The sequence below is a fragment of the Piscinibacter sp. PDB1-1 genome, assembly GCF_056675995.1.
On the sequence record NZ_JBWVZJ010000004.1, the window covers coordinates 56,974 to 107,579 of the forward strand.

The window sequence follows — 50,606 nt, forward strand, 5'->3', positions numbered from 1 at the left end:
TCGCCCGCGTACTACAAGTGGAACCAGTGGCTGTTCCTCAAGATGCTCGAGGCCGGCATCGCCGAGCGCCGCACCCAGGTCGTCAACTGGGACCCGGTCGACCAGACCGTGCTCGCCAACGAGCAGGTGATCGACGGCAAGGGCTGGCGCTCGGGCGCGGTGGTCGAGAAGCGCGAGATCCCCGGCTACTACCTCAACATCACCAAGTACGCAGGTGAGCTGCTCGACCACGTGAGCACGCAGTTGCCCGGCTGGCCCGAGCGCGTGAAGCTGATGCAGGAGAACTGGATCGGCAAGAGCGAGGGCGTGCGCTTCGCCTTCACGCACCAGATCGCCGGCAGCGACGGCAAGCTGATTCAAGACGGCCGCATGTATGTCTTCACGACGCGCGCCGACACCATCATGGGCGTGACCTTCGCTGCTGTCGCGCCCGAGCACCCGCTGGCCGCGCATGCCGCAAAGAGCAACCCGGCCGTGGCCGCCTTCATCGAAGAGTGCAAGGCCGGCGGTACCACCGAGGCCGAGCTCGCGACGCAAGAGAAGAAGGGCGTGCCCACGGGCCTCAACGTCACGCACCCGATCACCGGCGAGAGCGTGCCGGTGTGGGTCGGCAACTACGTGCTGATGAGCTACGGCGACGGCGCGGTGATGGGCGTGCCGGCGCACGACGAGCGCGACTTCGCCTTCGCCAAGAAGTACGGCATCGACATCCTGGAGGTGGTGCACGTCGACGGCGAGCACTACAGCTACGACCACTGGCAGGAGTGGTACGGCGACAAGCAGCGCGGCGTCACCATCAACTCCGACAACTTCAGCGGCCTGAATTACACGGCGGCGGTGGATGCGGTGGCCGCGGCGCTCGCGCACAAGGGCCTGGGCGAGAAGAAGACCACCTGGCGCCTGCGCGACTGGGGCATCAGCCGCCAACGCTACTGGGGCACGCCGATCCCCATCATCCACTGTGAAGAGCACGGCCCGGTGCCGGTGCCCGAGCGCGACCTGCCCGTCGTGCTGCCCGAAGACGTGGTGCCCGACGGCAGCGGCAACCCGCTCAACAAGAACGAAGCCTTCCTCTCGTGCAAGTGCCCGACCTGCGGCAAGCCCGCACGCCGCGAGACCGACACGATGGACACCTTCGTCGACAGCTCGTGGTACTTCATGCGCTATTGCGATGCGCAGAACCCCGATGCGATGGTCGCCGGCGGCACCGACTACTGGATGCCGATGGACCAGTACATCGGCGGCATCGAGCACGCGATCCTGCACCTGCTGTACGCGCGCTTCTGGACCAAGGTGATGCGTGACCTGAAGCTCGTGAAGATCGACGAGCCCTTCACCAGGCTGCTGACGCAGGGCATGGTGCTCAACGAAGCCTTCTCGCGCACCGATACCGGCAAGGACTACTACTGGGCACACCAGCTCGACATCGTGCGCGACGACCACGCGCATGTGCTGTCCGCCACGCTCAAGGCCGACGGCCAGCCCGTCACCTACGAGGGCTGGACGACCATGTCCAAGTCCAAGAACAACGGCGTCGACCCGCAGGACCTGATCGAGCGCTACGGTGCCGACACCGCGCGCCTGTTCGTGATGTTCGCCTCGCCACCCGAGCAGACGCTGGAGTGGAACGACGCCGGCGTCGAGGGCGCGCACCGCTTCCTGCGCCGCGTGTGGAACTTCGGCACCAAGAACGCCGAGGCGATCCGTGCCACCGGCGACAACACGGGTGCTGATGGCGCGGAGGCCAAGGCACTGCGTCGCGAGGTGCACAACGTGCTCAAGCAGGTCAGCTACGACTACGAGCGCATGCAGTACAACACCGTTGTCTCCGGCGCGATGAAACTGCTCAACGCGCTCGAAGGCTTCAAGGTCGGTGCGCCCGGCGTGGTGCGCGAGGCATTCGGCATTCTGCTGCGTGCGCTGTATCCGGCCTGCCCGCACATCACCTGGCAGCTCTGGAACGTGCTCGGCTACGCCGCCGTGCACGGCGACCTGCTCGACGCGCCCTGGCCGCAGGTCGACGAAGCCGCGCTCGTGCAAGACGAGATCGATCTGATGCTGCAAGTCAACGGCAAGCTGCGCGGCGCAATCAAGGTGCCGGCCGGTGCCGACAAGGCGGCGATCGAAGCCGCCGCGCTGGCGAACGGCGACTTCATCAAGTTCGCCGAAGGCAAGGCACCCAAGAAGATCATCATCGTCCCAGGGCGTCTCGTGAACGTCGTCGTCGGCTAGATGCGAGCCCCCCGCACGCTTCGACGGGCTTTTCTTGCATCGGTCGCCGTGGCCGTGGCCGGCTGCGGCTTCAAGCTGCGCGGCCCACCCGAGCTGCCCTTCAAGACGATCCAGCTTGCGGGCTTCAAGGCGCATTCGCCCATGGCCGACGAGTTGCGCCGAAGCATCTCGGCCAGCACGACCACCAAGGTCGTCGAATCCGCCGCGCAGGCCGAGGTGGTGCTCGAAGCGCTGAACGACGGGCGCAGCAAGGGCGTGGTGGCATCGACCACCTCCGGCCAGGTGCGCGAGTTCCAGTTGCGCGCCGTGCTCACCTTCCGCTTGCGCACACCCGGCGGCAAGGAGCTCATCAAGCCGACCGAGATTGCGCTCACGCGCGACATGACCTACAACGAGCGCGACGCGCTGGCCAAGGATCTGGAAGAAGACTCTCTCTATCGCGCCATGCGTAGTGACATCGCAGCGCAGGTGCTGCGCCGCCTGGCCGCCGTTCAAACGCTCTGAGGTTCGATGCCCATGCAAGTGCGTGCCGACCAGCTCACCGCCCAGCTCGCAAAGGGTTTGCGCCCCCTGTACGCCGTCTATGGCGACGAGCCGCTGCTCGCGCAGGAGGCCACCGACGCCATCCGAGCGGCCGCACGTGCGGCGGGCCACACCGAGCGGCAGGTGCATACCGTCGCCGGCGCGCACTTCGACTGGAGCGGCCTGCTCGGCGCCTCGCAGGCCATGAGCCTGTTCGCCGACAAGCAGCTCATCGAGATCCGCATCCCTTCGGGCAAGCCGGGCAAGGATGGCTCCGACGCATTGCAGCGTTACTGCGAGGCGCTGTCGGACGACGTCGTCACCATCGTCACACTCCCCAAGCTTGACCGCACGCAGCAAAGCAGCGCCTGGTTCACCGCGCTCGACGGCGCTGGCGTGTCGGTGCGCGTGGATGCCATCGAACGCAAGGCGCTGCCGGCCTGGATCGCCCAGCGGCTGGCCGCGCAGGGCCAGCGGGTGCAAGGTGGCGAGGCGGGGCAGCACACGCTGGCCTTCTTCTCTGATCGTGTGGAGGGCAACCTGCTCGCCGCGCACCAGGAGATCCAGAAGCTCGGCCTGCTCTACCCCAAGGGCGAACTGAGTTTCGAGCAGATCGAGGCGGCGGTGCTCAACGTGGCTCGCTACGACGTCTTCAAGCTCGGCGAGGCGGTGCTCGCCGGCCAGGCCTCCCGCGCGCTGCGCATGCTCGACGGCCTGCAGGCCGAGGGCGAAGCGGCGGTGCTGGTGCACTGGACGCTGGCCAACGACATCCTCTCGCTCAAGCGCGTCAAGGATGCGATCAACACTGGCAAGCCGCTGCCGATGGCCCTGCGCGAAGCGCGCGTCTGGGGCGCGAAGGAGCGGCTCTTCGAACGCGCCGTGCCACTGATCACCGACAACGCGCTGGCCGAACTGGTCGAGGCCGCACAGGTCTGCGACGGCCTCGCCAAGGGCCTCAAGCACCCGGATTGGCCGGTGGACGCCTGGGCTGGCCTCAAGCGCCTGGTGCTGATGCTGGTGCAAAGCACCGCGAGCCACTCGGCGCGCAAGAGCGTGAGGTTGGCGCTGACGGCGTGATCCGCGGCCGAGGCCGTGTCAGTAGCCGCGCGCCCGGTTCACGAGGTGAGTGACCGAGCGGCCTGCCAGCCACGCCTGGATGTTGGCCACAGCCACACGCGTGGCGCTGCGCAGGTCGGTCTGCGCCGCCGCATGCGGCAGCACGGTGACCTGCGGGTGCTTCCAGAACGCATGGCGTGACGGCAGCGGCTCGGTGTGGAAGACATCGAGCACGGCATGCTGCAGGTGGCCGCGTTCGAGTGCGGCGAGCAAATCGGCGTCGACCACATGCTGGCCGCGCGCCAGGTTCACGAAGCCGCTGCCGGCTTTCATCTGCGCGAAGGTCTTCTCGTTGAAGAGGCTGTGCGTGCGCGCCGTGAGTGGCAGCACGTTGATGACGATGTCGGAGCGGCCGAGCAGCCCGGGCAGGGCGGTGTCGCGCGCATGCGAGGTGACGCCGGGCAACTCGGCTCCACGGCGGCTCCAGCCGTCGACCTCATAGCCATTGGCGGCCAGGCGCAGCGCAACGGCGCGGCCCATTTCGCCCAGGCCGAGCACCGCGATACGCAACTCGTCGGCCCGGCGCTGCGGCAGGCTGCGCCACTCGCCGGCGCGCTGCTGGGCCGCGTAGCGGAAGTGGTCGCGTTGCAGGCTGAGCACGGCCCACAAGGCGGTCTCGGCCATGGCTGTGCTCATGGCGGGGTCGACCATGCGGGCCAGCAGCGCCTCGCTCGGGATGGTGTCGTCTCGCAGCAGCTTGTCGGCCCCGGCCCACATCGACTGGATGAATCGGAGCTGGGTCAGGCCCTGCAAGCTGCCCGGCGCGGGATTGGAGACCAGCGCCATGGTGATGCCCTCATCGGTTTGCGGGCTGCGCTCGGTGATGATCTCGACGCCGGGCAGGGCCTCGCGCAACTCGCCTGCCCACGCCTGAAGGGCATCGGCTGGGTAGTCCGTGGCCAGCAGCAGGCTCATGGCGCCGGGCGCTCCGCGCTGAGGGCAGTACCCGCCTCGATCGCCATCGCCAGCGCCCGATCGACCGTCTGCTCGCGTACCTGGGCGCGATCGCCCTGCAACTGGAGCAAGTGCGCCTGAGCCGGTTCGCCGCGCCGCGCGAGCGCCAGCCAGACGGTGCCCACCGGTTTCTCGGGGCTGCCTCCGCCCGGGCCGGCAATGCCGGTGACGGCGATGGCCAGATCGGCGAGGCCGTGCGCAAGCGCGCCTTCGGCCATTGCACGCGCCACCTCGGCGCTCACGGCGCCATGGCGTTCGATCAGTTCGGCGGGCACGCCCAGCAACTCGGTCTTGGCCTGGTTGGAATAGCTCACGATGCCGCGCTCATACCAATCGCTGGAACCGGCAATGGACGTGCAGGCCGCGGCAATCAGACCGCCAGTGCACGACTCGGCGGTGACCAGATGCAGCCTGCGTGTGCCGAGCGCCTGCGCCAGCTGCGCCACCAGGGTGTCCCAGCGCTGCAAGGCGTGCATCAGAAGGTTCTCCACAAGGCAATCAGCAGCAGCGCGCACAAGGCGGCGACCGCATCGTCGAACAGGATGCCAAAGCCCTGCGCCCATCCGATGGGCTGGCCGCGCCGGCCCTTGAACAGGCGGTCGGCCCAGGCCACCGGGCCGGGCTTGGCTGCGTCGAAGAGGCGGAACAGGGCAAACGCCCACACTTGCCCCCACAGACCGGCCGGCATCACCAGCCACAGCACGAGCCAGAAGGCGAGCACCTCGTCCCACACGATGGCGCCGGGGTCCGGCGTGCGCAGGTTGCGTGCGGTGACGGTGCAGGCCCACCATCCGACGACCGTGCCCACGCCCAGCAGCGCGGCCCACTGCAGATCACTGAGCACCGGGTCCAGCACCACGAAGCTCAACCACGCCCACAGCGTGCCCACCGTGCCTGGTGCGATCGGTGAGAGACCGCAGCCGAAGCCGAGCGCGATCACGTGGGCGGGGTGGCGCAGCATGAAGCGCACGCCGGGTTTGACCGGGGCCGCGTCGGGCGGCGGGTTGATCTCCGAGGTGAGAGGGGCGTCGGGCGTCATGACTTGAAGTGATCGAACGAGTCGAAGGTGTTCGGCAGCGCCCGGCCTTGCGCGTCCAGCAGCACGAGCGAGCGCCCTGGCTCGATGCGGCCGATGCGCGTGACGGCGATTCCCGCACGCTCGGCCGCCGCCTGCACGGCGCCTGCCTGCGCGGGCGCCGCGGTGAAGGCAAGTTCGTAGTCGTCGCCGCCAGACAGCGTGCACACCCGCTGCAGCGCCAGGCTCTGGGACGCCAGCACGCGGCTGCGCGGCAGGGCATCGGCCTCGATGCGCGCACCGACCGATGAGCGGCGCAGGATGTGCGCCAGATCGCCGAGCAGGCCGTCCGACACATCGATCGCGCTGCTGGCCACGCCGCGCAGCGCCACGCCGAGCGCCACGCGCGGCTCGGGCAGCTCCATCGCGTCGCGCACACGGTCGAAGTCCTCGCCTGCCAACGACACGCTGCCGCGAAAGACTTCGAGTGCCAGACGGGCGTCACCGAGTTGCCCGCTCACATAGATGTCGTCACCCACCTGAGCGCCCGAGCGCAGCAGTGCCTGGCCGGAAGGCAGCTCGCCGAACACGGTGATGCAGATATTGAGGGGCCCTTGCGTGGTGTCGCCGCCGACCAGCTCGCAGCCGTGCAGGTCGGCCAGTGCAAGCAGCCCTTCGGAGAAGCCTTGCAGAAAGCGTGCTTCAGCGCGCGGCATGGCCAGCGCCAGACTGAAGGCCAGGGGCTGCGCGCCGCTCGCCGCGAGGTCGCTCAGGTTGACGGCCAGCGCCTTGTGCCCGAGGCGTGCCGGCGCCACGGTGGACAGGAAGTGTCGCCCTTCGACCAGCATGTCGCTGCTGATGGCCAGTTGCATGCCCGGTGCGGGCTGCAGCAACGCGCAGTCGTCGCCGATGCCGAGCGCGGCGCGTTTCACCGGGCGGCTGAAGTAGCGCTCGATCAGGTCGAACTCGCCGAGGGTGCCGTCGGTGTGGGTCATCGAATTGCCAAACTGGCGTACGCCGGCAAGGCGACGGGGGCCGAGGGGGCATGAGCAATCATGAAGGGCGCGCAGAGAAGGGGTGGGTTGGGGCCGGTGACTGGGGGCAGGCAGCAGTGAGCTGGAATCCGGAAGCGCCGCCGATTATCGGCACCGCGCCCGATCACAAGCCGCGCAGCAGGTTCGCCAGCTCCACCGCAGACTTCACATCCATCTTCTCGAACACCCGCGCGCGATGCACTTCGACCGTGCGCACGCTGATGTTGAGCTGGTCAGCGATGAGCTTGTTGGCCAGGCCGTCGATCACGCAGGTCATCACATCGCGCTCGCGGTCGGTCAGTTCAGCCAGGCGGCGGCGCACGCCGACCTCGTCGCGCTGGCGCAGCAGGGCCTGCGCGCTTTGCTCCAGGGCCTGCTCTACGCGGTCGACCAGCGCGTTGTCGGAGAAAGGCTTTTCGACGAAGTCGAAGGCGCCGCGCTTGACCGCCGCCACGGCGGTGGGCACGTCGCCATGGCCGGTGAGGAAGATGACAGGCATGCTGGGCAGCAGCCCGCGCTCGATCAAGCGCTCAAACAGCGCCAGGCCACTGGTGCCGGGCATGCGCACGTCGAGCAGCAGGCAACTCGGCGCGACGGGCCAATTGCCGCCGGGCGCGTGACCCGACGGGCCCAGTCGTGAGTCGAGCATGGCCTCGAAGGCCTCGGCACTCGCAAAGCCCTCGGAGAGCAGGCGGCGCGAGCGCAGCAGCCAGCTCAGCGCATCGCGCACGACGTCTTCATCGTCGACGAGATAGACCATGGGCAAGCCGAGCTGCGGGTTGGAGTGCGGGTTCATGGCGTGGGCAGGGAAGGTTCGTGCGATGCACCCGCTGTTGTAGCCGAGGCCTGCGCAGTGGGCAACGTGAAGCGGAACTCGGCGCCTACCGGGTGTGCAATTCCCTGCACGGTGAGGTTCTGGAAATCGAGCACGCCGCCATGCTGTTCGATCACCGTGCGGCACAGGCTCAGGCCGAGCCCCATGCCTTCACTGCGCGTGGTGAAGAAGGGCGTGAAGAGTCGCTGGGCAACCTCGGCAGAGACGCCACGCCCGCGGTCGATCACACTGAAACTGACCCAGCGCGGGTGCGTCTGCTGCACGCGGATGCGCAGTTCGCGCTTGGCCAGCGGGGTATTCAACTCCATCGCCTGGATGCCATTGCGGGTGAGGTTGAGCAGCACCTGTTCGATCATGGTGCGGTCGCACACCACGCGGGGTACCTGGGCGGGCAGATCGATCTCGATGCGCGTGCCACTCTTGCGCGCTTGGAGCCGCGCGAGCGGCAGCATTGAGTCGATCAGTTCGTTGGCGCGGATCGCCTCGCGCGCCTGCTCGCGCCGCCGCACGAAGTCGTGAACGCTCTTGATCACGCGCCCGGCGCGCTCGGCCTGTTGGGCGATGCGCTGCATGGCCTGGCGCAGCATGCCGCGCGTCTCGGCGCTGTCGGCCTCGTGCGGGTCGTTCATCAGATTGAGCGAGCCGGTCGCGTAGCTCGCGATGGCGGCGAGCGGCTGATTGAGCTCGTGGCTGAGCAGCGAGGCCATCTCGCCCACCGTGGCGAGGCGCGCGGTGGCCTGCAGCCGCTCCTGCTGGTGGCGCGAGAGTTCCTCGACTCGGCGCTGCGCGCTGATGTCGAGCGCCGTGCTCATCCAGCCGGTGTGGCGGCCTTGCACGTCGACAAGCGGTGCTTCGTAGATCATCACCGCGAAGCGCTCGCCATTGGCGCGCATGAAGATGCTCTCGTAGCCCTCGCGTGGCGGCGGCATGGTGCCTGTCAGACGCACCTGCTGGCGCAGGGTGTACTCCTGCACGTGCTCGGGGGGCCAGTACGGCGGGATCGCCTGCCCCAGCAACTGCGCAGGCGCAAAGCCCACCATGTTGCAGAAGGCCGGGTTGACGTAGGTGATACGCCCTTGCAGGTCGCGTGCGCGCAGGCCGGTCACGAGCGAGTCTTCCATCGCCTTGCGCAGCGACAGGGCTTGTGCCAGCGCACCTTCCGCCTGCGCTCGGCGGCGCACGTCGCGCGCAAGCAGCAGCACCACCGCACCGAGCGCGAGCGACAGGCTGAGCACCAGGGCGGTCGTGAAGTTGGGGATGAGCTGCGGGCGGTTGCGGCCGCTGTCCACGCGAAGTTGCAGAGTCAGGCCGGGCAGGTCGAGCACGCGGTTGGCGCGGTAGATACCCAGGCCGCGCGGCAGGCCGGCGCGAGCCAGGCGCGTGCCATCGCCTTCGACGAACGAGAGTTCGAAGCCGCGCAGGATCTCCGGTGTGACGAACTCGTTGAGCAGGTGCGGCAGCGAAAACGTGGCCACGACAAAAGCGACCGTCTCGCCGGCCACCTGCGTGGGCAGGCAGACGTCGACCACTTCCATGCCCAGCCCGCCGGACATGGGCACGAAGTAGCTGCGTGCGAACGAGGCGCTGCCCTGGCGCTGCGCGTTGGCGCAGGCGATCTGGGCTTCGAACTCGAGGTTTTCGCGCGGGATCTGCATGAAGATCGGCGCAAGAAAGGGCGAGTGCACCACGCTTTCCACGTGCATGCGCGGGTCGCGCCGCTCCAGGCGCACGAGTTCTCGTCGCGAATGAACCAGTTCGTTGGCGCTGGCGCGCCACTGTGCGATCGGCAGGGCCGACCAGGTCATCGCCTGCAGGTTCTGCAGGTCGCGGTTCACGGCCTGGCGGATGTCGCCCAGCGACACGGCCGCGGCCCCATCGGCCTGCTCCTGCGCGCGGTTGTGTTCGTAGTCGAGTGTCAGCCACACCAGCAGCGTCTGCGCGATCAGCAGCAGGGCGACCAGCGCGCCCCACAGCAGGGCGCGCCGCCAGCGGCGAACGCGCGTGGCAGGGGGCGTCGCCAGCGCGGGCGAGGGGTGAAGGTCAGGCGTGTCCACGGCCCGCAAGTATTGCGGAGGCGCCTGCCCCGGCGATACGCACTTACTCGCATGATCGCCTCGGGTGGGCTCCTACAATGGCCGCCCACCGCGGCGCATGCGCGCTGCCACGCAAGAGAATCTGTCATGAGCCTCCCAGAAGACAAGCGCGCAGAACTGCGTCGTGCCGCTCTCGAGTACCACGAGTTTCCGACCCCCGGCAAAGTGGCCATCGCGGCGACCAAGCAATTGGTCAACCAGCGCGACCTGGCGCTGGCGTACTCGCCCGGCGTGGCCGCAGCCTGCGAAGAGATCGTGGCCGACCCGGCGAATGCGTTCCGCTACACCTCACGTGGCAATCTGGTGGCTGTCATCACCAACGGCACCGCGGTGCTCGGGCTGGGCGACATCGGCCCGCTGGCGGCCAAGCCGGTGATGGAAGGCAAGGGCGTTCTCTTCAAGAAGTTCGCCGGCATCGATGTGTTCGACATCGAGGTCAACGAGAAGAACCTCGACAAGCTGATCGACCTGATTGCCGCACTCGAGCCCACGTTCGGTGGCATCAACCTCGAAGACATCAAGGCGCCTGATTGCTTCTATGTGGAGCGCGCACTGCGCAGCCGCATGAACATCCCCGTGTTCCACGACGACCAGCACGGCACGGCCATCGTGGTCGGTGCAGCGGTGCTGAATGCGCTTCGGGTCACAGGCAAGAAGATCACCGAAGTGAAGCTCGTGTCGTCGGGCGCGGGCGCTGCGGCGCTCGCCTGCCTGAGCCTGCTGGTCAAGCTGGGCGTGCCGCGCGAGAACATCTGGGTCACCGACCTGGCGGGCGTGGTCTATGAGGGCCGCACCGAGTTGATGGACGAGGACAAGGTCGTCTTTGCGCAGAAAACGTCGCTGCGCACGCTCAGCGAGGTGATGGACGGTGCCGACATCTTTCTCGGCCTGTCGGCAGGTGGCGTGCTCAAGAAGGACATGGTCGCCAAGATGCGACCGCAGCCCGTGATCCTGGCGCTGGCCAACCCTACGCCGGAGATCCTGCCGGAAGAGGTGAAGGAGGTGCGCAGCGACGCCATCATCGCCACCGGCCGCACCGACTACCCGAACCAGGTCAACAACGTCCTGTGCTTCCCGTACATCTTCCGCGGCGCGCTCGATTCGGGTGCCACGACGATCACGGTCGAGATGGAGATTGCGGCGGTGCATGCGATCGCCGAGCTGGCCCAGGCCGAGCAGAGCGACGTGGTCGCCGCGGCCTATGCGGGCGCCACGCTCAGCTTCGGTGCCGACTACCTGATCCCCAAGCCGTTCGACCCCCGCCTGATGATGAAGATCGCCCCGGCCGTGGCCGAGGCGGCGGCGCAGTCGGGCGTGGCGACGCGCCCCATCCAGAACCTCGACGCCTATCGCGAGAAGCTGCAGACCTTCGTCTATGCCTCGGGCACGACGATGAAGCCCATCTTCACGCTGGCCAAGGGTGCCAAGCACAAGCGCGTGGCCTATGCCGAAGGTGAAGAAGAGCGCGTGCTGCGCGCGGTGCAAGTCGTGGTCGACGAGGGCCTGGCCCGCCCGACGCTGATCGGCCGGCCGGCGGTCATTGCCCAGCGCTGCGAGAAGTTCGGCCTGCGGCTGCAGGCCGGGCGCGACTACGACCTCGTCAACGTGGAGCAGGACGACCGCTACCGCGACTACTGGCAGACCTACCACCGCATGAACGCCCGCAAGGGCGTCACGCAGCAGTACGCCAAGATCGAGATGCGCCGCCGCCTCACGCTGATCGGCTCGATGCTGCTGCACAAGGGCGAGGTGGATGGCCTGCTATGCGGCACCTGGGCGACGACCTCGCTGCACCTGCACTACATCAACCAGGTGATCGGCCTGCGCAAGGGCGCCAAGACCTACGCCTGCATGAACGGCCTGATCCTGCCGGGGCGGCAGGTGATGCTGGTCGACACGCACGTCAACTATGACCCGACTGCCGAACAGCTGGCCGAGATCACGATCATGGCGGCCGAGGAGATGAAGCGCTTCGGCCTGATGCCCAAGGCTGCGCTGCTCTCGCACAGCAACTTCGGCTCAAGCAACCAGCCTTCGGCGCTCAAGATGCGCGAGACCCTGGCATTGCTGCAGCAGCAAGCGCCCTGGCTGGAGGTCGATGGCGAGATGCACGGCGACGCCGCGCTCGACGGCGCCTACCGCAACCAGCTGATGCCCGGCACCACCCTCAGCGGCGAGGCCAACCTGCTGGTCATGCCCAACATCGACGCCGCGAACATCAGCTACAACCTGCTGAAGACGGCGGCTGGCGGCGGTATCGCGATCGGGCCCGTACTCCTCGGCGCGGCCAAGCCGGTGCACATCCTCACCCCGTCGGCCACGGTGCGGCGGATTGTCAACATGACAGCATTGACAGTCGCGGACGCGAACGCATTCCGGTGAAATCTCATACCCGTACAGGGCGCCTTGGCCGAGTTTTGTGCACGGTCATGTGACAAAGTTGTGGCTACCCCCTGCATCGGGCGGAATCGATTTCTGGCGTCGAACCATCGAGTAAACACCAAGCGAAAATAAACAGTTAGTGCAAACTATCATGCCCTAGCCGCTGCCCCAAATTGAGGCAGCGGCTTGAGGTTTTGCGTCCGATTCGGTACCATCGCGGTTTCGAATTTCAGGGACTATCGTGTTTCGCTTCGGTCGCCAGCCAGCATGGCCACCCATTCAAAAGTTGGGGCTCGCTACTGTTCTGGTCAGTGCCGTTTTGGCGGGTGCTGCGGCCTTCGCGCCGGACGCCTCTGCCAAGCCACAGCAGCCGGCGCTGGAGTCGGTGGCGCTGGAAAGCCTCCCGAGCGAAGCACAGACCACCGAGCGCCTGATCCGCGCCGGCGGCCCATTCCCCTACTCGAAAGACGGCAGTACCTTCGGCAATCGCGAGGGCCTGCTCCCATCGCAACGCCGCGGCTACTACCGCGAATACACCGTCAAGACCCCAGGCTCGCGCGACCGTGGCGCGCGCCGCATCGTGTGTGGGGGCAAAGCGCCCACCAGCCCCGATGCCTGCTATTACACGGGTGACCACTACGCGAGCTTTCGCCGCATCGCGCAGTGAGCACCCCGACAGGATTTTTTTGACCTAAGGAGGAACGCGACCATGCTCTTGCAGACAGTCCGTCCAAACATTGTCCAATCGATACGCGCTTATCGCGTCGATGAATTGCACGAGGCCGCGCAAGCCGCTGGCCAGCATTTCCTCTACGCCAACCTGACGGCGGCCCAGACCAAACAGGACGTGATGGAAGCGATTGCCGAATCGTTCCTGTTCCCGTCGCATTTCGGCAAGAACCTCGACGCCCTGTACGACTGCATGACTGACCTGGTGCACAAGTCGGGCGCTCAGCCGGGCTTCGTGGTGGTGCTGGAGCAGTTGCCCGACAACCCGCGATTCGACCGCGAGGCACGCGAGCAGTTGCTCGATGTCTTCCGCGACGCGGCCGATTTCTGGGCCGAACGCAAAGTTCAGTTCAGGTGCTTCTATTCTTTTCAGTAGCCCGCTCCCAAGAACAAGGGTCATGGGAGCGGGCTACGGAAACGGCCCCCAGCGTTGCAGAGAAGCCGGCCAAGGCGGCCGCCAAGAATGCAGCCAATGCGAGCTTTGGCATGAACATGCCGATGATGAGCAGCGCCTTCGACACGTCGATGTGGCTCACCGCTGCTTGATGTAGATCGTTCGCCTGCGCTCGACGCGCGACAGGAAAAGGGCAGCCTTCGGGCTGCCCTTTGTCGTTAGGCTGGCGTGGAAACCGCTCGCGCCAATGCCAGATACTCCGCGACTGGCACCTCCTCGGCGCGACGCTGCGTGTCGAACTCGCCTGCGAAGCCTTGCTCATCCAGCCAGCGCCCCAGCGTGTGGCGCAGCAGCTTGCGGCGCTGCGAGAACGCCACGGTCACCAACGCTCCCAGGCGCTTGGCGTCGATGCCTTCGGCGGCAGGCAGCGGGAGCATGCGGACCACGGCTGAATCGACGCGTGGCGGCGGGTCGAAGGCTTCGGGCGGCACATCGAGCACCGACTCGATCTCGTAACGCCACTGCAGCATCACCGACAAGCGCCCGTAGTCCTTGTTGCCCGGCACTGCAGCCATGCGGTCGACGACCTCCTTCTGCAACATGAAATGCTGGTCGACCACCTTGTCCACCGCGTCGAGCAGGTGGAAGAGGATAGGCGTGGAGATGTTGTAGGGCAGGTTGCCCACGACACGCAGCTTCTGGCCAGCCGCCTCGGCGACGGCGCGGAAGTCGACCTTCAGCACGTCGGATTCGATCACCTGCAACTCGGAGCGCTTGCGCAGGCGGGCTGCGAGGTCCCGGTCGAGTTCGACCACGGTCAGCCGCTCGCTGCGTGCCACGAGCGGCAGGGTCATCGCGCCGAGGCCGGGGCCGATCTCGACCAGGGCCTGGCCGGGCTGCGGGTCGATGGCATCGATGATGGCGCCGATGATGGATTCATCGGCCAGGAAGTGCTGCCCGAAGCGCTTGCGCGCGACGTGGTGATGCCCGCCTGAGGGCTTCTCGCCCGGATGCGGGCGTCCGGGCGCGCGGGCCCGGGGAGGCGTGCTGCGGGGCATCTTGGCGGCTTACGGAGGCGGCTCGCGCATCTCCACGTACGCGCGGTCGCGCAGGTCGCGCACCCAGTCGTTGTAGGCGGTCTCGAACTTCTGCTCGCGCAGCGCTGCACGTGCCTGGTCGCGCTGCTGCTTGGTGTCGAGTGCGGTCTTGCGGCGCTCGAGCACCTGGATCAGGTGAACACCGAAGCGCGACACGACCGGGTCAGACAGGCCGCCCAGGGGCAGCGCGTTCATTGCCTGTTCGAACTCGGGCACGAAGGCTCCGGTCGAGACCCAGCCCAGATCGCCGCCTTGGGGGGCGCTTGCGTCCTCTGAGTTTTCACGCGCGACTTGCTCGAAGCCGCGTGCACCGGACGCGATCTGTCGTTTGAACTCCACGAGGCGGGCCGATGCGGCCTGCTGCGCCAGCTGCGGCGAGACGCGCAGCAGGATGTGCCGGGCGTGTGTCTGCGTGATCGACAGCGCGCCCGCTTCGTTGCGCTCCAGCAGCTTGAGCACATGGAAGCCGGCGGCGGTACGCAGTACGGTTGGCGAAACCTCGCCGGCCTTCAGCGGGCGCACCGCATCGAGGAACACATCGGGCAGGCGGTTGGCCGGTCGCAGGCCGATCTCGCCGCCACGGGCGCGGTTGGTGTCTTCAGAGATCTCGCGCGCCACGGCGTCGAAAGCCTCGCCATTTCGGATGCGGGCCAGCGCCGATTCGGCCCGCGCGCGGCGCTCGGCCACGGCCTCGGGCGACGCGCCTTCGGGTACGACCACCAACACCTGCGCAATGTTGTACTCGCTGGCCGCACCGGACGCGGCGCGCTGCTTCTCGAGCCAGTCTTCGATCTCGGTGTCGGTGATGCGGATGCGCCCCTGCACTTCGCGCTCGCGCGTGCGCTCCATCAGGATCTGGTCGCGCAGGGTCTTGCGGAACTGGTTGTAGTCGAGGCCGTCCTGCGCGAGCCGCGCCCGAAGCTGGGCCGGTGTGAGCTGGTTCTGGGCGGCCACGTTGGCCACGGCGCGCTCCAGCTCGGTGTCGTCGACGCGGGTACCACTTTCGCGTGCGTTCGTGAGCATGGCGCGCTCGTTGATCAGGGCATCGATCACACCGCGCTGCAGCTCGTCGTCGGGCGGCAGGCGCGCGCCGGAGCGCCGTGCGTTCTCACGCACCTGGTTCATGCGCAGCTGCACTTCGCCAGCGGTGACCAGTTCCTGATTGACGACGGCGACGATGTAGTCGGCCATGCGGGGGGCGGGTCGCTGTGACGGGGTCTGCTGGGCCAGGGCGAGGGTCGCCTGGCTGGCGAGAACGAGCGACAACAGAGCCAGCCGGAGCCGGGGGTGAAGCAATTTCATGGGGGGTGATTCAGGGAGCGGTCGGCTGGGTGACGTTTTCTGTGGATTCTTCGCGCAGCAGACGGTAGCCGGGGATATTGTCCTTCAAGAACTTCAGTGGGTTGGTGCCCAGGCGGGACAGGCCCACGAACTCGATCTCGAAGCCGATCTGGGTCGTGGCTTCGGCCTGGCTGGTGGACAGGCGCTTGGCCACGGCCCGGCCGATCCAGCAGCCCGCGTCGTACTCCAGGCCGAGGACTGCGTCCGTCACGCGGCTGTCGGGCAGGCTGTAGTTGACGCGACCCACGCTGTACCAGGTGCCCGAGCAGCTGCTGCCGCTCGTGGGCGCCGGGCGTGCGCCGGGTGTGCGCACCGCTCCATAGATCGGCCATTGCCAGCCGAGTTCCGCCTGTTCCGTCTGGTCGCGGGTAAAACGGTAGGCCATGCTGAGGGTCTTGTAAGGACCCGGCGAGTAGCGCAGCCCCAGCAGCGAGCGCATGGTGCGCTGGATGTCCGGGCTGTACTGCACGCTGGCATCGAGTTGCAGCTTGGGGATCAAGCTGGTCGACCCCAGCAGCAACAGGTCGGACACGCGCTGCGTGAGTGGCTGTCCGTCGGGGGTGACCCGCTGGTCGGAGAACAGGAAGCGCTGGGCCACGCCCAGGCGCAGCGCCTCGGCGCCTGTCTGGGCGTCCAGCACCCGCGAGGTCACGCCGGCGGTGACCTGGTAGGCGTCCGACACGCGGTCGATGCCCGAAAACGCGTTGTTGGTGTAGATCGAGTCGAAGTTGAAGTCTTTCAGCGCCGAGTCGAAGTTCGGCAGTCCGGCCTGCTCGCTGAACGGCGTCTTGACGAACAGCAGGCGCGGCTCCAGCGTCTGCCGGGTCGCGCGACCGAACCACTCGGTCTCGCGTTCGAGCGTCCAGGCGCTGTCGAGGCTGAAGGTGGGGATCACGCGGCTTAAACTCGTCTGGCCGGCGTAGCGGCCCTCGGTCAGCGGGCGGTCGACGTTGTACGAGGCGGCGTTCACCGTCACCTTGGGCACGAGCGTCCAGCCCGGCGTCACGTAGGGCCAGCTGAGCGACCCCAATGCGTGGACGCGCTGGCCCGTCAGGGGGGCGGGGGCCAGCGTGCCGTCGGCTTGCCGGGGCTGGATCGTGCCGTCGGGGTTGGCGAAGCTGTTGAACTCGGTCTCGAGCGAGAACTCGAGGCCGCCCCAGAGGCTCTGCGTGCCACGCGCGCCGATCTGCGGCAGGCGGTCGTATGGCACCGGGTAGATCCTCTCGGTCAGGTCGGTGGCCATCGCCCCTTGCAGCACCTGCCAGCGCAGCACGCGGGCGTAGGTGTTCCAGTTGCCGAAGAGCTTGTTGGCCTGCAGGTCGGCGGCCAGCAGGCGGGGCGTGAGGCCCGGCCAGTCCTGGGGGAAGTCTTTCCAGTAGTCGTCGTCGGAGACGCGTGCGATGTTGGCCTTGTAGTAGCCGTCGCGCCACCAGGTGCCTTCGTGCTCGATGCCCAGCGAGCCGCGGGAGTCGCCGGTCAGCCGGTCGTTGGACAGCACGTTGAGATTGATCGTGCCCGCGTAGCTCGGCTCCAGGTAGCGGAACTCGGTGCCCAGCCCGACGCCCCGCTTGCTGTACACCACCGGCGTGAGAGTGGCGTCGCGGTTGGGGGCGATGTTCCAGTAGTAAGGCACCGCCAGCAGCAGGCCACTCTTGCTGTCCAGGCCGATGGTCGGGGGCAGCCAGCCCGACTTGCGCGCGTCGCTGAGCGGGAAGCTCAGGTGCGGCGCCGCAAGAATCGGCACGCCGTAGAAGCGCAGCACCGCGCCGTCGGCCTCGCCCTGGCTGGTGGCGAAGTCCATCTTCACGCGGTCGGCTGACAGCACCCAGGCCGGATCGTCCGGGCCTTCGCGCGGGCAACTGGTGTACGTGGCGCCCAGGGTCACCGCCACGTCCTGGCCGAGAAAGTCGATGCGCTCGGCGGTGCCGCCCGCCTGCACGCGCGAGAAGAAGTAGGTCGGCTGATCGAAATAACCCTCGAAGCGATTCAGCTGGAGCTGGAACTCCGACCCGGTGTAGACGTTGCCGTCGCGCGAGATGCGGACCTTGCCGCTGCCGCGCGCCACATCGGTGAGCTGGTCGTAGCTCATGCGATCGGCGCGCACTTCGGTCGGGCCTTGGCGCAACACCACGTCGCCCTCGGCCTGCACCTCGGCATCGGGCCGGAAGCTGGCCTCGGCGGCATCGACCGACACGGGTGGGCGCGCATCCGCGGGTGGGGTCGGCCCGCCCTGCGACCAGGCGGGCGACACGCCGCCGGCGGTCATCCACCCGACCGCGAGGCAGGCAGCAACGGCGCGGCGATGTGAAGAATCGGAGTGCAAGAGACGGGAGATGGGTTCGTGGTGGCGCCCAGGCCAGGCGGCGCGGCAAGGGCCGTGCCCAACGCGATTTGTAGAATCGATTATCAACGAGGGCCCCTCTCACGCTGCCCTCACATCCCCTCGATACGCCAGGGCGCCCCCCGATGTCCACACAGCCTGCCCAAACCCCCGTCGACACGACTGCCATTGCCTGGGCCGACGCTGCGCGCCGCGACCTGTTCACGCAGTGGCTGGGCCGCGTCGCACCGCGCCACGGCCTGCAGCCCGCGAGCCTGCGCGCGGCCAGCGCCGATGCGAGCTTTCGGCGCTACTTCCGCATCGAAGGCGAAGGCGGCGCCACGTTCATCGTGATGGACGCGCCCCCGTCTGACGAAGACACCCGCCCCTTCATCGCCCTGGCCGGCATGTTCGAAGGCGCCGGCCTGAACGCGCCACGGGTGCTCGAACAGGATGTTCAGCACGGCTTCCTGCTGCTCAACGACCTGGGCTCGCAGCTCTATCTGCACGCCTTGCACGCGGCCAAGGCCCAAGGCGACCAGGCACGCATCGCCAGCCTGATGCACGACGCCACCACCGCGCTCGTGCAGTGGCAGGTGCGCGCCGATGCCAGCACGCTGCCGCCGTACGACGACGCGCTGCTGCGCCGCGAACTGGCGCTTTTTCCCGACTGGTGCGTGGCGCGCGAGTACGGCGTCACGTGGACGGCCGAGCAGCAGGCCAAATGGCAGACGGTGTGCGACCTGCTCGTGGCGAGCGCACTCGATCAACCCACGGTCGCGGTGCATCGCGACTACATGCCGCGCAACCTGATGGTCTGCGCGGCTGAACAAGGCAACCCCGGCATCCTCGACTTCCAGGACGCCGTGCGTGGCCCCATCAGCTACGACGTGGCCTCGATGCTGCGCGACGCCTTCATCTCATGGGACGAACCCCAGGAGATCGACTGGGCCGTGCGCTACTGGCAACTCGCGCGCGAGGCGGGCCTGCCGATGCCTGACGACTTCGGCGCGTTCTGGAAGCAGCTCGAGTGGATGGGTCTGCAACGGCACCTCAAGGTGCTGGGCATCTTCTGCCGCCTCAAGCACCGCGATGGCAAACCCAAGTACAGCGAAGACCTGCCGCGCTTCTTTGCCTACGCCCACAAGGTGGCGACACGTTACAACGGCCTCGGGCCGCTCGCGCACCTGCTGGAGCCGCTGATGGGCACGTCGCGACGCGACGCCTTTTACTGACTCGCGGCAGGACGCCTTCTACCGAAGCCTATGGTGCTCACTGGCGCCTGCCGCTAGAGCAGCGAGGTCTGCCGCGCGGCCACGGGGCACTGTGTCTCGCAGCCCGCTGCCCGCAGCCAGGGGTCGCGTGGCTCGCCGCCGAAGGTCGCCACCATGAAGTCGACGAAGGCGCGCGTTCGGGCCGGCACATATTTGCGGGTGGGCATGGCGGCGTAGATGCTCATCGTGAGCACGCGCCACTCGGGCAGCACACGCTCCAGCGAGCGGCTGCGCAGCGCCGACTCGACCACGTACGAAGGCAGGCCCGAGATGCCCATGCCCGCCAGCGCCGCAGCGTAGATGGTGTCGCCATGCACCGAACTCAGCGCGGGCCGCCCCGGCGTGATGGTCAGGGTTTCGTTGTCGATCTCGGCGTCGGGCGCGGCCGTGGGGCTCCCGCCGCGCTCGAAGGTGATCTCTCGCGCATGGCTGGGCAGCATGGTTTCGTGCCGGGCCAGGTCACGCGGGTGCAGGGGGCGGCCCATGCGCTCCAGGTAGGCGGGCGAGGCGCAGGTGATGATTTCCGACTGCGCGAGCAGGCGCGCGACGAACTCGCCATCGAGCGGCTTGCGCCCGGCCTGCACGATGCTCACGTCGTAGTTCTCGTCGACCGATTCGACCGGCCCGGTGGAGCTGAGCTCCACCGTCACGCGCGGGTTGGCTTGCCGAAAGCGCGGCAGGTGCGTGGCGATCTGGTGCGCGGCAAAGGCCGGCGGAGCGAGCACGCGCAGGTGCCCGCGCGGTTCCGATGTCGCGGCGCTGGCCAGGGCTTCGGCCTCTTCCACCTCGGTGAGGATCTGTCGCACACGCTCCAGGTACAGCTCGCCGGTGTCGGTGAGTGCGAGGCGCCGCGTGGTGCGGTTGATGAGGCGGGCGCCAAGATGCTCTTCGAGGTCGGCCACGAGGCGCGTGACCACGGCCGCCGACAAGTTCAGCGCGCGCGCCGCCTTGGCAAAACTGCCTTCTTCGATGACGCGCGAGAACACGCGCATGGAATGCAGACGATCCATCGCTTCTGCTCCGATTGTTTCGTTTTGAGCAATGAGTCATTGAAGCATAGGTGATTTATTGATCGATTGGCAATGCATAAAGTCCATTCCATCGATGAGCTGACTCCAACAAGCGACTCACCGAGGCTGGACAAGACGGCCGTGCGTGCGCCCCGAGCGCGGCCCGCCATGCCCGGATGTACCTACCCGTTATCGAATCGAAGGAACTCACCATGAACACCAAGCAACTCGTCGCCGGCACCGCCCTCGCTCTCATCGGCGTGGCCGCCTCTGCGGAAACCCCGGATTGGCAGTTCGGCTTCCCCGCCGCCAACCAGCCTTCCGCGCTGACCCGTGAGGCGGCGCAAGCCGACCTCTCCAATGCGCGCGTCAACCAGGTGTTCGATCCGGTGACGCAGGCCTATGTGGCGGCACCGGCACCGGCGCCTGCGGCCACCAGCCGTGCGCAGGTTCAGGCCGAGCTGCAGCAGGCTCGCGCTGAAGACACCGCCCGCATGAGCAACGGCTTCGGCTTCATCGAGACCAACTACACCTCGACCCGCACCCGCGAAGAAGTCCGCAACGAGGCCATCGCGGCCGCGCGTGGCAACGCGGCTGGCCGCTCGGGCAGCTGAGCGCACGCACGCCAAGCGCGTCAAGCGCCATGGAGCCGCCTGCGGGCGGCTTTTTCATGCTCCGGTCAAAGCACCGAAAATGCGGCCCATGCTGCGAATCACCGAACTGCGCCTGCCGTTGAACCATGCCGAGGGCGAGTTGCGCCCGGCCATCCTGCAGCGGCTGGGCGTGGCGGACGCGGCGCTCCAGTCGTTCACCGTCTTCAAGCGCGCCTACGACGCGCGCAAGAAGAGCGCGGTTCAGCTCATCTACACGATCGATTGCGTACTGGACGACGAGGCGGCGTTGTTCAAGCGCCTCGCGGGCGACACGCACATCAAGCCCTCGCCCGACACGAACTACAAGTTCGTCGGCCACGCGCCGGCCGACTTTTTCGCCGACGAGACGCCGCGCCCCCTCGTCATCGGATTCGGCCCCTGCGGCATCTTCGCGGCGCTGATCCTTGCGCAGATGGGCTTGCGCCCCATCGTGCTGGAGCGCGGCAAGGAGGTGCGCCAACGCACGAAAGACACCTGGGGCCTGTGGCGCCAGCGCGTGCTCAACCCCGAGTCGAACGTGCAGTTCGGCGAAGGCGGTGCCGGCACCTTCTCCGACGGCAAGCTGTGGAGCCAGATCAGCGACCCGCGCCACCTCACGCGCAAGGTGCTGACCGAGTTCGTCAAGGCCGGCGCGCCGGAAGAGATCCTCTACGTGAGCAAGCCGCACATCGGCACCTTCCGGCTCGTGAGCATGGTGGAGAAGATTCGCGCCGACATCGTGGCGCTGGGCGGCGAGATCCGTTTCGAGCAGCGGGTGACCGATGTGCGCATCGAAGGCGGGCCGCTTGGTCGTCATATTCGCGGCGTGACCCTCGCCTCCGGTGAGGAGCTGCGAGCCGACCACGTGGTGCTGGCGCTTGGCCACAGCGCACGCGATACCTTCACGATGCTGCACGAGCGCGGCGTCTACATGGAGGCCAAGCCGTTCTCGGTGGGCTTTCGCGTCGAGCACCCTCAAAGCGTGATCGACGCGGCGCGCTTCGGCCCCAACGCCGGCAACCCCATCCTGGGCGCGGCCGACTACAAGCTGGTGCACCACGCGAAGAACGGGCGCTCCGTCTACAGCTTTTGCATGTGCCCCGGCGGCACGGTGGTGGCGGCCACGTCGGAGCAGAACCGTGTCGTCACCAACGGCATGAGCCAGTACTCGCGCAACGAGCGCAATGCGAACGCCGGCATCGTCGTCGGCATTTCGCCGCAGGACTACCGGCGTGACCCGAACGGCACAGGCCCGGTGAACCCGCTCGACGGCATGGCGTTCCAGCGCATCTGGGAGTCGCGCGCGTTCGAATTGGGCGGTGGCACCTACGAAGCGCCGGGCCAGTTGGTGGGCGACTTCATCAAGGGCCAGCCCTCCAAGGTGCTCGGCAAGGTCGAGCCCTCGTACAAGCCGGGCGTGCTGCTCGGTGACCTGAAGACGAGCCTGCCCGACTACGCCATCGCCGCGGTGCGTGAGGCGCTGCCCGCCTTCGAGCGGCAGATCAAGGGTTTTTCGATGCCCGACGCGGTGCTCACGGGTGTTGAGACGCGCACCTCGTCACCGCTGCGCATCACGCGCGGCAAGGACTATCAAAGCCTCAACGTGAAGGGCCTGTACCCGGCCGGTGAAGGCGCGGGCTACGCCGGCGGGATCATGTCGGCCGGCGTCGACGGCATCGAGGTGGCCGAGGCCCTGGGCGCGCAGATGTTTCAGCGCTGAGCGATCAGAAGGTGGGTTCGTTCGCACCTACTCAGGGGCATGCCGCCATCACCTGAGCCACCGCGGCGGTGAGCCGCTTGCCGTAGGGCACGTGCAGGAACTCGTTCGGCCCGTGCGCGTTGCTCTTGGGGCCGAGCACGCCGCAGACCATCATCTGCGCGGCCGGGAAGCTCTTTTGCAGCATGCCCATCAACGGGATCGTGCCGCCCTGGCCGATGTAGCCGCAGGGTGCGCCGAAGTGCGCTTGCGACGCGGCGTCGAGTGAGTCTTCCAGCCAGGGCGTGATGGTCGGCGCGTTCCAGCCGCTGGCGCCTTGCGCATCGGCGCGGCCATCGGCGGCGAAGGTGACTTTCGCGTTGTAGGGCGCGTTGTCTTCGAGCAGCGCTTTCAGCTTTTGCGCGGCCACGCCAGCATCCACCAGGGGCGGCAGGCGCAGGCTCAGCTTGAAGGCGGTGTAGGGGCGCAGCACGTTGCCGGCGTCTTTCATCGCGGGGAAGCCGTCGACACCGGTCACGCTCAGCGTGGGCTTCCAGGTGCGGTTGATCAGCGACTGCAGCGGGTCGGTGGTGGTGGGCAGCGTGGGGCCGCCGTCGGCGCCGCAGGCCCACGGGAAGCGTTTCCAGGCTTCGTCGCCCAGAATCTGCGCGGTGGCCTGGGCCTGGGCGCGCCGATCGGCCGGGATCTCGCAGTGGAAGGCCTGGGGCAGCAGCTCGCCCGTCTTGCTGTCTTCGAGCCGGTCGAGCACCTGCCGCATGATGCGAAAGCTCGACGGCACCAGCCCGCTCGAATCGCCCGAGTGCACACCTTCCGTAAGGATCTCCACCTTGAGCGTGCCCGTCACGTTGCCGCGCAGGCTGGTGGTGAGCCACAGCTGGTCGTAGTTGCCGGCGCCGCTGTCCAGGCAGACGACGAGGCTCACGTTGCCGAGCCGGTCCTTCAGTGCATCCACATACGCCGGCAGGTCGAAGGAGCCGCTTTCCTCGCAGCTTTCGATCAGGCCCACGCAGCGCGGGCGCGGGATGCCCTGCTTGTCGAGCGCGAGGATTGCAGTGAGCGAGGCGTAGACCGCGTAGCCATCGTCGGCGCCGCCACGGCCGTAGAGCAGGCCGTCTTCGTACTTGGGCGTCCAGGGGCCCAGGTCGTTGCGCCAGCCGTTGAACTCGGGCTGCTTGTCGAGGTGGCCGTAGAGGCAGATGGTGTCCGCCTGTTTGTCACCATTGCCGGCTTTCGTGGCCGGCACCTCGAAGAAGATCACCGGCGTGCGCCCCGGCAGGCGGATCACTTCGAGCTTGAGGCCCGCGACCTTCTTGTCTTCCACCCACGTCGCGGCTTCGCGCACCACCTGGTCGATGTGGCCGTTCTTCTGCCAGTCGGCATCAAACATCGGGCTCTTGGCCGGAATGGCGATGTAGCGCGTGAGGGCGGGGACGATCTCGTCATCCCAGGTCTGGTTCGCGAAGGCCGCGATGGCGGCGGTGTCGTCGGGCTGGATGGGCAGCAGCGGGTCGCGTGCGTTCATGACGGGCTCCTTATGGGAGCAGGCAGTGTAGACAAGCAAAAAGGGCTTGCCGCGCGGCAAGCCCTTTGCATCAGTGCACTTTGGCGCGTTCAGCTGCGGCGGAATTGGAGGGACTTCACCTCGGTGAAGTCTTCCAGGCCCCACTTGCCGAACTCGCGGCCATTGCCCGACTGCTTGTAGCCGCCGAAGGGCCCTTGCATGTTGAAGCCGCCACCGTTGATGTCGACCATGCCGGTGCGGATCTTCTTGGCCACGGCGATGGCGTGTTCGTCATTGCCCGACCACACACCACCCGAGAGGCCATAGATGCTGTTGTTGGCGATCGCGATCGCCTCGGCCTCGTCCTTGTAGGTGATGATGGACAGCACCGGGCCGAACACTTCTTCTTGCGCCAGACGCGAATCGGGCTTCACACGGCCGAACACCGTGGGCTTCACGTAGAAGCCCTTCTTGTCCAGGCCTTCGGGCGCGCCCAGGCCGCCCGCGAGCAGTTCCGCACCTTCGTCGAGACCGATCTGGATGTACTCCTGCACCGTGTCCTGCTGCGACTTGCTGGCCACCGGGCCCATGGTGGAGGTCTCGTCGAACGGGTCACCGACCTTGTAGGCGGCGGTCACGGCGACGGCGATCTTCGCCACCTCGGCGTACTTGCTCTCGGGCACGACCATGCGGGTGTGCGCGGTGCAGGTCTGGCCGGCATTCAGGAAGCAGGCCTGCACCGAGCCCTTCACGGCGGCGGTGAGGTCGGCGTCTTCCAGGATGACGCTGGCCGACTTGCCACCGAGTTCCAGCGCCACGCGTTTGATGGTTTCAGACGCCTGGGCCGAGATGCGGCGGCCGGCGCCGGTGGAACCGGTGAACGACACCATGTCCACATCGGGGTGCTTGACCATCGCTTCGCCGACGACGGTGCCGCGGCCGGTGACGAGGTTGAACACGCCGGCCGGCAGGCCGACCTCATGGCACACATCGGCCAGGATGAAGGCGTTGAGCGGGGTCACGTCGGCTGGCTTCAGCACCACGGTGCAGCCGGCGGCCAGCGCGGCGGCGACCTTGGCGCCGATCTGGTGGAGCGGGTAGTTCCAGGGGGTGATGGCCGCGACCACGCCCACCGCTTCGCGCACGACGGTGGAGTTACCGGCGGTCTCTTCCCAGTGGAAGCTCTCGACCAGCTTGGCGTAGTACTTGAAGACCGCGATCGGGGAGCCAGCCTGGATCGGCAGCGACTGCTTGATCGGCATGCCCATCTCGGAGCTGATGGTCTGGGCGATGTCGGCGGCGCGCGCCTTCAGGCCTTCGTGGATCTTGATCAGGTAGGCACCGCGCTCGCTCGGTGTCAGGGCGGCCCAGGGCTCGAAGGCAGCGCGGGCCGCGGCGACGGCGCGGTCCACGTCATCGGCATTGCCACGCACCACGCTGGCGATGGCGTCGCCGGTGGCCGGCGAGATCACTGCGCCAGGTGCTTCCTTGCCCAGGCTGGCCACCCATTGGCCGCCGATGTACAGCTTGTCTTTCTGGATCATGGTGTGCTCGCTCGCAGGATTGAAAAATGAACGGAAGTGCGATTTTAGGCAGCCACCCGGGGCAGCGCCTGCAACCAAGATGACAGTTCTTCGAACACGTCCGCTTGCTCGGGTTCATTGAATATTTCGTGGAAGAGCGGTCTGAACTCCTTGCTCGTGACCACTGACTTCGGCGCAGACGCCGCGAAATCACGGCTGCCGCGTGGCGCGACACAGAGGTCGCTGCCGGCGTAGAGCAGCAGGGTGGGCAGCTTCCACTGCGTGGCCCGGGCGCGCACCTGCTCGCCGCCGTCCAGGATGAAGCGCCCCAACCGGGGGGTGATGCGGTCATGCACAAGCGGGTCGGCCTGGTAGGCGGCCACCACGCGGGCGTCGCGCGAGATCCAGGCCGGCTTCAGGCCGTTGTTCACGGACAGGTTGGGGGCCAGCTTGCCCAGGGTCAGCAGCAACAGCTTTTGCGCTGCGCTCGTGTCGGCGGCCAGTGCAGGCGACGACAGCACGAGCGCGTCGACCGGCCGGTACCACGCGGCCGGTTGCGCGGCCAGCCCTTCGGCCACGTAACGCGCCGCGACCAGCCCACCCATGCTGTGGCCGAGCAGCACCAGCGGCCCGGCGTGTTGCGCCCGCGCGTGATCGATCACCTGGCCCAGATCGGCCAGCAGGTCGTCATCGGCGTTCAGGCAGCCCTTGGCGCCCTGGCTGCGCCCGTGGCCTCGGTGGTCGTAGCCGATGACGCGCCAGCGCCAGCTGCGCAACTGCGTGGCCACATGGGCGTAGCGGGCGATGTGTTCGCCCAGGCCGTGCACGATCAGGACGGTGCCGCGAGCGTTCTCGAGCAGCCATTGATGCACATGAAGCGTCAGGCCATCGGCCGTGGTGATTGAACTGGTCGTCATGGCGGGGCAGTGTAGGCAGCGGGCGCCGGCGCGGCCATAGGGTCCTGGCGATGTCGGTGCCGACCTCAGCGCTCCAGGGCCATCGATTCATGCCGCCGCGGCCTCGTCCTCGAACCTGTGCGGCAGCGAGGGATCGATGTAGGTCGCAATCCATCCGGCCACGGTGTCGGCGTGAGTGATAGGGCCCAGGTGCCCGGCGCCTTCGAGCGGGCGCTGCTGGGCATGCGGCAGCGCGGTGGCGAGCAGTTCGATGATGCGACGGGTGGGCGCACGCGTCTCGGTGCCGTGCATCAGCAGGATGGGCATGCGCAAGCGGGCGCGCAACTCGGCGGCCCACGCGGCGCTGAAGCAGGCGTCGAAGTGGCGCGGCACGTTGGGCATGCGCCGCGCGATGGTGTTGCGCTGCGCGGGGCTCATCGACTGCCATGGCAGCGGGCTGCCGCTCCAGTAGGTGATGAAGCGCGCGGCCGCTTCGTCTAGTTCGCCGCGGCGAACCAGGCTGCGCACGCCGTAGGCGACCTCGGTGATCTCGCCCAACGCCGGATCGCGCGGCGCCATCTCGCGCAACGCACCGAAGGCCACGGGTTCGTACAACGACAGCGATCGCACGCGTGCAGGGTGTCGCAACGCGATCTGCATTGCCACCGCGCCGCCATACGAGTGCCCCACGAGGTGCACGCCGCGCTGGTCGACATGCGGGCTGGCGGCTTCCATGAGTGCTGCCACGGCCTGCGCGTCCACATCGAGCGTGTTCATCGCCTTCACCGGCCAGGCGGGGCTGCTGCCATGGCCATGCAGGTCGGGCGCCAGTACCTGCCAGCGTGCCGAGAGCGAGTGCGACAGCAAGTCCCATTGCGCGTGGGTGCCGGCGCTCGAATGAAGGCAGACGACAAGATCGCCGGCACCCTGGGTGCGGGCGGCCAGGCGGGTGGGGGAATGGGGTTCGAGGGTCATGCGGGGGTCCATCCAGAGCGGCGTGGCGGAGGGCCTCGGGGGGCACTCCGGTACGAGCCTCGAAGGATGGGCCGCCCGCGTTTCAGGGCGACTTCAGGGCAGGCGGCACTTGCTTCATTCGTTGTGCGCGTGTTTCATGCCCGGGCCCAGGCACGTCTTCAGCATCAGGATGGATCTTTCGATCGCGTGCGCGCCACGCCGGTGATGATGCCCAGGCCCACCAGGATCACACAGGCGATCGCCACGTAGGTCGGCGGCAGGCCGGCCAGCACGAGCGCCCACGCGATGCCGCCCGTGAACACTACGAAACCCAGCAAATACAGTGCGAATGACATGGGAACTCCTCGGCTGTTTGGTCGTGGCTCACTGTATGAACCTGGCGGCGCGGTGCCGATCGGTTCAAGCCGGTATTCGTCGTAGGGCATTCCTTACCCGAGACCGCGTGCGTACCATCACCCCATGCGCAGCCTGTTCCACCTCGCCTACCACGTGCGCGACCTTGACGCCGCGCGCCGCTTCTATGGAGGCGTGCTGGGCTGCCGCGAGGGGCGCAGCACCGATACCTGGGTCGACTTCGACTTCTTCGGCCACCAGATCTCGCTGCACCTGGGCGAGCCCTTCGCGACCACCGACACCGGCCGCGTGGGCGACCACCTGGTGCCCATGCCGCACTTGGGTGTGGTGCTGGAACTACCCGACTGGCAGGCCCTGGCCGCGCGGATGACGCAGGCGCAGGTGGCGTTCGTGATGCCGCCGCAGGTGCGCTTCGAAGGCCAACCGGGCGAGCAGTGGACGATGTTCTTCCGCGACCCGTCCGGCAACCCGATCGAGGTCAAGGGCTTCCGCTCGCTGGCGACGCTCTACGACCGCTGAGGCAATCCGCTCCGCGCGACAGCGGGGGCCGCCGCCTACACTGGCCGGCTGCATTCGTACCCACGGGTCTGCCGACCCGCACCTCCATGCTCAGCTGGTTCTCCAAGAAACGTGATGACGCGAAGGCGCCTGCTGCCCCGGCCGTGTCGCCAGGCGGCTCTGCGGCTGCGTCGAAGAAGGAAGACGCCCAAGCCATCTGGGCGCCGCGCCTGCAGGCGGCACTCGGCAACGACGCCGCCTTGCTGGAGGTCGCACGGGCCGCGCCCGTCCTGCAGATTCGCATCGACGCCGTAGAGGCCCTGGCAGGCCTCGATGCACTCAAGCAGGCCGAGCGCGACCTGCGCGAGCACGACAGCCGCGTGTACCGCGCGGCCAAACGCCGCCACACGGCCGCCGTGGCCCAGCGCGATGCTCGCGCGGGCGCGCTGGCGGTGATCGGAGCCGCAGAAGCGCTGTCCGTTGAGACGCCCCTGCCTGCGAACCGGCTGGTCGGCATCGACCGCGACTGGCAGGCGCTGCCCGCCGAACTGCTCGACCCGGCCCAGGTTGAACGCTTCGCCGAATTGCGCGAGCAGCTCAATACCCGGGTGCGCCAGCAGCACGAGCAAGAGGCGCAAGCCGCGCAAGCGCTGCGCGAACGCGAGGAGCAACAACGACGCGAGGCTGAAGCGCGCGAGACCGAAGCACGCGAGGCACAGGCTTCTGCGCAAGCCGAAGCCGAAGCCGAAGCCGAAGCCGAAGCTGAGGCGGCGCGCATCGCCGCAACGGTTGCAGCCCTGCCCGAGGCCTCGGCACCGGTGGCGCCTGCCGAAGCAGCGCCGCGCAACCCGGGCCTGAGCACCGAGCAGAAGCAGCAGCTCGATGCGCTGCTCGCGCAAGCCGAGGCCACCCTTGCGGAGGGCCAGCTCGGCGTGCTGCAGGAGCAGCTGCAGGCCATCGATGACTGGCTCGATGCGGTCGCGGGTGCCACCTTGGGCGAAAAGCGCCGAGCCCGTCTCTCGGCCCTGCAGGCTGAGCGCTCTCGGCTCAAGGCCTGGCAGCGCTGGGGCGGCGCGCGGGCGCTCGATGCGCTGGTCGACGAAGCCGAGGCGCTGGCCCGCCAGACGCAGGCCGCCGCCGCGGCGGCCGACGATCCGAACGCACCTAAGTTGAAGCTCAAGGCGCACGCCGACGCGATCCAGTCGCTGCGCGCGCGTTGGAAGGAGATCGATCGTGTGGGGGCCACGCGGCCGCAGGCCTTGTGGCAGCGATTCGACGCCGCGCTGCAGATCGCCCACGAGCCGGTGGCCACGCATCAGGCCGAACTCAAGTCGCAGCGTGAGATCAACCTGATGGCACGTAACGCACTGCTCGGCGCGCTCGAGGCCTCGCTGATCGACCTGCCCGCCGACGGTGGCGATGACGCACGGGCCGCGCACTGGAAGGAGCAACTGCGTGCGCTCAACCACTTTCAGCAGGCGTGGCGCCAACTCGGCCCGGTCGAGCACACCGTGCCGGCCGTATCGCGCGAGAAGCTGCAGGTCCACATGCGCGAACTCGTGGCGCGTGTGGAAGGCCCGCTCAACGACGCGCGGCGCGTGGCCGAGGCCGAGCGTGAGCACTTGATCGTGCGCGCCGAATCGCTGGTCCAGGGGCAGGGCGGGGCGGGGCGTGATGCGATGTCGCGCGTGCGCGAGTTGCAGGCCGAGTGGCAGCAGCATGCGCGCACGCTGCCGCTGTCGAGAGGGGCCGAGGCCTCGCTGTGGGCGCGTTTCAAGGCCGCCACCGACGCGGTCTACGCGCAGCGCGATGCGGCCTTCAACGCGCGCGACGCCGAGCTGGCGGCCAACCTGGCGGCGCGCGAATCGCTGATTGCCGGCATGGAGTCGCTCGATCTCGTGGCCACGCCGGTCGCTCAACTGCGCCGTGCGCTCGGTGACGCCGAACGCGCGTGGCGCGTGCCCGTCGAGGTGCCGCGCGCTGTTGTCGCAGGGCTGGACACCCGCTACCGCACGGCCCGCGATGCGCTCGCGCACGCGATCGCCGACAGCGCGCGCCAGGCCTGGGTGGCCCAGTGCGATGCCTTGCAGGCCAAGCTCACGCTGTGCGAAGAACGCGAGCGCGGTGCGAGCGAAGGTGACCTCGATGCGCCTTGGCAAGCGATCGCCAGCCTGCCGCCAGCGTGGGATCACCCGCTCGCGCAGCGCTGGTCGCAGGCCGCGGGGGTGGCACCCAGCGCGCCCGTCGACGAGTTGCTGCTGCAGCTCGAAGCCGCGCTCGACCTGCCGCCCACGCCGCAGCAACAGGCGGCCCGCCGCGATCTCAAGCTGCGTGCGCTGAAAGAAGCGCTCGAAGGCCGCAGTGCCCCCGCGGCCGACCCGATGCTGCAACGCCTGCGCTGGTTCACCGAGCTGCTCTCGCGGCGCGATGCCGATGCCGCGCAACGTGAGCGGCTGCATGCATTGATTGCCGCCCTGCGTGCCGGGGAGCCGGGCGCCCTGGGCGGCTGAACGCGAGGGTTGCAGCCACCGCGCGCATGGCGTGATGGGTGGTGGGGTCCACCTAGATTGGGTGATGGTCACCGGCCAGACTTGGCCGCATGATGACGGGCTAAGTCGTCGTCCATCGAATGAGTCTCTTGCGCACCCCCTCGATCCTTCCCGTGGTTGCCTGCGGCCTGTGGCTTGCACTGGCCGCGGCCAGCGGTGCGGCGCGGGCCTCACAGGTCGAACAGACCATCGGCGGCATCGACGCCATGATCGCGGCCTGCGGGCCGATCGACGCCAAGTACTCGAAGGCGGGCGCCGAGATGCTGGAGCGCCTGCGCACGCAGCACAAGCTCGACCTGCCCGCCGTGCGCAGAAGCGACGACTACAAGGCCATTTACAACCCCGAGTTGAACCGCCTGCTGGCGCTCACGCCCAAGGCGCGCCAGCAGGCCTGCCAGAGCGTGTTCTGATCAGTTGGTGGCCGAAGAAGGCGCCGAGGCACTGGCCGACGCCGTGGCCGGCGGCTCGGTCCAGCCACCGCCCAGCACCTTGTACAGCGCGATCTGGTTCTGCACCGTCGCGGCCTGCGTGAGCACGGCCGCCTGGCGCACGGTGAACAGCGCGCGCTGCGCCTCCAGCACCTCGAAGTAGCTCGACGCGCCGTTGCGGTAGCGCAGGTCGGAGAGCTGGAAACGCTTTTCTTCAGCCGCAGCCTGCGCCGATTGCGCGCGGCTTTGCTCGGTCAGCGTGGCGCGCCCCGCCAGGGCATCGGAGACCTCGCGGAAGGCCGTCTGAATCGACTTCTCGTACTGCGCGACGGCGATCTCGCGGCTAACCTGTGCGGAATCCAGCGTGGCGATGTTGCGGCCGCTGTCGAAGATCGGCAGCGTGACCTGCGGCGCAAAGCTCCAGCCGAAGGTGCCGCTCTTGAAGAGGCCCGACAGTTCGCTGCTCATCGATCCGGCCATGCCGGTGAGGCTGATGCGCGGGAAGAAGTTGGCGCGCGCCGCGCCGATGTTGGCGTTGGCTGCGATCAACTGCTGCTCGGCGTTGCGCACGTCGGGTCGGCGCGCCAGCACTTCCGAGGGCACGCCCGGCGGCAGGTCGGTCTGCAAGGCCTGCTCGTACAACGACAGGCCTGCGGGCAGGTCGTCCGGCACGCTCTGGCCGAGCAGCACCACCAGCGCGTTCTCGTCTTGCGCGCGCAGGCGGGTCTGCTGCGCGAGCGATGCCTTGGCGCCTTCGAGCAGGGATTCGGCCTGGTGCAGATCGAGCGACGACGCCACGCCGTTGTCGAACTGGAGCTTGGTGAGGCGAAAGGAGTCCTGCCGGGTGGTCAGCGTCTCGCGCGTCACCTTGAGTTGCTCCTCGTCGGCCAGCAGGGTGACGTAGGTCGAAGCCACGGCCGCCACCAGACTGATCTGCGTGGCCTTGCGGACTTCTTCGCTGCCGTAGTACTGGGCCAGCGCCGCCTCGCTCAGGCTGCGCACCCGGCCCCACAGGTCGAGCTCCCAGGAGCTGACGGCCAGGCCCACCGCGTACTGGCTCACGATGGTGTCGGCGGCCGTGGTCTGGCGCTGGCCGGTGGCGGCCACGTTCACCGTGGGCAGGATGTCGGCTCGGCGGATCTGGTACTGCGCGCGCAACTGCTCGATGTTGAGCGCAGCGATGCGCATGTCGCGGTTGTTGGCGAGGGCGATCTCGATCAGTCGCTTGAGCCGAGGGTCGACGAAGAAGCGCTGCCACTCGATCGTGTCGGCGGTGGGGCCGCTCAGTGACGAGGCGGGGGCCACGCCGCTGGCGGCCGGTTCCGCAAAGGCCGGCGCCACGGGCGCCGCAGGGCGCTCGTAGGTCGGGATGAATGAGCAACCGGCGAGCACGAGCGCGGTGGCGAGTGCGCCGAGGCTGGTGCGAAGGGTGCGGTCAGGGCGCAACATCAATGGACTCCCTTGTCAGGCGACGTGGCGGATGGGTCAGCAGCGGGTGGGGGCAGCTCGTCGGATTCGTGTGCGTATTTTTTGCGCTGGCGTTCGCTGCCCTTGAAGATCGAGCGCACCACCACGAAGAACACGGGCACGAAGAACACGGCCAAGCCCACCGAGGTGAGCATGCCACCGATCACGCCGGTGCCCAGCACGCGCTGGCTCGACGAGCCGGCGCCCGAGGCCAGCATCAGCGGCAGCGTGCCCAGGATGAACGCGAGCGACGTCATCAGGATGGGGCGGAAGCGGATGTGGGCCGCCTCCAGCGCCGCCTGCACGGCGGTCCGGCCCTGCGCCTGCAGGTCCTTCGCGAACTCGATGATCAGGATCGCGTTCTTCGCCGACAGGCCGATGATCGTGATCAGGCCCACCTGGAAGTACACGTCGTTGGTGAAGCCACGCAGCGTCACGCCCAGGATCACGCCGAGCACGCCCAGCGGCACCACGAGCATCACCGAGAGCGGGATGGACCAGCTCTCGTACAGCGCCGCGAGGCACAGGAACACCGCCAGGATCGCGAAGCCGTAGAGGATCAGTGCCTGCGAGCCGGCGAGCTTTTCTTCGCGCGACTGGCCGGTCCACTCGAAGCCGAACCCCGGTGGCAGTTTCGCGGCCAGGGCTTCCATCTCGGCCATGGCGGCACCGGTGCTGTAGCCCGGGGCGGCCGCGCCGTTGATGCGCATCGCGGGGTAGCCGTTGTAGCGCACGGTCTGCATGGCGCCCGTCACCCACTTGGTGGTGGCGAAGGCCGACAGCGGCACCGGCTTGCCCTGCGCATTGAATGCGTTGAGCTTGAGCAGGTCTTCGGGCTGCATGCGGGCCGGCGCATCGGCCTGCACCACCACGCGCTGCAGTCGGCCGGCGTTCGGGAAGTCGTTCACGTAGGCCGAGCCGAGCGAGGTGGAGATCGCCGAGTTGATCGCATCGAAGCCCACGCCGAGCGCGTTGGCGCGATCGCGGTCGACCACGAGTTCGACCTGCGGCGCGTCTTCCAGGCCGTCGGGGCGCACCTGGGTGATGACCTTGCTCTGCGAGGCCATGCCCAGCAGCATGTTGCGTGCATTCACCAGGGCGTCATGGCCCTGACCGGCGCGGTCCTGCAGCCGGAAGGTGAAGCCCGACGACTGGCCCAGCTCGGGGATCGGCGGCGGGCTCAGCGGGTAGATGAACGCGTCGCGGATGCCCATCAGCGCGCCGAAAGCGCGGCCGGCAATCGCGTCGGCCTGGTGCTGCGCGCCTTCGCGTTCCTTCCAGTCTTTCAGCGTCACGAAGGCGAGCGCGGCGTTCTGGCCCTGGCCCGAGAAGCTGAAGCCCAGCACGCTGACCATGCTCTGCACTTCGGGCTGCTTGAGGATGTAGCCTTCGACCTGCTTCATCACCTCCAGCGTGCGGCCCTGCGTGGCGCCTGGCGGGAGTTGCACGTTGACGATCATGTTGCCCTGGTCTTCCTGGGGCAGGAAGGAGGTCGGCAGGCGCATGTAGAGCACCGCCACCGCGGCACCGATCGCCACGTAGATGATCATGAAGCGGCCCGCGCGCTTGAGGATGCGCGCCACCCAGCCTTCATAGCCCTTGGCCGTGCGCGTGAAGCCGCGGTTGAACCAGCCGAAGAAGCCGGTCTTCTCGTGGTGGTGTCCAGCCTCGACCGGCTTGAGCAGCGTGGCGCACAGCGCCGGCGTGAGCGACAGCGCCATGAAGGCCGAGAACGCGATCGACGCGACCATGACCGCCGAGAACTGGCGGTAGATGTTGCCCACCGAGCCTGAGAAGAAGGCGAGCGGCACGAACACCGAGATCAACGCCACCGTCACGCCGACGATCGCGCCCGAGATCTGGCCCATGGCCTTGCGCGTGGCCTGCAACGGCGGCAGGCCTTCTTCGCTCATGATGCGCTCGACGTTCTCGACCACCACGATCGCGTCGTCGACCACGATGCCGATCACCAGCACCATGCCGAACATGGTCAGCACGTTGATCGAGAACCCGAGCGACAGCATCACGGCGAAGGTGCCCAGCAGCGCGATCGGCACCACGATGGTCGGGATCAGCGTGTAGCGCCAGTTCTGCAGGAACAGGAACATCACCAGGAACACCAGCACCACGGCTTCGAGCAGGGTCTCGGCCACCTGGCTGATCGAGATCTTGATGAAGCGCGAGCTGTCGTAAGGGATCGAGTACTTGACGCCCTGCGGGAAGAGCTTTTGCAGCTCGTCCATGCGCTTGTGGATGGCCTCGGCCGTGGCGAGTGCGTTGCCGCTGGGCGCGAGCTGCACGCCGATGCCGGTGGACGGGTTGCCGTTCAGGCGGGCCGAGGTGGAGTAGGCCTGCGCGCCGAGTTCGAGCCGCGCCACGTCGCGCAGCCGCACGGTCGAGCCGTCGGTGAGGGCGCGCAGCACGATGTTGCCGAACTCGTCGGTGTTGTTGAGCTGGCCCTTGACCACCACCGTGGCCGAGATGCCCTGGCCGGCGATGTTGGGCAGGTCACCGATCGTGCCCGAGGACACCTGGGCGTTCTGCTGGCGGATCGCGTTGATCACGTCGGCCGACGACAGGTTGAAGCCCTGCAGCTTGGCCGGGTCGATCCACACCCGCATCGAGCGCTCGGTGCCGAAGAGCTGTGCCTGACCCACGCCAGGTACGCGCTGCAGTTCGGGAAGCACGTTGCGCGAGGCGTAGTCGCCCAGCGCGATCGGGTCGTAGGCCGGGTTGTCGGACGACAGGATCGTGAAGAGCAGGAAGTTCGAACGTGACTTGTCCACCCGCACGCCCTGCTGCGTCACCGCTGCGGGCAATCGCGGCGTGGCGCGGCTGAGGCGGTTCTGCACGTCCACCTGCGCGAGGTCGGCATTCGTGCCCGGCTCGAAGCTGATGGTGATGGTGCCGCTGCCGTTGGCCTGTGCCACCGACTCCATGTACATGAGGCCCGGTGAGCCATTCATCTCGCGTTCGATGACCGAGAGCACCGAGTCTTCGAGCGTCTGCGCCGAAGCGCCAGGGTAGATGGCGGTGACGACGATGGAAGGCGGCGCCACCGGTGGGTACTGGGCAATCGGCAACTGCGTGATCGCCACGCCGCCACCCACCAGGATGAAGAGCGCGATCACCCACGCGAAGATGGGCCGGTCAATGAAAAAGCGTGCCATGTGCCTGCGCCCCTCAGCGGCTTGCGGCCGAGGCCGGTGCCGATGCGGCCGGGGCTGCGCCCGGGGCGGCACCAGACGCGGCGCCAGAAGCGGCACCCGCGGGCGACCACGGCACCGGGTTCACCGGTGCGCCAGGCACCATCATTTTCTGGAAGCCGTCGACGATCACCTTCTCGCCCGTCTTCAGGCCATCGGTGACCAGCCAGTTGCCGCCCTGCGCCGAGCTGACCTTGATGTCGCGCTTGACCGGCTTGTTGTCGGCGCCGACCACCAGCACTGAGTCGCCCGCCTCGCTGCGCGTGACCGCCTGCTGCGGCAGCAGGATGCCCTGCGGCAGCTCTGCCTGGGCCAGGCGCACGCGCACATACATGCCCGGCAGCAGCAGGCCGGTCGGGTTGGGCACCTCGGCGCGCAGCGTGATCTGCCCCGAAGCCGGGTCCACGGTGAGGTCGCTGAAGAGCAACTTGCCGGTCTGGGCGTAGACCGTGCCGTCTTCGAGCACCACCTGCACCTTGGCGGCTTCGGCGCCGGCCTTCTGCAGCTTGCCGGCGGCGAGCTGCTGGCGAAGCTTCAGCACCTCGGTCGTCGATTGCGTGAAATTCACGTACATCGGATTGATCTGCTGCACCACGGCGAGCGGAGTGGCCTCGCCCTGGCCCACCAGCGCGCCTTCGGTTACCAGCGCGCGGCCGATGCGCCCGGAGATCGGCGAAGTCACGCTCGCGTAGCCCAGGTTGATCTGTGCCGTCTGAACTGCCGCGCGGCTGGCGGCCAACTCGGCCTCGGCCGCCTTCTGGGCCGCCACGGCGTTGATGAAGTCCTGCTTGCTGATGGCATTGGCCTCGACCAGCGGTTTGTAGCGCTCGGCCTGTGCCGTGGTCTGCGTGACATTGGCCTGCGCGCGCGCCAGAGAGGCCTGCGCGCTCGCCGCCGAGGCCTGGTAGGGGCCGGCGTCGATGCGGAACAGCAGCTGCCCCGCCTTCACGTCGCTGCCTTCCTTGAACACGCGCTCCAGCAGGATGCCAGCGGCGCGTGCACGCACCTGCGCCACGCGCGAGGCCTCCAGCCGGCCGGGCAGTTCGGTGGTGAGGCTGACCGTCGTCGGCTCGATGGTCACCACGCCCACCTGCGCGGGCGGCATGCCACCGCCGCCGGGTGTGCCGCCCTGCTTGCCGCAGGCGGACAAGAGCAGGGCCGCGGCGGATGCGGCGGCCCAGATCGAAATGGCGGGCAAAGAGGTTCTCTGCGCAGGCATGCGTGTTCCTTCGGGGCGCCGTTTCAGGCGCAGTTCAGTGTGGGTTGGGGAGCGCCGCGTGCGGGTATCCCGGGGTGACACAGGGCGATGAGTTAGTATACATACGTTCGTGAATGTATGTTGACGGACGGCTCCGCCAACTATCTCTCAAACCCCATCAATGGTTCGTCGCACCAAAGAAGAAGCGCAGGCTACACGCAAGCTGATCCTTGATACAGCCGAAGTGGTCTTTCACGAGCGCGGCGTGTCGCGCAGCTCGCTGAATGACATCGCCCAGGCGGCCGGGCTCACGCGCGGCGCCATCTACTGGCACTTCAAGGACAAGGCTGACGTCTTCAACGCGATGATGGAGCGGGTGACGCTGCCCATCGAGGAGACGGCCTACCGCGACCCCGAGGCGGCCGATGCCGACCCGCTGCGCCACATGCGCGACAACTTCGTGCACGCGCTGCGCCTGACGGTCGAGTCGCCCCAGATCCGGCGGGTGTTCGAGATCGCCACCCACCGCGTCGAGTACGTCGAAGAGACCCGCGCCGTGCGCGAGCGCCACCTTCTGGGCCGCGACAAGTGCCTGGCCCACGCCGAGCGCGGCATTGCGCTGGCGATCCGGCGCGGCCAGTTGCCCCGGCGCATCCCGCCCAAGGTGGCGGCGATCGGCCTGCATGCGTTGATCGACGGGCTGATCCAGAACTGGACGCTTGACGCCGAAGCCTTCGACCTGGTCAAGGTGGGCCAGCAGACGCTCGACGCGTACCTGGCCGGGCTGGCGGTTCCCAGAACCAAGGAATAGAAAGCAGACGCGTCGCCCTTGCGTCATCATGGCTCCCCGTCACACCCCACGGGAGAGCGCATGACCTCGGCTTTGCACACCCTGAGCGCCCTGGAGCTGCTGTCGGCCTACGCGAGCAAGGCGGTCTCGCCGCTCGAGGTGACCCGCGCGGTGCTGGCTCAGATCGAGCGCCGCGAGCCGCAGCTTCACGCCGCCTACGCGCTGGACACCGAGGGGGCGCTTGCATTGGCGCGTGCCAGCGAGGCACGCTGGCTGAAGGGGGAGCCGCACGGCACGCTCGACGGCGTGCCCGTCACGGTCAAGGAGAACATCGCCACCCGGGGCGTGCCGGTGCCGTTGGGCACGGCCGCCACCGTGCTCACGCCGGCCGCGCACGACGCACCCCCCGCCGCGCGCCTGCGCGAAGCGGGCGCCGTGTTGCTGGCCAAGACCACCATGCCCGACTACGGCATGTTGTCGTCGGGGCTGTCGAGCTTCCATGCGCTGGCGCGCAACCCGTGGGACCTGAGCAAGAACCCCGGTGGCAGCAGTGCCGGCGCGGCCGCCGCGGCGGCCGGCGGCTACGGGCCTCTGCACCTGGGTACCGACATCGGCGGGTCGGTGCGCCTGCCCGCCGCCTGGTGCGGCATCTTCGCGCTGAAGCCGAGCTTGGGGCGCATCCCCATTCATCCGCCGTACTACGGCCGCGTGGCCGGCCCGATGACGCGCACGGTGCAAGACGCCGCGCTGATGATGCGCGTGCTCTCCCTGCCCGATACGCGCGACACCATGAGCCTGCCCTACCAGCCGATCGCCTGGAGCGAACTCGCGCGGCCGATCAAGGGGCTGAGGCTGGGCCTGATGCTCGATGCGGGTTGGGGCCTGCCGGTCGACCCCGAGGTGCGTGCGGCCATCGAAGGCGCGGCGCGCATCTTTGAAGCCGCCGGTGCGATCGTCGAGCCAATGGCGCCCTTCATGACGCGTTCCATGATCGACGGCATGGATGCCTTCTGGCGCTGCCGCTCGTGGATGGACATCTCGGCCCTGCCTGCTGCGCAACAGGCCCGGGTGCTGCCCTTCATCGTGGCGTGGGCGCGCGGTGGCGAGGGCTTGTCGGGCGAGCAGGTCTTCAAGGGCTTCAGCCAGATGGGCGTGATGCGCGAGGCCGCAGTGGCGGCCTGTCAGCCGTTCGACTTCGTGCTCTCGCCCACCGCACCGATCGCCGCCTTCGCGGCCGAGTTGCCGTGCCCCACCAACGACCCCGCGCAGCCCTTCGAGCACATCGCGTTCACGCTGCCGTACAACATGAGCGAGCAACCCGCGGCGAGCATCAACTGCGGCTACACGGCAGGTGGCCTGCCCATCGGGCTGCAGATCGTGGGTGCGCGGCACGATGACCTCGGTGTGCTGCAGCTCGCACGTGCCTGGGAGCAGCTGCGGCCCGAGCCGCAACCCTGGCCCCTCGATTGAGGCCCTCAATGCGCCAGCGGGTTCCCACACCTTAGGGATGCAGCCGCCGGGGTCGCCGCCTAGGCTGCACCATGACTGCCACCTCCCCCGCCGACACGCCCTCCGAGCGCGTGGCCGTGATCGTCGTGCATGGCATCGCCGACCAGGTGCGTGGCGAGAGCGCGGCCGATGTGTCGGTGCAGCTCGCGGCCGGCCAGCCCACGCCGATCACGCACACCGACGTGACGATCGAGGTGCACCCGCTCGTGCCCGCGGTGCCCTTCGACCATTGGCGGCCCTCGGGCTGGCTGGAGCGCATCGGCAAGTCGCTGCTGCAATCGCTGCGCAGTGACTTCCTCGACGAGCACGCCGGCTCGCGGCCCGTCGTGTCGAGCACCGCCGACAAGCCGCCGCCGGTGCGCAACAGCGCGGCGCGCGGAGCCGACTGCGAAGCCGACCACGGCGTACGCTTCACCGACTACCTGTTTGCCAAGGCGGCCGATGCCCGCGGCAAGCCGACCGTGCGCCACCACTACCAGATGCCCGTCAAGCGCATGCAGGTGGGTGGCCGCGACACCGACGTGTTCGAGATGTACTGGGCCGACTTGTCGCGCCTCGGCGGTGGTGTGGCGCGCATCCTCGCGGAGCTGTTCACGCTGTTGTTCCATCTGGCCAAGCTCGGCACCGACACCGTCTCGCTGGCCGACGTGGCCATGCCACCCTCGCGCGTGATGGCATGGCTTGCGCGCATGCACCGCGGGGCCAACTGGGTGTTCTCGCGCGTGCTGGCCTTGCTGTTCCTGCAGTTGCTCGTGTGTGCGCTGCTGCTGGTGCCGGCGGCGCTCACCGCCGGCCATGAGCGCAGCGGCAGCCTCTGGGGTGCGGCGGTGGCCGCGCTCGCGGTGGCGGTGAGCAGCGTCTACCTGCTGCGGCGCAATTGGGCCTGGGGCTTCTGGGCCGGCGCGGCGACCGCTGCCGTGCTGGGCTGGGCGGCACATCGGCTTCCGGAGCTGGGCGCATGGGCGGTGCTGCTGGCGCTCGTGGCCGTGCTGCTCGTCGTGTACCGCGCTTTCGTGGGCTACTGCGAAGAGCGCTTCCGGGCCGTGTACGGCATGGGCCTGTTGCTGATGGCGATCACGCTGGCGGGCATTGCGTGGGGTGCGGTCGCGCACGACGGGTCGGGCGCGGGGGCCTCGTTCGTGGCCGGCGTGTTGCGCGCGGTCGAGGTGCTGCTGTTGCTGCAGCTCAGCGGCTGGGTCCTGATGGCCGTGCTGGTCGCCGCCGCCGTCGGCCTGGGTGAATGGGCCTGCCGCATCGGCCACGGCACCCCCGAGCGGCGGCAGAGCATCGTCACCGCGCGGCTCGGCTTGTTCGTGTCGGTGGGCATCTTTCTCGCGTTCGTGATGACGGTATGGGCGCTGCTGGCGCAGCCGCTCGAATCGCTGGTCGCGCACCTTCGCTACCAGCCGTGGTGGTTCACCGATCCGCAAGGGCAGCGCGAGATGTCGGCGGCGTGCTTTCTCGCCGTGCGATTCACCGCCAGCACGGAAACCTTCTCGGTGGTGGCCGCCATGTTGCTCGCGCTGCTTGGCTTCGTGATCCTCGTGTTCCTGCCCAGCGTGCTGGTTGAACTGCGCCTGACCTGCCAGCCCGGAGCCGCGCAACTCGGCCACTGGCTCACCGCCGGCTACCGCGCGCTCGACCGCTTGGTGCGCTGGTGGAGTTGGCTCATCACGGCGGCATTGGTATGGGCCGCGCTCGCCCTCATCGGCAGCCAGCTCGCACGGCGCGGCATCGACCTGCCCTGGCCGCGGCTCGATTCGCTCGCGATCAGTGATCTCTCGAGCGAACTGCTGTCGGGCCTGGTGGTCGTGGTGGCCGGCAGCGCAGTAGGCCTGGTGGCCATGGGGCGGTTGGCGTTCAAGCGCCTCGCTGCGCTGCGCGCCCCGCTCGATGCGGCCCTCGACGTCGACAACCACTTCCGCGAGTTCCCGCGGCGCGCCATCCCGCGCGTGATGATCTTCGAGCGCTATGTGGCGGTACTCGAGCACGTGCTCGCGCAGGGCTACGACCGCATCGTCATCGTCGCGCACAGCCAGGGCACGGTGATCACCGCCGACCTGCTGCGCTACCTGCAGCGGCGCCACCTGCTGCGCCCCGAGGCGGGCGCCGACGACGAACTGGTGAAGCTCGGTCGCCGGCTGGCCGACAAGAACATCCGACTGCTCACCGCAGGTTCGCCGCTGCGGCAGCTCTATGCCTTGCGCTTCCCGTGCCAGTACGGCTGGGTGCTCGACGAGCGCAGCCCGCATGGGCAGGTCGACGCCGCGCGTGCCATCGGACCCGACCCGCGCCACGATCTGGGTGTGGCGAACTGGGTCAACGTGTGGGGTGCCGGCGACTACGTCGGCCGCTGGTTGTGGTCGCCTGCGCGCGATGCCGCCATGCCGGCGCTGGCCGTCGACCCACAGGCCTACGAGGGCACCCCGGTGCAGCACACGCCGCACTACCGCGACCTGTGCCTGGGCGCCGATGCCCACACGCACTATTTCGACCTCGACAACAACGTGATGCTGGCTGAATTGCGCGCTCTGGTCTGACGCGCAGGCGCTTCCCGAACCCCTGCTTCGCAGATGCCCTGGGCGGCGTTAGGATGCCCCGCACCAAGGAGGGCACGCACATGCAACTGATCCTGTCGGCCGGCTTGATCGCGCTCATCGTCGCCTGGGGTTTGGTGTCGCCGGACAGCATGGCCTCGGTGTTCAATGCCTTGCTCGCGGAGATCACGCGAAGTTTCGGCTCGTTCTACCTCTGGGTCGTGCTCGCGCTCGTGCTGGTGTGCTTCTTCCTGGCCTTCAGCCGCTATGGCGATTTGCGTCTCGGCGCCGACGACGAGGAGCCCGAGTTCTCTACCTTCTCGTGGTTCTCGATGCTGTTTGCCGCGGGCATGGGCATCGGCCTCGTGTTCTGGGGCGTCGCCGAGCCGTTGTCGCACTACGGCACGCCGCCCCCCGGCATCGCGCCGAACACGCCCGAAGCGGCCAACGCGGCCATGCGCTACGCGTTCTTCCACTGGGGTCTGCACCCCTGGGCCATCTACGCGGTGGTGGCACTGGCGATCGGCTACTTCCAGTTCCGCCGTGGCGGTGCGGGGCTGGTCAGCGTGGCCACCGATTCGCTCCCGTGGCACGGCATTCGCAAGCTGGCGGTGCTGTTCAACGTGCTCGCGACCATTGCCACCGCCTTCGGTGTGGCGGCCTCGCTGGGCATCGGCGCGCTGCAGATCAACAGCGGCCTGAATCGGGTGTTCGGCCTGCCGGTGGGCGTGCCGTCACAGCTTGGCATCATCGCCGTGACCACCGCGCTCTTTCTTCTGTCGGCCGTGACGGGTGTCGACAAGGGCATCAAATGGCTGTCCACCGGCAACCTCGTCGTGGCGGCGCTCCTGGCCGTGGCCGTGTTCGTGCTGGGGCCCACGGTGGCGATCATCGATACCTTCACGAGCACGCTTGGGGGCTACATCAGCGAGTTCGTGCGCATGAGCCTGCGCACCACGCCCTTCCGCGACAGCGCCTGGGTGGGCAATTGGACAGTCTTCTACTGGGCCTGGTGGATCTCGTGGTCGCCGTTTGTCGGCCTGTTCATCGCCCGCGTGTCGCGCGGGCGCACGATCTGCGAGTTCATCGTCGGTGCGGTGGTGGCCCCTACGCTCGTCGCCTTCGCGTGGTTCTCGGTGTTCGGTGGCACCGGGCTCACCTACGAGATCTGGCAGCACGTGCCGCTCGATCTGGCGGTCAAGTCGGATGTCTCCACGGCGCTGTTCGTGATGTTCGATGCCATGCCCTGGAGCGTGATGCTGTCGATCGTTGCCACCCTGCTGGTCTTCGTGTTCTTCGTGACCTCGGGTGACTCGGCCACGCTGGTGCTGGGCATGATGAGCACCGGCGGCGACCCCAACCCCAGCGCACGCGTCAAGGTGATGTGGGGCCTGCTCGTGGCGGGCATCGCGTCGAGCCTGCTGATGGCTGGCGGCGTGAAGGCGGTGCAGACGGCCACGATCGTCTTCGCCTTGCCCTTCAGTGTGGTCATCCTGCTCATGGCCTGGGCGCTGCTGCGAGCCGTGCGGCAGGACTGGAAGGCGCACGATCACGAAGAGCGGCTCCTTCACAAGCGACTGCGCCAGATCGCGTCACGATCCGACCCCTGAGGGGCTTGCGCAGGGTCACCCCGTGAGTGAGGGGTGCGCTCGGAACTGGTTGGCAAAGTTCGGTCGTGGCTGCACCACAGGTCGCGCCCGGCAGCGCTGCGACTTGTATCCTCCCTTTCATAAAGAGGGGGGAAGGGAATGCAAGGCAGTGCACACGTGCGCCTGGTGTTCAACGGCGAGATCTTGCCGGGGCATCAGGCCGATGAAGTCATGCGCCGTTTTGGCGACAAGTTCAAGATCGAAGGCGCGCGCCTCGCCGCGATGTTCTCGGGCGAGCAGACGGTTCTCAAGCGATCGCTCTCATACGACGACGCGGTGAGCTACATGGCCCAGTTGCAGAAGTACGGCCTGCGCGTGCGCATGGAGCCGCTCGATGTGCTGGCCCCCACCTCAGCCCCAGCGCCCGCGGCGCCGGTGGCACAACCCCTCGCGCTGAAGCCGCAGGAACGTGCGAGCGGTGCCGCCCACATTGATTCAGCCGCGGCACACGGCATAGCCGCCGCGCCAGCTTTGGCCATTGCCGAAGAACAGATCACCTGCCCCACCTGCGGCGAGACGCAGTCGATGCGCGTGCTGTGCCGCTCGTGCGCGACCGATATGCCGCGCGGCATTGCTGCCAAGAAGGAAGACGCCGATCGCCTGCGCGCCGAGCGGCTCGAAGCCGCGCGCGCTCGCCGCGGGTTGCCGCCCGTCGGCATGCAGGCCGCACAGCATGATGAAGACGCGCCCGAGCTGATGGGCTTCGGCTTCGAGGGCCGTCTTTCGCGGCTCAGCTACATCAGCGCCGCGCTCATCACCTGGACTGCACTGGTGTGGCTGGGCACGATGATGCTCACCCGCCCGGGCATCTTCACCGGTGTGTTGTTCGTGGTCGGCCTGCTCGCCACCTTGCTCTGGTCGCTGCGCGTGTCGATCCTGCGTCTGCACGACTTCAATGCATCGGGCTGGTGGGCGGTGATGGCGGTCGTGCCCTACATCGGCGAGGCCGTGAGCCTGGCACTGATCTTTATCCCCGGGTCGCGTGACGACAACGACTACGGCGGTCTGCCGCGAAAAGGCAGCAAGCTGATGGCCGGTATCCTGGTCGTGGCCTTCGCGCTGAGCGTGGCCGCTGCGTGGAAACCGGTGGTTCGCGCCATGACGGACATCATGCAGGACGAAGAGGAGCAAACCGAGACCTTCGACGGTGTGAGCGCCTCGGGGCCGGCGCCATCGGACCGCGAGATCGGGCAGTTCCTGGTGCATGCGGGCGCCATCGATGGTTTCCGTGACGAGTACTGGACCCAAGGCAACCACAAGGCTTACGCCGCGTCGGAGGACGGTGCGTGGGGCTACGGCGCGGGTGAAAGTTCGCCGCGCCAGGCGGTGTCGGTGGCGCTTGCACGTTGCGATGTGCAACGCAAGGCCTACACGCGCCCGTGCCGCCTGCTCAACGTCAACGGCATGTGGATCAAGGAGCACTGAAGAGTCAGTTTCGCCGAGGCCGCGATTGCCATGGCCGTTTACCCTGATGCCCTTCGGGTCCGGTCACCCTAATCTCGACATCCCTGTGCGCCTGCGGCCGATCCGGCTCCTGCGCCATCAGGGGAGGCGAGGACGGGGGTGCCCCATGCGACGCAGAACGCTGGCTGCCTTTTTCATGCTGGGCTTGTGCGCCCCGCTGGGGGCGAGGGCGCACGCCCCGCCCGCGCCGGCCAGCCGCCCCGGTATCGCACGTGAGTACGGCGCCCTGTTGCGTGCCGCCGGTCGCTTGCCGCTGCTCGCACGTGTCGAGTTCGTCAACAACGTTGTCAACCAGCGCATCGGCTACGCGGCCGACTCATCCACTTCCGGTCTCGCCGATTGCTGGCAGACGCCCACCGAAACGCTCGCCAGCGACTCGGGCGACTGCGAAGACTTCGCCATCTTCAAGTACTTCGCGCTGCGCGATTGCGGCCAGCCCTGCGCGTGTTCGCGCCTGCTCTATGCCTGGCGCAGCCCGCCTGAGCAACCCGAGCTGCGGCTGCCGCACGTGGTGCTGCTCAGTGGCGAGTCGACCACCGGTGCACTGGTGCTCGACAACGTGAGCCCGCACGCGCTGCCGCTGGTGCAGCGCGCCGACCTGTACCCGGTGCTGAGCTTCGACGTGGATCACCTCTGGCGGGGCGTGTCGGCCCAGCGCGTGGGCGACGCCGCCGCGCTGCTCAGGCCATGGCGCGAGGTGCTGGCGCGCTGGTCGCAGCAGCGCTGAGTTGACTTCTGGCGACGGGGCCTCAGTTGGCCGCGGCGCCGCGGCGCTGCGACTCGGCCTCCACGCGGCGGAACATGTCGGGCAGTGTCTTGCCCGGTTCATCGCGGAAGGTCTCGTCGAGCACATCGAGCTGCTGGATGCGGTCGATGCGGAAGCTGCGGAAGTCCTCGCGCGATTCGCACCAGGCCGCCAGCGTCCAGACCGCACCCCAATAGAAGCAGCCGAGCGGGCGCACGGTGCGCCGGCTGTCGCTGTCCTTGAGGTCGAGGTAGTGCAGGTCGACCTTGCGCCGGCCCTCGGCCGCCAGGCGCAGCGGCTCCAGCCGCGAGCGCGTGCCCGGGTCGAAATCCACCGGCGGCGCGTACACCGCCAGGCTTTCCGCGGCCGCGCGCGCAGCGACGGGCAACACCGCCAGGATCTTCGAGAGCGCGTTCTCGGCCTGGGCGGCGAGTGCGGCATCGAGACGCGGCTGGGCGATGCGCACCGAGGCCACCAGGGCCTGCGCTTCTTCATGCGTGAACATGAGCGGCGGCAGATCGAACCCCGAACGCATGCGATAGCCCACGCCCGCCTCGCCCTCGATGGGCACGCCCTGCGTCATCAGCTCGGCGATGTCGCGGTACACCGTGCGCTCCGACACCTCCAGTCGCTGCGCCAGGAACTGGGCCGTGCTCAGGCGCCGGCCGCGGATGAGTTGCACGATCTGGAAGAGTCGGTCGGCTCGTCGCATGCGATGGGGCTCGTGGGGGGTGTTCGGCTCGGGGTCGATCGCGGGTGGGTGTGGCGCATTCTGCAACCTCGGCCGCACGAGCGGGCGCGGCGTGTGCCGGGCAAGAAACGGCGGCGGGTTGCGCAACGGCGGCTCGAAGGGTTCCAACGGCATGGTGGGGGTGGGGGGCGGGTCTCACGGGCTTCCATGCTGGGCCCGACTTCCTGACAGCGTTGTGTCAGGAGACTCGGGATTCGAGGGGCTCGGAGAGTGCCTCGTGGCCGTCGAGCCCCCGGGCGCGCGCGCGGCCGGGCACGAGGCTTCACAATCGGCGCCTCACCTTTTACCCCGACAGGACTGACCATGCCTGGCCAACCGCCCGCCCCGATCTTCAGAAGCGAGGAAGAGCTCGCCGCACTGAGCGCATCGGAGCGCATCCGTTACCGGGTTGTCGGCGCGAAGAAGCGTTACCACGCCAATGACAACATCGCCGCGTTCATCCGCGAAGGCGAACTCGACGAGTTGCGCGACGAGGTGGCGGCACGCATGCAAGAGGTGCTCAAGGCCCTGGTGATCGACACCGAAAGCGACCACAACACGCAAGAGACCGCCAAGCGCGTGGCCAAGATGTACGTGAACGAGGTGTTTCGCGGCCGCTTCCAGCCCATCCCGGCGGTGACCGAGTTCCCCAACGCCGAGCGGTTGAACGAGCTGATGATCGTGGGGCCGATCACCGTGCGCAGCGCCTGTTCGCACCACCTGTGCCCGATCATGGGCCGGGTCTGGATCGGCCTGCTGCCCAACGAGCACTCCAACCTCATCGGCCTGAGCAAGTACGTGCGCATCTGCGACTGGATCATGAGCCGCCCGCAGATCCAGGAGGAAGCCGTGGTGATGCTCGCCGACGAGCTGCAATCACGCGTCAAGCCCGACGGTCTGGCCATCGTGATGGAGGCCGACCACTTCTGCATGCACTGGCGCGGCGTGCGCGACAGCGAGGCGATGATGAGCAACTCGGTGATGCGCGGTTCGTTCCTGAAGGATGCGAGCCTGCGTGCCGAGTTCTTGTCGCTGCTGCGCAAGAAGGGCTGAGCGCCGCTCGGCGCGGCCCGTCAGACGTCAGACCGCCGGCTCGATGTAGTGCCGCGCCAGTTCGGGCGGCTGCGGCGAGTCGAGCAGCGTGCACGCCAGGCGCAGCGCGTCGGCGGCATCGGGCTGCAACGCGCCGGGGCCCTTGAGCTGCATCGCCGCATCGACCCACTCGCGCACGATCACGGGCCTGAGCATCCATGGCAGCGACTGCACCTCCTGCAGGGCATGCACCAGCGTGTCGGCGTCGGGCGGCGCGAAGGGCGCGGTGGCCTCCGCGGCTTGCCAGGACTGCATCACCTGGCGATACCAGGGCTCGCCTTCGGGCAGCAGGCGCGAAAGAAACGCGGTGAGCCGGGCCACCTGCTGCATCAGGTGCGGGGGCAGGCTGCGCATGTCGTTGTGCGCGTTGGCCGCGGGTGGGGCGCTGGCCTGCGCCTCTCCGAGTTGCTTGCGCAGCAGCAGCAGGTGCAGCCGGTCGATTGGGCGCACCTGACCATCGGCGCCCATCACGCGGCGAGCCGATTCCATCAGCGTTTGGCGGTCGAGCAGCGGGGCGCGTGCCGCGCGAGCCAGCAGCACTTCGAGCCACGGCAGGCGCATGGCGGGGCCGAGTTTCTTCACCTCTTGCCGCACCGCCTCGGCGGTGCTCAGGCCGCCGGTTTCGTCGCGCCAGGCCCGGCGCTCCCGTTGGCTGCCGGGCGTGAGCAGCAAGGCAAGGATGGCGGCGCGCAGCTCGCCTGGGCCGTTCAGGCGCGAGAGCCTGTCGCAGGCCTCGCGTTCGTCGTCATCGGCCACGGCACGCGGCTCGGGGAAGCGGGCGGTCGGCTCGAGCATGGGGGCAGCATAGGCCAGGGGAGGCAGGTTCGGTGATGCCGAGGCGGATGTGGCGGCGGCAGGCCGGTAGTTTTCATCGGCGGCAGCGTCGGCAGCGTTGTTGGCGAGCACGGGCGCGGCCAGCGGCTCCATGTGGCGGCCATAGATGCGGCGCAGCCGTTCGGGCAGCGGCGGGTGGCTGGCCAGCCAGGTGGGCGGCGCCTGCAGCAGCATGGCCGCCAGCAGGCGCGCCGGAGCGTGCAGGAGCCGACCTTCGTTCGTGCGCGTCTGGTGCCACACCTTGCGCAGCACGCCGCCCAGCCCGTCGCGGCTGCGAGTGAACTGCACCGCGCTCGCATCGGCCAGCAACTCGCGCTGGCGCGATACCGCCGCCTGCAGCACCTGCCCGGCGAGCCAACCCAGGCTGCCCGCGGCAGCGAACGCACTGCCGATCAGCAGCCCGATGCCCGAGCGGTTGCCGTCCTCGTTGGGCGCCATCAGCGACAGGCCATAGCCGTGCACCAGTGACAGCCCCCACACGAGTGCGAGCAGCTGCATGTTGAGCCGCAGGTCGCCGCCGTGGATGTGTCCGAACTCATGCGCCACCAGACCCTGCAACTCGTCGCGCGTGAGGCGCTGCAACGCGCCGCGCGTGACGGCCACCACCGATTCTTCGGGTGACCAGCCTGCGGTGAAGGCGTTGATCGCGTCCTCGCGCTCCAGCACGTAGGCGGCCGGGCGCGGCAGGCCGCTCGCCAGGGCCATCTCATCGACGACATTGAGAAAGCGGCGCTCGGCGAGATCGCGCGGGTCGGTCAGCAAGCGCCCACCGGCCCACTCGGCCACATGGGCACCGCCACCCGCACGCAGCCGGCTGAGTTCGACCAGCGCACCACCGATCACGAACATCAGCACCAGCGCCGTGTTGGTCTCGAAGAACAGCGTGGGCAAGGTGATGAAGTCGAGCCACGACGCGATCAGCCACCACAAGCCGAACAGCATGGCGTTGACGGCCACCACCAGCGCCACCAGCAGCAGCGCGAACAGGCCCAGCAGGCGCTGCGTGGCACCGCGGGCTTCGTCCTGTTGCTTGCGAAAGCGCATCGAAAAGGGAGCGAACGAGAGCGATGCGCTCAGGCCGAAGGGTCGAGCGTTGGCTGAGCCCGACGGACCCGCGCGTGCGCGCTCAGAGCTGCACGCGCACCGGGGCGCGCTCGGCTTCGCTCGTGGTGGATTGCAGCATCGCCGCCGCCCGGAACCCGAACAGGTTGGCCAGCAGGCTGGTGGGGAACTGCTGCGAGGCGTCGTTGTATTCGAGCGATGCGTCGTTGAAGAGCTGGCGCGAGAACGCGACCTTGTTCTCGGTGCTGGTCAGCTCCTCGGACAACTCACGCAGCGACTGGTCGGCCTTCAGCTCCGGGTAGGCCTCGACCACCGCCATCAGGCGGCCCAGCGCCGAGCCCAGCACCTGCTCGGCCATGCCCAGGCTGGTGACGGCACCCGCTGCGGCGGGGCGTGTGCGTGCCACGTCGGCAGCGGCCTTGGCCTGGTTGCGCGCGGCCGTCACGGCTTCGAGCGTGTCGCGCTCGTGGGCGGCGTACTTGCGGGCCACCTCGACGAGGTTGGGGATGAGGTCGTAGCGGCGCTTGAGCTGCACGTCGATCTGAGCGAACGCGTTGCCGATGGCATTGCGCAGGCGGATCAGGCGGTTGTAGGCGCCGACAGCCCAGAACACCAGGACGGCGACGATGACCCAGGCGACGATTTGAGTGGTGCTCATGGGGCGCTCTCCCTCGGAGTTGAAATCGAGGGGACTCTAGCTGAGGTGGTGGGGGCGGGGGTGTGTGATTTGGCACGCGCGGCGTGGCGCAGTGGATTGGTTTCGGTGAGCATCGCATGCTGAAGCGGATCACTGCGTGAGGCTGTTGCCGGGATGTGCGCCCGGCGGCGCAGTCACTTTCTCTTGCTTGCCCAAGAGAAAGTAACCAAAGAGAAGGGCACCCCGTTCGCCGGTCCGCCTAGGG

The 50,606-nt window shown here is 68.2% G+C and carries 40 protein-coding genes (1 of these 40 running past the window's edge); 19 read left to right on the plus strand and 21 right to left on the minus strand.

From position 1 onward, the window contains the following. The 3 genes in view from leuS to holA are tightly spaced (at most 12 nt apart) and all read left to right on the plus strand, a layout consistent with a single transcriptional unit that may run on beyond the window. A protein-coding gene (gene leuS / locus AC1KAR_RS19685) for a leucine--tRNA ligase (protein WP_480320881.1) crosses the window boundary here: on the plus strand, window positions 1–2,232 show its 3' portion. The gene continues 384 nt to the left of window position 1, outside the view; only the last 2,232 of its 2,616 coding nucleotides appear in the window; its start codon lies off the left edge, out of view; the stop codon is at window positions 2,230–2,232. Further along, window positions 2,233–2,736: an LPS-assembly lipoprotein LptE gene (locus AC1KAR_RS19690; RefSeq protein WP_480320883.1), complete on the plus strand. Its 504-nt coding sequence runs from the start codon at window positions 2,233–2,235 to the stop codon at window positions 2,734–2,736. A 12-nt stretch (window positions 2,737–2,748) separates the two neighbouring features. Further along, window positions 2,749–3,831 carry a DNA polymerase III subunit delta gene (gene holA / locus AC1KAR_RS19695; RefSeq protein WP_480320964.1) on the plus strand — a complete coding sequence of 361 codons (1,083 nt, stop codon included), beginning with the start codon at window positions 2,749–2,751 and terminating at the stop codon, window positions 3,829–3,831. A gap of 18 nt (window positions 3,832–3,849) precedes the next feature. On the opposite strand, the gene AC1KAR_RS19700 is transcribed toward holA, so the two are convergent. From AC1KAR_RS19700 to AC1KAR_RS19725, 6 genes are all read right to left on the minus strand, one after another. Then, window positions 3,850–4,785 (minus strand): 2-hydroxyacid dehydrogenase, encoded by a 936-nt coding sequence (locus AC1KAR_RS19700; RefSeq protein ID WP_480320885.1) that lies wholly within the window; start codon window positions 4,783–4,785, stop codon window positions 3,850–3,852. Further along, window positions 4,782–5,300 carry a CinA family protein gene (locus tag AC1KAR_RS19705; RefSeq protein ID WP_480320887.1) on the minus strand — a complete coding sequence of 173 codons (519 nt, stop codon included), beginning with the start codon at window positions 5,298–5,300 and terminating at the stop codon, window positions 4,782–4,784. Before AC1KAR_RS19705 ends, AC1KAR_RS19700 begins: the two co-directional genes overlap by 4 nt. Next, entirely contained in the window at window positions 5,300–5,863 is a 564-nt protein-coding gene (locus AC1KAR_RS19710; protein WP_480320889.1) for a phosphatidylglycerophosphatase A family protein, read from the minus strand. Before AC1KAR_RS19710 ends, AC1KAR_RS19705 begins: the two co-directional genes overlap by 1 nt. Further along, a complete protein-coding gene (thiL, locus tag AC1KAR_RS19715) occupies window positions 5,860–6,834 on the minus strand; it encodes a thiamine-phosphate kinase (RefSeq protein ID WP_480320891.1) in 975 nt (324 codons plus the stop codon). Before thiL ends, AC1KAR_RS19710 begins: the two co-directional genes overlap by 4 nt. 163 nt (window positions 6,835–6,997) lie before the next feature. After that, complete coding sequence (locus AC1KAR_RS19720) at window positions 6,998–7,669, minus strand: response regulator transcription factor (RefSeq protein WP_480320893.1); 672 nt, start codon at window positions 7,667–7,669, stop codon at window positions 6,998–7,000. Then, complete coding sequence (locus AC1KAR_RS19725) at window positions 7,666–9,762, minus strand: sensor histidine kinase (protein WP_480320895.1); 2,097 nt, start codon at window positions 9,760–9,762, stop codon at window positions 7,666–7,668. Before AC1KAR_RS19725 ends, AC1KAR_RS19720 begins: the two co-directional genes overlap by 4 nt. A 126-nt stretch (window positions 9,763–9,888) precedes the next feature. Here AC1KAR_RS19725 and AC1KAR_RS19730 point away from each other — a divergent pair, with 126 nt between their 5' ends. The 3 genes from AC1KAR_RS19730 to AC1KAR_RS19740 all read left to right on the plus strand — a co-directional run bounded on the left by AC1KAR_RS19730 (window position 9,889) and on the right by AC1KAR_RS19740 (window position 13,288). After that, window positions 9,889–12,183, plus strand: a complete 2,295-nt coding sequence (locus AC1KAR_RS19730) for an NADP-dependent malic enzyme (RefSeq protein WP_480320897.1) — start codon at window positions 9,889–9,891, stop codon at window positions 12,181–12,183. Window positions 12,184–12,469: 286 nt separating this feature from the next. Next, window positions 12,470–12,850, plus strand: coding sequence for a guanyl-specific ribonuclease (locus AC1KAR_RS19735; protein ID WP_480320899.1), 381 nt, complete (start codon window positions 12,470–12,472; stop codon window positions 12,848–12,850). Between the two features lie 42 nt (window positions 12,851–12,892). Further along, a complete protein-coding gene (locus AC1KAR_RS19740) occupies window positions 12,893–13,288 on the plus strand; it encodes a barstar family protein (RefSeq protein WP_480320901.1) in 396 nt (131 codons plus the stop codon). A gap of 236 nt (window positions 13,289–13,524) precedes the next feature. Here the strand turns inward: AC1KAR_RS19740 and rsmA are convergent, their stop codons facing one another. Genes rsmA through AC1KAR_RS19755 form a run of 3 tightly spaced genes read right to left on the minus strand, consistent with a single transcriptional unit; the run spans window position 13,525 to window position 18,010 of the window. Continuing rightward, window positions 13,525–14,364 carry a 16S rRNA (adenine(1518)-N(6)/adenine(1519)-N(6))-dimethyltransferase RsmA gene (rsmA, locus tag AC1KAR_RS19745; RefSeq protein WP_480320903.1) on the minus strand — a complete coding sequence of 280 codons (840 nt, stop codon included), beginning with the start codon at window positions 14,362–14,364 and terminating at the stop codon, window positions 13,525–13,527. Between the two features lie 9 nt (window positions 14,365–14,373). Next, window positions 14,374–15,705: a peptidylprolyl isomerase gene (locus AC1KAR_RS19750; protein WP_480320905.1), complete on the minus strand. Its 1,332-nt coding sequence runs from the start codon at window positions 15,703–15,705 to the stop codon at window positions 14,374–14,376. Between the two features lie 10 nt (window positions 15,706–15,715). Next, window positions 15,716–18,010, minus strand: coding sequence for an LPS-assembly protein LptD (locus AC1KAR_RS19755; RefSeq protein WP_480320907.1), 2,295 nt, complete (start codon window positions 18,008–18,010; stop codon window positions 15,716–15,718). 200 nt (window positions 18,011–18,210) lie between these two features. Between AC1KAR_RS19755 and AC1KAR_RS19760 the strand changes: the two genes are divergently transcribed. Continuing rightward, complete coding sequence (locus tag AC1KAR_RS19760) at window positions 18,211–19,299, plus strand: aminoglycoside phosphotransferase family protein (RefSeq protein ID WP_480320909.1); 1,089 nt, start codon at window positions 18,211–18,213, stop codon at window positions 19,297–19,299. 53 nt (window positions 19,300–19,352) lie between these two features. On the opposite strand, the gene AC1KAR_RS19765 is transcribed toward AC1KAR_RS19760, so the two are convergent. Continuing rightward, entirely contained in the window at window positions 19,353–20,348 is a 996-nt protein-coding gene (locus AC1KAR_RS19765) for a LysR family transcriptional regulator (protein WP_480320911.1), read from the minus strand. Window positions 20,349–20,560: 212 nt separating this feature from the next. Between AC1KAR_RS19765 and AC1KAR_RS19770 the strand changes: the two genes are divergently transcribed. Further along, window positions 20,561–20,962, plus strand: coding sequence for a hypothetical protein (locus AC1KAR_RS19770; RefSeq protein WP_480320914.1), 402 nt, complete (start codon window positions 20,561–20,563; stop codon window positions 20,960–20,962). A gap of 88 nt (window positions 20,963–21,050) precedes the next feature. Next, window positions 21,051–22,700 carry an NAD(P)/FAD-dependent oxidoreductase gene (locus AC1KAR_RS19775; protein ID WP_480320916.1) on the plus strand — a complete coding sequence of 550 codons (1,650 nt, stop codon included), beginning with the start codon at window positions 21,051–21,053 and terminating at the stop codon, window positions 22,698–22,700. Between the two features lie 31 nt (window positions 22,701–22,731). On the opposite strand, the gene AC1KAR_RS19780 is transcribed toward AC1KAR_RS19775, so the two are convergent. The 5 genes from AC1KAR_RS19780 to AC1KAR_RS19800 all read right to left on the minus strand — a co-directional run bounded on the left by AC1KAR_RS19780 (window position 22,732) and on the right by AC1KAR_RS19800 (window position 27,927). Beyond that, a complete protein-coding gene (locus tag AC1KAR_RS19780) occupies window positions 22,732–24,219 on the minus strand; it encodes a M20 family metallopeptidase (protein ID WP_480320918.1) in 1,488 nt (495 codons plus the stop codon). Between the two features lie 89 nt (window positions 24,220–24,308). Beyond that, window positions 24,309–25,742 (minus strand): aldehyde dehydrogenase family protein, encoded by a 1,434-nt coding sequence (locus tag AC1KAR_RS19785; RefSeq protein ID WP_480320920.1) that lies wholly within the window; start codon window positions 25,740–25,742, stop codon window positions 24,309–24,311. Window positions 25,743–25,786: 44 nt separating this feature from the next. Further along, window positions 25,787–26,638, minus strand: coding sequence for an alpha/beta hydrolase (locus AC1KAR_RS19790; RefSeq protein ID WP_480320922.1), 852 nt, complete (start codon window positions 26,636–26,638; stop codon window positions 25,787–25,789). 87 nt (window positions 26,639–26,725) lie between these two features. After that, window positions 26,726–27,592, minus strand: a complete 867-nt coding sequence (locus AC1KAR_RS19795) for an alpha/beta fold hydrolase (protein WP_480320924.1) — start codon at window positions 27,590–27,592, stop codon at window positions 26,726–26,728. 164 nt (window positions 27,593–27,756) lie between these two features. Continuing rightward, window positions 27,757–27,927 (minus strand): hypothetical protein, encoded by a 171-nt coding sequence (locus AC1KAR_RS19800; protein WP_480320926.1) that lies wholly within the window; start codon window positions 27,925–27,927, stop codon window positions 27,757–27,759. Window positions 27,928–28,051: 124 nt separating this feature from the next. Here AC1KAR_RS19800 and AC1KAR_RS19805 point away from each other — a divergent pair, with 124 nt between their 5' ends. The 3 genes from AC1KAR_RS19805 (at window position 28,052) to AC1KAR_RS19815 (ending at window position 31,403) form a co-directional block, all read left to right on the plus strand. Beyond that, entirely contained in the window at window positions 28,052–28,465 is a 414-nt protein-coding gene (locus AC1KAR_RS19805; protein WP_480320928.1) for a VOC family protein, read from the plus strand. 86 nt (window positions 28,466–28,551) lie between these two features. Then, window positions 28,552–30,954: a DUF349 domain-containing protein gene (locus AC1KAR_RS19810; RefSeq protein ID WP_480320930.1), complete on the plus strand. Its 2,403-nt coding sequence runs from the start codon at window positions 28,552–28,554 to the stop codon at window positions 30,952–30,954. A 128-nt stretch (window positions 30,955–31,082) separates the two neighbouring features. Further along, window positions 31,083–31,403 carry a hypothetical protein gene (locus AC1KAR_RS19815; RefSeq protein WP_480320932.1) on the plus strand — a complete coding sequence of 107 codons (321 nt, stop codon included), beginning with the start codon at window positions 31,083–31,085 and terminating at the stop codon, window positions 31,401–31,403. Here AC1KAR_RS19815 and AC1KAR_RS19820 read toward each other — a convergent pair whose 3' ends face one another. The 3 genes from AC1KAR_RS19820 to AC1KAR_RS19830 are packed head-to-tail and all read right to left on the minus strand — an operon-like array spanning window position 31,404 to window position 37,313. Beyond that, window positions 31,404–32,870 (minus strand): efflux transporter outer membrane subunit, encoded by a 1,467-nt coding sequence (locus AC1KAR_RS19820; RefSeq protein WP_480320934.1) that lies wholly within the window; start codon window positions 32,868–32,870, stop codon window positions 31,404–31,406. It lies immediately after the preceding gene. After that, window positions 32,870–36,058 (minus strand): efflux RND transporter permease subunit, encoded by a 3,189-nt coding sequence (locus AC1KAR_RS19825; protein ID WP_480320936.1) that lies wholly within the window; start codon window positions 36,056–36,058, stop codon window positions 32,870–32,872. The genes AC1KAR_RS19820 and AC1KAR_RS19825 overlap by 1 nt, the downstream gene beginning before the upstream one ends. A 13-nt stretch (window positions 36,059–36,071) precedes the next feature. Next, window positions 36,072–37,313, minus strand: a complete 1,242-nt coding sequence (locus AC1KAR_RS19830) for an efflux RND transporter periplasmic adaptor subunit (protein ID WP_480320938.1) — start codon at window positions 37,311–37,313, stop codon at window positions 36,072–36,074. A 160-nt stretch (window positions 37,314–37,473) separates the two neighbouring features. On the opposite strand from AC1KAR_RS19830, the gene AC1KAR_RS19835 reads away from it, so the two are divergent. The 6 genes from AC1KAR_RS19835 (at window position 37,474) to AC1KAR_RS19860 (ending at window position 45,968) form a co-directional block, all read left to right on the plus strand. Then, on the plus strand, window positions 37,474–38,103 hold the full coding sequence (locus AC1KAR_RS19835; protein ID WP_480320941.1) for a TetR family transcriptional regulator: 630 nt from the start codon (window positions 37,474–37,476) through the stop codon (window positions 38,101–38,103). 60 nt (window positions 38,104–38,163) lie between these two features. Further along, entirely contained in the window at window positions 38,164–39,552 is a 1,389-nt protein-coding gene (locus AC1KAR_RS19840) for an amidase (RefSeq protein WP_480320943.1), read from the plus strand. A 71-nt stretch (window positions 39,553–39,623) separates the two neighbouring features. Continuing rightward, on the plus strand, window positions 39,624–42,131 hold the full coding sequence (locus AC1KAR_RS19845; protein WP_480320944.1) for a hypothetical protein: 2,508 nt from the start codon (window positions 39,624–39,626) through the stop codon (window positions 42,129–42,131). An 80-nt stretch (window positions 42,132–42,211) separates the two neighbouring features. Continuing rightward, window positions 42,212–43,738 carry a BCCT family transporter gene (locus AC1KAR_RS19850; RefSeq protein ID WP_480320946.1) on the plus strand — a complete coding sequence of 509 codons (1,527 nt, stop codon included), beginning with the start codon at window positions 42,212–42,214 and terminating at the stop codon, window positions 43,736–43,738. 138 nt (window positions 43,739–43,876) lie between these two features. Continuing rightward, complete coding sequence (locus AC1KAR_RS19855; protein ID WP_480320949.1) at window positions 43,877–45,202, plus strand: DUF805 domain-containing protein; 1,326 nt, start codon at window positions 43,877–43,879, stop codon at window positions 45,200–45,202. Window positions 45,203–45,347: 145 nt separating this feature from the next. Then, on the plus strand, window positions 45,348–45,968 hold the full coding sequence (locus AC1KAR_RS19860) for a transglutaminase-like cysteine peptidase (RefSeq protein WP_480320951.1): 621 nt from the start codon (window positions 45,348–45,350) through the stop codon (window positions 45,966–45,968). 22 nt (window positions 45,969–45,990) lie between these two features. Here AC1KAR_RS19860 and AC1KAR_RS19865 read toward each other — a convergent pair whose 3' ends face one another. Further along, a complete protein-coding gene (locus AC1KAR_RS19865; protein ID WP_480320953.1) occupies window positions 45,991–46,698 on the minus strand; it encodes a helix-turn-helix transcriptional regulator in 708 nt (235 codons plus the stop codon). Between the two features lie 342 nt (window positions 46,699–47,040). On the opposite strand from AC1KAR_RS19865, the gene folE reads away from it, so the two are divergent. Then, the gene (folE, locus tag AC1KAR_RS19870) at window positions 47,041–47,769 is read left to right on the plus strand and encodes a GTP cyclohydrolase I (RefSeq protein WP_480320955.1); all 729 of its coding nucleotides are present in this window, start codon (window positions 47,041–47,043) and stop codon (window positions 47,767–47,769) included. Between the two features lie 27 nt (window positions 47,770–47,796). Here folE and AC1KAR_RS19875 read toward each other — a convergent pair whose 3' ends face one another. Both AC1KAR_RS19875 and AC1KAR_RS19880 read right to left on the minus strand, forming a co-directional pair. Continuing rightward, on the minus strand, window positions 47,797–49,686 hold the full coding sequence (locus AC1KAR_RS19875; RefSeq protein ID WP_480320957.1) for a M48 family metalloprotease: 1,890 nt from the start codon (window positions 49,684–49,686) through the stop codon (window positions 47,797–47,799). 82 nt (window positions 49,687–49,768) lie between these two features. After that, entirely contained in the window at window positions 49,769–50,362 is a 594-nt protein-coding gene (locus tag AC1KAR_RS19880; protein WP_480320959.1) for a LemA family protein, read from the minus strand. Window positions 50,363–50,606: the final 244 nt, after the last annotated feature.

Excerpts from the sequence above, each read along its gene's own strand:
- AC1KAR_RS19740 (WP_480320901.1), top strand. The coding sequence starts at position 12,893 with ATGCTCTTGCAGACAGTCCGTCCAAACATTGTCCAATCGATACGCGCT.
- AC1KAR_RS19730 (WP_480320897.1), top strand. The coding sequence starts at position 9,889 with ATGAGCCTCCCAGAAGACAAGCGCGCAGAACTGCGTCGTGCCGCTCTC.
- AC1KAR_RS19875 (WP_480320957.1), bottom strand. The coding sequence starts at position 49,686 with ATGCGCTTTCGCAAGCAACAGGACGAAGCCCGCGGTGCCACGCAGCGC.
- AC1KAR_RS19865 (WP_480320953.1), bottom strand. The coding sequence starts at position 46,698 with ATGCGACGAGCCGACCGACTCTTCCAGATCGTGCAACTCATCCGCGGC.
- AC1KAR_RS19700 (WP_480320885.1), bottom strand. The coding sequence starts at position 4,785 with ATGAGCCTGCTGCTGGCCACGGACTACCCAGCCGATGCCCTTCAGGCG.
- folE (WP_480320955.1), top strand. The coding sequence starts at position 47,041 with ATGCCTGGCCAACCGCCCGCCCCGATCTTCAGAAGCGAGGAAGAGCTC.
- AC1KAR_RS19690 (WP_480320883.1), top strand. The coding sequence starts at position 2,233 with ATGCGAGCCCCCCGCACGCTTCGACGGGCTTTTCTTGCATCGGTCGCC.
- AC1KAR_RS19810 (WP_480320930.1), top strand. The coding sequence starts at position 28,552 with ATGCTCAGCTGGTTCTCCAAGAAACGTGATGACGCGAAGGCGCCTGCT.
- thiL (WP_480320891.1), bottom strand. The coding sequence starts at position 6,834 with ATGACCCACACCGACGGCACCCTCGGCGAGTTCGACCTGATCGAGCGC.
- AC1KAR_RS19830 (WP_480320938.1), bottom strand. The coding sequence starts at position 37,313 with ATGCCTGCGCAGAGAACCTCTTTGCCCGCCATTTCGATCTGGGCCGCC.
- AC1KAR_RS19770 (WP_480320914.1), top strand. The coding sequence starts at position 20,561 with ATGAACACCAAGCAACTCGTCGCCGGCACCGCCCTCGCTCTCATCGGC.
- AC1KAR_RS19760 (WP_480320909.1), top strand. The coding sequence starts at position 18,211 with ATGTCCACACAGCCTGCCCAAACCCCCGTCGACACGACTGCCATTGCC.
- AC1KAR_RS19850 (WP_480320946.1), top strand. The coding sequence starts at position 42,212 with ATGCAACTGATCCTGTCGGCCGGCTTGATCGCGCTCATCGTCGCCTGG.
- AC1KAR_RS19705 (WP_480320887.1), bottom strand. The coding sequence starts at position 5,300 with ATGCACGCCTTGCAGCGCTGGGACACCCTGGTGGCGCAGCTGGCGCAG.
- AC1KAR_RS19755 (WP_480320907.1), bottom strand. The coding sequence starts at position 18,010 with ATGACCGCCGGCGGCGTGTCGCCCGCCTGGTCGCAGGGCGGGCCGACC.
- AC1KAR_RS19840 (WP_480320943.1), top strand. The coding sequence starts at position 38,164 with ATGACCTCGGCTTTGCACACCCTGAGCGCCCTGGAGCTGCTGTCGGCC.
- AC1KAR_RS19800 (WP_480320926.1), bottom strand. The coding sequence starts at position 27,927 with ATGTCATTCGCACTGTATTTGCTGGGTTTCGTAGTGTTCACGGGCGGC.
- AC1KAR_RS19710 (WP_480320889.1), bottom strand. The coding sequence starts at position 5,863 with ATGACGCCCGACGCCCCTCTCACCTCGGAGATCAACCCGCCGCCCGAC.
- AC1KAR_RS19795 (WP_480320924.1), bottom strand. The coding sequence starts at position 27,592 with ATGACCCTCGAACCCCATTCCCCCACCCGCCTGGCCGCCCGCACCCAG.
- AC1KAR_RS19835 (WP_480320941.1), top strand. The coding sequence starts at position 37,474 with ATGGTTCGTCGCACCAAAGAAGAAGCGCAGGCTACACGCAAGCTGATC.
- AC1KAR_RS19750 (WP_480320905.1), bottom strand. The coding sequence starts at position 15,705 with ATGAAATTGCTTCACCCCCGGCTCCGGCTGGCTCTGTTGTCGCTCGTT.
- AC1KAR_RS19880 (WP_480320959.1), bottom strand. The coding sequence starts at position 50,362 with ATGAGCACCACTCAAATCGTCGCCTGGGTCATCGTCGCCGTCCTGGTG.
- AC1KAR_RS19720 (WP_480320893.1), bottom strand. The coding sequence starts at position 7,669 with ATGAACCCGCACTCCAACCCGCAGCTCGGCTTGCCCATGGTCTATCTC.
- AC1KAR_RS19825 (WP_480320936.1), bottom strand. The coding sequence starts at position 36,058 with ATGGCACGCTTTTTCATTGACCGGCCCATCTTCGCGTGGGTGATCGCG.
- AC1KAR_RS19780 (WP_480320918.1), bottom strand. The coding sequence starts at position 24,219 with ATGAACGCACGCGACCCGCTGCTGCCCATCCAGCCCGACGACACCGCC.
- AC1KAR_RS19805 (WP_480320928.1), top strand. The coding sequence starts at position 28,052 with ATGCGCAGCCTGTTCCACCTCGCCTACCACGTGCGCGACCTTGACGCC.
- AC1KAR_RS19820 (WP_480320934.1), bottom strand. The coding sequence starts at position 32,870 with ATGTTGCGCCCTGACCGCACCCTTCGCACCAGCCTCGGCGCACTCGCC.
- holA (WP_480320964.1), top strand. The coding sequence starts at position 2,749 with ATGCAAGTGCGTGCCGACCAGCTCACCGCCCAGCTCGCAAAGGGTTTG.
- AC1KAR_RS19765 (WP_480320911.1), bottom strand. The coding sequence starts at position 20,348 with ATGGATCGTCTGCATTCCATGCGCGTGTTCTCGCGCGTCATCGAAGAA.
- AC1KAR_RS19775 (WP_480320916.1), top strand. The coding sequence starts at position 21,051 with ATGCTGCGAATCACCGAACTGCGCCTGCCGTTGAACCATGCCGAGGGC.
- AC1KAR_RS19860 (WP_480320951.1), top strand. The coding sequence starts at position 45,348 with ATGCGACGCAGAACGCTGGCTGCCTTTTTCATGCTGGGCTTGTGCGCC.
- AC1KAR_RS19855 (WP_480320949.1), top strand. The coding sequence starts at position 43,877 with ATGCAAGGCAGTGCACACGTGCGCCTGGTGTTCAACGGCGAGATCTTG.
- AC1KAR_RS19845 (WP_480320944.1), top strand. The coding sequence starts at position 39,624 with ATGACTGCCACCTCCCCCGCCGACACGCCCTCCGAGCGCGTGGCCGTG.
- rsmA (WP_480320903.1), bottom strand. The coding sequence starts at position 14,364 with ATGCCCCGCAGCACGCCTCCCCGGGCCCGCGCGCCCGGACGCCCGCAT.
- AC1KAR_RS19790 (WP_480320922.1), bottom strand. The coding sequence starts at position 26,638 with ATGACGACCAGTTCAATCACCACGGCCGATGGCCTGACGCTTCATGTG.
- AC1KAR_RS19785 (WP_480320920.1), bottom strand. The coding sequence starts at position 25,742 with ATGATCCAGAAAGACAAGCTGTACATCGGCGGCCAATGGGTGGCCAGC.